This is a genomic window from Laspinema olomoucense D3b, assembly GCF_025370785.1.
Taxonomy (GTDB): Bacteria; Cyanobacteriota; Cyanobacteriia; order Cyanobacteriales; family Laspinemataceae; genus Laspinema; species Laspinema olomoucense.
Genome location: NZ_JAMXFA010000001.1, coordinates 273192 through 330862 on the forward strand (window position 1 = coordinate 273192; position 57671 = coordinate 330862).

The following is a 57671-nucleotide window of genomic DNA, read 5'->3' on the forward strand; positions in this document are numbered from 1 at the left end:
TGAAAGCCGATGTAGGAATCAGGGATGGGAAAATATTTAAAATTGGAAAGGCCGGAAATCCTTATATCCAAGATGATGTTGATATTATTATTGGTCCAGGAACCGAGGCGATCGCCGGGGAGGGGATGATTCTCACAGCCGGGGGAATTGACGCCCATATTCACTTTATTTGTCCCCAACAAATTGAGGTGGCGATCGCCTCGGGAATTACCACCATGTTAGGCGGGGGAACCGGACCCGCTACCGGGACAAATGCTACCACTTGTACCCCCGGACCTTGGAACATTCACCGGATGTTACAAGCTGCCGATGCCTTCCCGGTGAATCTGGGGTTTCTGGGAAAAGGCAACAGCAGCAGACCCCGTGCCCTCGTGGAACAGGTTCTCGCGGGCGCAATCGGATTAAAATTGCACGAAGACTGGGGAACCACTCCAGCGGCGATCGATACTTGCCTAACCGTTGCTGATGAATATGATGTGCAAGTTGCTATCCATACCGATACTCTCAATGAAGCCGGATTTGTAGAACAAACCATTGCCGCCTTTAAAGACCGCACTATTCATACTTACCATACAGAAGGGGCTGGCGGAGGACACGCCCCAGATATTATCAAGGTTTGCGGCCAAAAAAATGTGCTGCCCTCTTCCACCAATCCGACCCGACCTTATACAGTCAATACTTTAGAAGAACATCTGGATATGCTGATGGTGTGCCATCACCTCGATCGCAGTATCCCAGAAGATGTCGCTTTTGCAGAATCCCGCATCCGCCGGGAAACCATTGCTGCCGAGGATATTTTACATGACCTCGGGGCGTTTAGTATGATTTCCTCTGATTCTCAGGCAATGGGACGGGTGGGAGAAACCATCATTCGCACTTGGCAAACCGCCCATAAAATGAAGGTACAACGGGGGTTTTTGTCTCCGGATGACCGGAAAGATGCGATTCCCAGTACCACAGAACATGATAATTTCCGGGCGCGGCGTTATATTGCTAAATATACAATTAATCCCGCAATTACCCACGGGATTGCTAATTATGTGGGGTCGATTGAAGAAGGCAAACTGGCGGATTTATGTTTATGGCGTCCGGCATTTTTTGGGGTGAAACCGGAACTCGTCCTCAAAGGCGGGGCGATCGCCTACGCCCAAATGGGAGATGCTAATGCCAGTATTCCTACTCCGCAACCCATCCATTCTCAGCCCATGTTTGCCAGTTTTGGAGGGTCGCGGACGGCGACATCTTTTACCTTTGTCTCCCAAGCGGCATTGGAGTTAGAAATACCAACTCAGTTAGGATTGCGAAAACAGGCGATCGCCGTTTCGGACACGCGGAAAATCGGGAAACGGGATATGAAATTAAATGAGACCCTGCCCTATATTGAAGTCGATCCAGAAACCTATCAAGTTTGGGCGGATGGTCAATTACTCACCTGTGAACCCGCCCAAGTGTTGCCCTTGGCCCAGCGATATTTTCTATTTTAAACAAATGGTAGGACTTACCCATTCTACCAAATCCGGTTGTTAAAAGTCGTTTTTTCTATTAGCCCGCGCAGGCGGGCTTTGTCCGTATAGACCCAGGCTTCAGCCTGCGGGTTTTTATAGATTTATCACAACCGGATTCCGTATGAAGTAGTTACTACAAACAAGTAGAGTAAAGAAACAAATAGCCCGAAAGAGAGTAACAGGAAATCTGCTATTATCTTTCGGGCTTTTATCCCGCCGTGTAACCAACAACTGTTTCTAAGCATTGAACGTGAAACTTAGAAACAGAACCACTCCGAGGTTGACTCAATTCTTTTGAATCCAGGTTTAAATTCGTCAATTCAAATCAGAATCCAATCAAGGATTAAGTTCTCTACTTTACCGTTAGCAACAGTTTTTAGTTCTGTAATGCTTTCTATTTAATAATTTTTAGCAAAAGCCACAGGGCAAAACTGTATTGAAAGTTACCGTTAACCGAATTTATGCAAAAATTTTACAAAGCTACCCCCGAGGGGTGATGGTTCCCTGGGAACGGGTCATTTCAAAGAGTTGGGCGGCGTTGGGGCCTAGGAACCCTTGAAAGAGTTCAGGATGTCCCGGGGTGGGTGCGATCGCAAATCGTTGGGCAATTTCATAATAGGCATAAGTCCAAGGAATTTGCACAAAAGGACCCTCGGGCCGACTGCGGATAGTGACAGATTCCTGTATCGCCTGGGTTGCAGTTTGACGTAACCCGACTTGAGCACTTCCTTCAATCTCAGCTTTCATGGGAACCCCTCGATTGCGAAGTGCTTGCGCAGTGGTTTCGATATCCGGGTAAGCGGGGGTATTTTGGCGGTTCACATAGCCGGTAAAATGGTTGACGGCATAGCCATGCAGCAAGACCCAGGCCCCATACTGACTCACGGCATTGACTGTTTCCAGGTGCGATCGCAACGGAGGCATCCAGGGACGAACAAACAGACATTTGAGTCGCTGGGCCAAAATGTGAGGTTCTGTGGGGTGAGTATCGATCGCCCTTAAGTCTGTAATAGCAGACTGGCACTCTAATAGTCCCTCTATATCTAAACCCCACTGTACCGTCTCTTCCAGATGCGATCGCACCTCCGGCGGCAACTGATCCACAATTAACTCACTGATAAACAGTTTCGGCAAATCAAACTCGTCCTGTTGTGGATGGCGATAGTGACGCGCATAGAGGTGTTGGGTAGGAAAAGCTAACTGTCCCATTTGCACATAACCCAACCCATCGAGAACCTGTTCCAGGTGACGAATGCCTAAATTTACCGTTCCGATCGCCGTTTCAATAGAGAGGGCCAGGGACCGAAAGGCGATATGATCATTCGCAACAGTTCCCCCCGCTTCCGAGATGACCCCCTCGTAAATTCGGGCGTAGGGAACACGGTGACTGTAGTCTAGCCAGAGTTGATGCCATAGCGCTTGGGCGACTAATGCTTGTTTCATCGGAATCCCTCCAGGAATTGTGAGATAAACACCGCCAATCGTTTAAACCCCCGCCGGTTGTTGCAACGGGTGCAAGATCTTAGTAATCCCCAACATTGTGGTTAAGAAACCCTGTTTCTTGTCCCTGTGACCCTATGCAGCAACCCCAAGGCGTTAGAGTGTGGCAAACAGTTTGGCGAAACAGGCATCGAGAATCTCTAACGCCACCTGAATTTGTTCAGCATCAACCACCAAAGGGGGACAAAAGCGGATCGCAGATTTGCCACAACCCAGCAGTAAAAGTCCGTGATAGAATGCCTCATCGATCGCGCGATCGCGTAAGGACGGGTCAAAACCACCGGATTTATCCAGTAAATCCACCGCCACCATTAACCCCTTCCCTCGCGGTTGTGAGAGTTGGGGATAGGGTATGGCTAATTTCCTCAACCCCTCCTGTAATAACTCCCCCATCTGAGTGGCATTGGCGATCGCCCCTTGCGTGAGGACCTGTAACGTCGCATTAGCTGCGGCACAAGCAACCGGATTCCCGCCAAAGGTAGTAGCGTGAGAACCCGGGGGCCAGGTCATCAATTCCGGACGAGCGAGAATTGCCCCCAGGGGTAATCCACTGGCAATCCCTTTCGCCAGGGTAATGATATCGGGCATCACATTCCAATGTTCCACGGCGAACAACTTGCCCGTGCGACCCATGCCCGATTGTACTTCATCCACCACCATCAAACAGTGATGGCGGGTGCAAATCTCGCGAATTCGGGCGAGGAATCCCTCTTCTGGAACCAGATATCCCCCTTCCCCTTGAATGGGTTCAACAACGATCGCCGCCAGTTCCTCCGGGGGTAACACCGTCTTAAACAGTTGAAACTCCAGGTAATCTAAGCTGGCATGAGTGCCGTAGGGAATATGGGTGATTCCCGGTAAGAAGGGTCCAAATCCTTGACGTTGCACCACCTTTGAACCCGTGAGGGACATGGCCCCAAAAGTGCGCCCGTGGAAAGCCCCCAGAAAAGCCACAATCTGAGACTTTCCCGTAGCATAGCGGGCTAATTTGAGCGCCCCTTCGTTGGATTCCGCCCCAGAATTGCTGAAAAAGACCTTGGCACCTGCGGGAAAGGGGGCGAGTTTTGCCAACTGTTCCGCCAGTTCCACCATTGGTTCATAGTAAAAATCGGTCCCCGACATATGTAGCAACTGGGCTGCCTGAGCTTGAATCGCTTGCACCACCTGGGGATGAGCGTGTCCAGTGGCGGTTACCGCGATGCCTGCGGTAAAGTCAAGGAATACATTGCCATCCACATCCTGGATCGAGCAGCCCTCTCCTCGGGCTACGACTAGGGGGTATCCTCGGGTATAGGAGGGAGAGGTCACGGCGCGATCGCGCTGGACCAGTTCTTGGGCGCGGGGTCCCGGTAAGGGGGTGACCAAATAGGGCCTCCGAGGTAAGGATTGGGCCGTTAAAATTTCATCCATCGCCTTTCCACTCTTAGGATTTACTAATGCCTACTCGACGAAATTCTAATGTAATTACAGTTGACCGGGTAGCAATTGGAGTTGACTTCACAGCAATTAAAGGAGAAAATAGAATGAGTCAAACTAAGTATATTTACTTGAAAAATCCGGGTTAAGTGGGTTTTATCGGTTTTTTCCCCAGAAATCAAGTCCAAATTCTAAAATGGTAGGAATAGAACGAAAAAGAGGCTGAGGTTAAATCGGAACCTGGGCTTAGCACAAAAAAAGGAAAAAAGCACCTCTCTTTATGATGAAGTGGTTTCTTAACGTTCTCCTGTTCCCGCCTTGAAAGTGCCATCCCCAAGATCCAGACTCCTCTGAATCATAATGAAAATCAGTCCATCTGTCCTCCTGCGTCTGTTTAGCAAACTGCCTCAGCTTTGCTATCCCAGAAACCAGCATTCAAGGCCATTGCTACAATTCCTGCACCCACTGGGCATTGCCCTCATCAGTGTCACCCTCGCCACGGCGGTTAAAAGCGCCCTAGCACCCTTAATCTTACGGGAAAGCCCATTTTTGGTGTATTTTGCAGCGATTATGGCTAGTGCCTGGTTTGGGGGTACGAAAGCGGGACTGATGGCCACCCTGGGGGCTGGATTAGCCAGCAGTTACTTATTTTTATCTCCGCTTTATCCCCAAATAGAAAGCAGTCCGGGCCAAACATTCCGGTTAATTTTATTTCTGCTGGAAGGTTCGGCAATTGCGATCGCCATCGGTTCATTGCAACAAAAGAAAGAACAGTGCGCCCAAAGTGCCAGAATCGCTCAAAGACATCTTGAATCTTTTCGGCGAAGCGAACAGCAATTTCAGTTGTTGGTAGAGGGCATCGAAGATTATGGACTTTATATGCTTGGGCCCGATGGACGAGTAAATAGCTGGAATCTGGGAGCAAAACACCTCAAAGGCTATGCAGCCGAGGAAATTATTGGACAACATTTTTCCTGCTTTTATCCTCCAGAAGCAGTGGCCCAAGGTCAACCGGAACGAGACTTAAAACAGGCAGTAGAACAGGGACGGTTGGAACAAGAAGGAGAACGACGGCGAAAGGACGGAACCCGCTTTTGGGTCCATGAAGTAATTACGCCTTTATACGATAACCAAGGTAATCTTTACGGCTTCTCTAAAATTAGCCGGGATATCACCCAAAGCAAGCAGGCAGAGGCGGCACTCAGAGCCAGTGAACAACGGTTTAAAACCCTCGCTGAATCAACAGTGGAAGGGATTTTATTTTATCAGGGCGATCGCATGATTGCCGTAAATCCTTCCTTGGAAAAGATATTTGGATATGACCCGGACGAACTGACCGGACGGCCCTTAGCCTATATTTTTACAGAGGAAACAGTAGAGTTAATGTTGGATGACTGCCGATGGATACAGGAGATATCATCCGAAGCGGTGGGGATTAAAAAAGATGGGACAACGGTGTTTCTAGAAGCGGTTATTCAACCGACGCTTTATTTGGGTCGCTCAGGATGGATGGCATCAGTGCGGGATATCAGCGCTCGCAAACGGGCCGAAGCGGAACTCCAACAAACCCTGAAAGAATTATCTGATTTCCAATTTGCTTTAGATAAATCAGCGATTGTTGTGACAACTGATGCTAAAGGCACGATTCAATATGCTAATGAGAAATTTAGTGAGATTTCTCAATATTCCCAGAGTGAATTGATTGGACAAAACCATCGCTTGGTCAATTCCGGCTATCATCCTAAAGAATTTTTTAGGAATCTCTGGGCGACCATTTCTCGGGGGGAAGTGTGGCGAGGAGAAATTAAGAATCGGGCCAAAGATGGAACTTATTATTGGGTGGATACGGTAATTGTACCCTTTTTAGATAGTCATGAAAGGCCGTTCCAATATTTAGCCATCCGCTACGATATTACCCAACGAAAACAGGCCGAGGAAGCCTTGCGCGACAGTGAAAAACGGTTCCGGGATATGGCAGATACGGCCCCGGTGCTGCTGTGGGTAGCCGATTGCCAAGGGCAATGGACCTTTTTAAATAAGTGGGGATTAAACTTCATTGGCGCATTACTGGAAGCGGACCCGGACCTCAACCATCGGGACCGGATCCATCCCGAGGAGCAGGTCCAGTGCGTCTTAAGTTACCAACAAGCGGTGAAGACCAGCCAACCCTTTACCCAAGAATACCGCCTGCAACGAGCGGATGGAGCCTACCGCTGGATGCTAGAAACAGGGGTTCCCCAGTTAAGTCCCGAGGGCAATTTACTCGGGTTCATTGGGTCGGCGATCGATATTACCCCCCTCAAAGAGGCGGAAGCGGAACGGATTCAACTCTTGCAACTCGAACAAGCCGCCCGAACTCAAGCTGAAGCCAGCGAGCAGTATTATCGATTCCTGAGCGAAGCGATTCCGCAAATGGTCTGGACCGCCCTACCGGATGGGACTTTAGATTACCTGAGTCACCGCTGGAGTGAGTACACAGGCTTAAGCGAGAGCGAACTTTTAGGCTGGGGATGGGAACCCATTGTGCATCCTGACGACATGGCCGAATGTCGCGAAAAGTGGACCCTTTGCCTGGAAAACGGACAACCGTATGAAATTGAAGCGCGGATGCGCCGGGGTTGCGATGGCGCTTACCGCTGGCATCTGGGATTAGCGGTGCCCATGCGGGATCCTCAGGGGGAGATTGTGAAGTGGTTTGGGACAAATACGGACATTCACGAACGCAAGCAGGCACAGCAAGAGCGCATGGAGTTGTTGGAACGGGAGAAAGCGGCCCGAATTTTGTCAGAACGGGCAACGGCGATGGTGCATCGGTTACAAGCGATTGTGGATGTGGCGATCGCCCCTTTATCTCTCCATGATCTGCTCCAAGAGTTGCTCGATCGCCTCACGATGGTGTTAGAAGTCGATGCTGCCGTCATTTTATTGACTAACGAGGACCGGACAGCCCTGATGGTGACCGCCACAAAGGGCTTAGATTTAGACGAACCCCTGTCGCCGAGTATGCCGATCCCGATAGGTCTAGGGTTCGCGGGAAAAATTGCCCAGACTCGGCAACCGATGCGGATTGAGCGCGATGCTCATACTCAAGTGATTAGTCCCCTGTTCCGACACAAAAAAATAGAGTCAATTATGGGCGCACCGATGCTCTTACAAGACCGGGTACTCGGGGTGATCCATATCAGTACCGAGTCGCCGCGAGAATTCATGGCAGAAGATGTCTATTTGCTGCAACTGGTGGCCGATCGCGTGGCCCTTGCCATTGACCGGGCCAACCTCTATGAGGCCGAGCAACAAGCCCGCGATCGCGCCGAAAAAGCCAACCGACTCAAGGATGAATTTTTGGCGATCGTCTCTCATGAATTGCGAACTCCCCTCAACTCCATTCTCGGCTGGGCGCAATTGCTCCGTTCTCGCACTTTGAAGGAAGAGACACAACAAAAAGCCCTGGAAACCATCGAACGGAATGCTAAGCATCAGGTGAACCTGATTGATGATATCCTCGATGTCTCCCGGATTGTTCGCGGGAAAATTCGCCTCAACCGAGTTCCTTTGTATTTGGAAACTCTGGTGGAACAAGCGATCGCCACCCTGACTCCGGCAGCGGAAGCCAAATCCATTCAAATCCACACCCAGTTCAACTCAAACGGACAGCCCATTTTAGGGGATAGTAGCCGCCTCCATCAAGTGGTCTGGAATCTGCTCTCCAATGCCGTAAAATTCACCCCCAATGGCGGACGGGTGACGGTGGCGATCGAGCAGGTGGGCGATTACATCGAGTTTCGGGTGCAGGATACGGGGATGGGAATTAGTTCGGACTTCCTGCCTCACGTCTTTGAGGGCTTTCGCCAAGCCAACAGTTCCTCCACCCGTACCCACGGGGGTCTCGGTCTGGGCTTAACCATTGTGCGCTATTTGGTCGAACTGCATGGGGGAACCGTCCATGCTTTCAGCCAGGGAGAAGACACAGGTTCAACCTTTACCGTGGCCCTCCCTATCGGGGTCTCCCAGAACCTTCTTTTGGATCCCGATTCCCTGACTTGGGACAAAAAAACAATGGGGAACGGTTCCTTTAACCTCGCTGGTTTACAGGTGCTGGTGGTGGATGACGATCGCGATACGGGAGAGCTGATTGCTCAAGTCTTAGGGGAATATGGAGTAAAGACGACGGTGGTTTTATCCGCTGCCGAAGCCCTAGCCGCCACCGAGCGATCGCGTCATGACATCTTGATTTCTGATATCGGAATGCCAGATGAAGATGGCTATGGTTTGATCCGCAAAATTCGCCAGCGCGAGGCGGGATACTCTAAGCCCATTCCGGCGATCGCCTTGACCGCTTTCGCTCGGGAAGAAGATCGTCAACAGGCCCTTTTAGCCGGATTTCATCTTCATGTTGCTAAACCTGTGGAACCCTTGAAATTAGCAACTGCCCTCGCCGAAATCGCCCAACAAACCGGCTTAATCTAATCCCCGAATTTCAGATTTACGCTTGATCCTGAGAAGTTCTGAATGTTTCAAGGCTAGAATTGAACTGAGGGAAGCACGGTTTGCCGGACCCCTATTTTCTTAAAATTAGCCTCTCCCAATTTACTCAGAATTAAAACCGATCCCTACGGTTTGAGTGTGGAAGATAATTTATGGGAGATCAGACTCCATAAATTTAACCCTTCTCAATTCCGAACACGCTTCGGAAAAAAATTCCTGATGTTCATGAATTAACCCCTTATGAAACAATCTAATTTTAATCTGGCAACTTTCCATCCAGAGGCTGAGGGACAAGGATTAACAAAATCCCCCCAAACCCACAGTAGCCAGCCCCAAAAAATCTTATTAGGGAGGGGTATAATATTAAGCTTCCTGGCCCTCTTAACTCTCCTCCTATGGCCCGACCTGCTGAGGAATCTCTTCGCCAAGGAGGGTTTTATCCCCCACGGCCATTGTTATCTGTGGAAGCCCTCCTTAGTCTGGCTTCATATTACCTCAGATAGCCTGATTGGGATATCCTATGTTGCCATATCTACCAGCCTTGCTTATTTCGTTTATAAAGCGCGGCGCAATATCCCCTTTCATTGGATGTTTTTGGCCTTCGGTGCCTTTATCATCGCTTGTAGCATGACCCATTTTCTAGCGGTATGGACCTTGTGGAATCCCACCTACTGGTTATCAGGAAATGTCAAATTGCTCACTGCCCTCGCCTCAGTTACCACAGCAATTTCTTTACCCCCGTTAATCCCCAGAGCGTTAAAATTATTGGACTCGGCTCAGATGTCTGAAGAACGCCGCTTGAATCTGGAACGGGCAAACCAAGAACTGCAAGCGCTCTATCGTCAACTTAAGCAACTGGATGAACTCAAAAGCCAATTTTTCGCCAATGTCAGTCACGAATTGCGGACCCCCCTGGCGTTGATTTTAGGTCCGACTCAGAAGTTGATCGGCGATCGCCAACTTTTGGACGAACAACGCCGGGACTTGCTCGTAATCGAACGCAATGCCCGAATGCTGCTCAAACAGGTTAATGATCTCCTGGATATCTCTAAGCTAGAAGCTGGCAAAATGGAACTCGCAGCAGTTCCTCTGGACTTAGCCAGTTTGATCCGCCAAGTAGCGGCGAACTTTGATGCATTAGCCTTTGAACGGGAGATTAACTTAACCGTCCAGACTCCGGAGTCCTTGGGGACCCAATTGGACCGCCAAAAAATCGAGCGGGTGGTTTTAAACTTACTCTCCAATGCGTTTAAGTTCACACCCCTGGGTGGCAAAATTGACTGTTCTCTCTCTCTAGCCGAGGGGGAGAATAAGCCGGTGACGATCGCCATCCAAGATAGTGGTCCAGGGGTCCCCCAGGAACGGCGGGAAACCATCTTTGAGCGGTTTAGCCAAATTGAAGGAGGGAGCACCCGTCGCTTTGGCGGGACTGGGTTGGGGTTGGCGATTGTCAAGGAATTTGTAGAACTTCATCAGGGAACTATTACGGTTGCGGATGCACCTCTAGGGGGGGCGATGTTTACCGTCCAGCTTCCGATGGAGGTTTTTCCAGATATCCCCAAGACGGCTTCAGAATCTTCCCTGTGGGATGATCTGGCAGAAGCGGCGATCGCGGAACTGAAGCTAGAAGTGGAGACATCTCCCCGGATTCTGGTCCCGAATGACCCTCGACCCCTGGTTTTAATTGTCGAAGACAACCCGGAAATGAATCGCTTTGTCTGCGATATCTTGGGACGGGACTATCAAATTGCTACAGCGTTCAATGGGGAGCAAGGATTGGAACAGGCACTCACCCTCAATCCAGATTTAATCATCAGTGATGTGATGATGCCAGAAATAGGGGGTGATCGCCTGGTGTCTTTATTACGCAGCAATCCCGATTTCGCCAATGTTTCAATTATCATGTTGACGGCGAAAGATGATGATGATTTGCGGGTACAGTTATTGCGCGAAGGGGTGCAAGATTATCTGATGAAACCCTTTTCTGTGGAAGAACTGCGGGCGCGGGTGGGGAATGCGATCTCCATTAAACGGGTGCGGGATTTGTTACAGCAGGAGTTAACCTCTCAAAGCTCTGATGTAGAAGTCCTCGCCTCGGAACTGGCTTTCCATAAGCGCGAACTGGAAGCAGCGCTCATCCTCCAGCAGCAACAGTCGGAAGAATTAGTTAAAGCCAATCAAATCAAGGATGAGTTTTTATCGATTGTTTCCCATGAACTTCGCACGCCCCTCAATTCGATTCTGGGCTGGACCCAGTTGCTTCGCACTCGCCAGCTCAATGAAACCACGAAGATAAAAGCATTAGAAACCATCGAGCGCAATGCCAAACAACAGGTTAATCTGATCGAGGATATCCTGGATGTTTCCCGGATCATTCGCGGTAAAATTCGCTTACAACTGCGTCCCGTTAATTTAATTCCTCTTGTGGAAGCTGCCCTGGATACGATGCTTCCCACGGCTGAAGCTAAGGGAATTCATATTGATTTCAACTTTGACCCGGCGATCGCCTTGGTTTCGGGAGATAGCGATCGCTTGCAGCAAGTGGCTTGGAATTTATTGTCTAATGCGGTCAAGTTTACTCCTAGCGGAGGCTCAGTTTCCGTGGCGATCGCCCAGACGGATTCCTTTATTACCCTCCAGGTACAGGATACGGGAATTGGCATCAATCCAGACTTTCTCCCCCATATTTTTGACGGATTCCGCCAAGCGGATAGTTCTACAACTCGCGCCTATGGTGGATTAGGCTTGGGATTGACCATCGTCCGTCATCTAGTGGAACTCCACGGGGGCCAGGTCGAGGCTTTGAGTGAGGGCGAAGGCCAAGGAGCCACCTTGATTGTCCAGTTACCCATTCTGCCAAAACCGCCACAAGACGAGGGCGATGAGACTTCCTGTTCCCGGGAAGACAGTGTGTCGAGTGAACTGTGGGCCCTGGATGGGTTACAGGTGTTGGTGGTGGATGACGACCCGGATACAGGAGACTTAATGGAAGCGATGCTGACAGATTATGGGGTGCGGGTTCGGGTTGTGACTTCGGTTTCCCAGGCGATCGCCCTGATGGACCAATTCAAATTTGATGTTTTAGTCAGCGATATTGGAATGCCTGGAGAAGACGGATATCACTTAATTCACCAAATCCGGCAGCATGAAGGTGACAGCAACAGTCATATTCCGGCGATCGCCCTGACGGCATTTGCCTCGGAGGAGGACCGTGCCCAATCCCTCCTAGCAGGCTTTCAAAAACACCTCTCTAAACCTGTAGAACCGGCCCAATTAGCTAAAGTCCTCGCTCAATTAGCCTCGACCCTGTGAAAGAGAACTTTGAAGATACCGCTATCCACCCTTCCCATTCAGAGTTAAGATCAGGGCATGAACAAATTGGGGCGGAAATGAAGCGGACCCACTCTAAAGTGAGTTCCCTCAATCCAGGGTTAGAGCTTGACTGCCAATCCGATACCAGGACGCAAGGCAATGGCAAAAATTTTGATTGTTGATGACTCTACCCTTTCCCGGGGAATCTTGCGACGCATCCTCCAGACTGAAGGCCACTTGATTATTGAGGCCAAAGATGGATTGATGGGCATTGAGAGTTACTATATAGAGAAACCCGATCTTGTTTTACTGGATATAGCCATGCCAGATATGCAGGGAACCGAAGTGCTCGAAAAATTACGCGCCTTCGACGATCGCGCCCGCATCGTCATGGCGACTGCTGACCTGCAAGAACTGACCCGGACTTCTGTGATGGCAGCCGGAGCAATGGGTTATCTGACTAAACCCTATAATCCCGAGGCGGTTCTGGATACTGTAAATCAGGTCCTCAAAGGAATCCCGGGAGGGGTAGGATGAAGCTGACAGAAGCCCAACAGGATGCCTTAAGCGAACTGCTGAATATGGGTTTCGCGCGTACGGCTGCGGCTCTCTCGGAACTGACAGGTCATCGGGTTTTACTAGAGGTTCCCCAGGTTTCCCTTCACCCCATTGAAGAACTCAGCGCTAAACTGGGTACGTTTATTAAAGGGGAAATTGCCACGGTCCAGCAAATTTTTACTGGACGGGTTTCGGGAAATGCCCTGTTATTGTTGAATTATGACGGCGCGGTGCAACTGACGGAGTTAGTGACTCCTGAACAGGCTCTCCATCGCGATCGCCTCGATGCCTCGGCGGCAGAAGTGCTGACGGAAATTGGCAATATTTTACTCAACGCCTGTCTGAGCGTTTTCGGGAATTTGTTACAAATGCAAATCTCCTTTTCCGTTCCTCGTTTACATTTAGAAGCCTTAGATGGGTTACTGCATTCTCTGAGCATTGGTAAGGCGGAAATGCGTTATGCAATGGTGGTTTATACCGGGTTTCGGATGAAGGAAAATTCAATTCAGGGGTATTTAGTGATGGTATTGAGTGTGGTTTCTTTAGAAAAATTACTTGAAGAAATTGATACCTGGGCCAAGGCGGAAATAGAACCCCATAACGTTTCTTTTTCTTCATAATGGAGTAATAGTTAGCTGTCAACAAGGGCTTAGTAAAATGAGCAGTTTCACCGACCCTCCCACTTCTGATCAGGATCTCCTTCATTGGGTCAATGACTTAGCAGACCGAGGGATATTTACGACCGATGCAGAGTTGAATATCCAAAGTTGGAATCATTGGCTGGAACTTTATAGTGGGTTGAATGTGAATCGGGTGGTGGGTAGAAATTTACTCGAAATTTATCCGGAATTAAAGCACCGGCGATTAGATCGATTTTTTTACCAAGCTCTAGCGGGACAAGTCGCCCTCCTCTCTCAGCGCTTACATGGGTTTTTGTTACCGATGCTCCCGGGGGATGTTTATAAGGGAGTGCCTTATATGCTACAAAGTGCGAAAATTGCTCCCATTGTAGAAGCATCCCAGGTGATTGGCACGATCGCCACCATTGAAGATGTCACAGAACGGGTCCTGCGGGAGTCAGAACTCCAACATCAAATTAAAGAATTAAAACGGACTGAATCAGCGCTGATGGCTACCCAAACCCAGCTTCAATACTTGTTGTCCTCTAGTCCAGCGGTGATTTATACCTGCCCCCCTGATCACCCCTATTGTCCCACCTTTGTGAGTGAGAATATTCTCGAACATTTGGGATATCGACCGGAAGAAATTTTAGGGGACTCTTCGTTTTGGCGCGATCGCATTCATCCGGATGATACACCGGAGCTATTCTCCAGCCTCAAACAGTTGTACCAGACGGGTTATTCCCTGAGTGAGTATCGGTTCCAGTATCCCGACGGCAGCTATCGATGGGTGCGGGATGAAATGAAGCTGATTTGCAAGGGAGAGAAGCAGGGTGAAGAAATTGTTGGGGCGTTATATGATATCACTGAGCGTAAACGCGCCGAAGAACAGGTGCGCCAGCAGGCAGCTCTCCTGGACGTTGCCACCGATGCAATTTGGGTCAAAGACCTTGAGCAAAATATTCTATTTTGGAATAAAGGGGCAGAAAAATTATACGGATGGACCCGCCAGGAAGCGATCGCCCAAACCAGCAGTCACCTTTTTGATGTTAAAAGCGCTGAAGAACTCAAAAGCGCTGAGCAAACGGTCCTCACCACTGGCGAATGGCACGGAGAGTTAGAACAAGTCACCAAAGCAGGTAGATCTATCATTGTTGCCAGTCGCCAGACCCTGGTGCGGGACGAGCGCGATCGCCCCTATTCCATCCTCGCGGTGAATACGGATATTACCGAGAAAAAACAGCTAGAAGCCCAGTTTTTGCGCGCCCAACGCCTGGAAAGTATCGGCACCTTAGCCAGTGGCATTGCCCATGATTTAAACAACATTCTCACCCCTATTTTGGGGGCGGTGCAACTGCTCCAAATGTTCCCGTTAAACGCCCAGCAAATGCGCTTAATTTCTATGCTGGAAATTAATACCTTGCGCGGCGCGGACCTCCTCAAACAAGTGCTTTCATTTGCTAAAGGGTTAGATGGCGATCGCGCCCTGCTCCAACTCAAACACCTAATTGATGAAATTACGGCGATCGCCCGCGAAACTTTTCCCAAATCCATTGAAATTTCCACGGCGATCGACCCCAAACTCTGGTTAATTTCTGGGGACCCAACTCATCTCCATCAAATCCTGATGAATTTGTCCGTCAATGCTCGCGATGCCATGCCAAACGGCGGCATTTTATCCATTGAAGCGCAAAATATCATCCTCACCAAATCCGACTTAATCCTAGACCCCGAGGCTAAAGTTGGCTCTTATATTAAACTCACGGTTAGAGATACCGGAACCGGCATCTCTCCAGAAATTTTAGAGCGATTATTTGAACCTTTTTTTACCACCAAAGGATTAGGAAAAGGCACAGGATTAGGATTGCCGACAGTTCGAGGCATCGTTAAAAATCATGGCGGGTTTTTATTGGTTTCTAGCCAAGTGGGTAAAGGCACCGCCTTTACCGTGTATTTGCCTGCAATTCAGGGAACTCAAGCTCTCATTTCAGAACCCACCGAACTCCCTTTTGGAGCAGGTGAGTTAATTTTAGTCGTAGATGATGAAGTTGCCATCTGCGAAATTGCCCAAGCTCTCCTGCAAAAATTTGGCTATAAAGTTTTAACTGCCGCTGATGGTATGGAGGCCATTTCTCTCTACAGTCAACGGTCCTCAGAAATTGCTGTGGTAATTCTGGATATGATGATGCCATTAATGGATGGAGCACTCACTTTAAAAGCCCTCCAAAAAATTAATCCCTCGGTTAAAATTATAGCCGTGAGCGGACTCGTCAGCAATCTTCCCTTCTCAGAATCGGGAGAAAATAGTTCCCCAAGCTATTTATCCAAACCCTATAAAACCCGCGATTTATTACGCTTAATTAGAAAAATTATTGAACTTTAATCCCCAATCCAGGTATCAAAACCGGATTCAATCGGAGAGATGAATCCGGTTTTGATACGCGGGTTTTTATCAACTTAAGCGTTTAATTTGGTTAACATTTGTGCTACTGTTGCACCGATATTTTCCACCGCTTCTTGCTTTTGGGGGTCGTTTAATGTTCCCGATTCCGTAAAGGCTTCAAATGCTTGAGGAATGGCTATTTGATGGGGTACCACAACCATACTAATATTCGCCAGGATTTCGCGCAGTTGAGCTAAACCCCGTAATCCCCCCAAACCACCCGGAGAGGTACTCATAATTCCCACGAGTTTGCCTGAAAAAGCTGCCAGCATGGGTTCCCCCGGCGCGGGACGAGATACCCAGTCGATCGCATTTTTGAGCAGGGGACTAATGGTGCTATTATACTCCGGAGAAGCAATCAACAAGCCTTGGTGAGCAAAGAATAGCGATTTCAACTCCTGAGCATAGGGTGGCATTCCCTCTGCTGCTTCTAAGTCTTGGTCAAACAGAGGCATGGGAAAATCTCGCAGGTCAATATAGGTGACCTCTGCACCGGCTTTTCTCGCGCCATTGGCTGCAATTTGGACGAGTTTTTTATTAAAAGACGCTTCGCGAGCGCTTCCGGCAAAGGCGAGAATTTTTGGGGGATTAGACATCGTTACTCCTACGGTTTTGAGTTCAAAAACGAATGATTCAAAAGGCACTTAGCCCAGAAGTCATCATAGCCCATTTGTAGGCCAAATCGGGGTGGGATTGAATGGTTCTGATTTGATTTTGCTCCCCGACTCATCCCTTACAAGAGTAAGTTTTTACGCTCAGGGGATTGGCCTCACATTTAAAATCACTTCCGGTCCGATCCCCTCCCCTGTGTCTTGGGGAGGGTTGAACCTAAAAAATAGAGACCACCCCGTCCCTTCGGGGCACCCCTCCAAGGGAGGGGAATATGCCCCAAAATTCCCCTCCCTTGGAGGGGTGCCCCGGAGGGGAGGGGAATATGCCCCAAAATTCCCCTCCCTTGGAGGGGTGCCCCGGAGGGGCGGGGTGGTAAATTCTAGCTAGTAATCAAGTATTGAGCTATGCTTCTTTACTCAAAAGTATATGTCTCTTCCCAATCTAGACACCACCCCGTCCCAATCTAGACACCACCCCGTCCCAGTCTAGACACCACCCCGTCCCAATTTAGACACCACCCCGTCCCAATCTAGACACCACCCCGTCCCAATCTAGACACCACCCCGTCCCTTCGGGACACCCCTCCAGAGGAGGGGAATATGCCTGTATCCCCGGCCAGATAAAGCGATTGAACAATGCAAAAATTAATTGGGCTGGGAGTATGAAACAGCCCTATCTTGCCAAGGGGAGGGTTAGGGAGGGGTCTTCTTGACGCCCTTAAGGGCGTCAAGAAGAAAGAGGTTTCCCCGGCCTAAATACAGGCGCGATCGCCTCATGAGAGTGCGTTATGTGGTGATTGCCAAAGAGAACCCCACCCTAACCCTCCCCAAGACACAGGGGAGGGGACCGGAGGTTCAGTTAAGGGTAAAAAAACTACTCTTGTAAGCCAACTCATCCGGGAGTTATCTCCACTCCAATCACCCACGATTGTCGATTTGCGCCCGCTGTAAGCGTCCGGAAAAGTCTACATAGACGGTTTTCCATTCCGTAAACACATCCAGGGCCGCTGCCCCCGCCTCACGATGTCCGTTGCCGGTTTGTTTGACGCCTCCAAAGGGTAAATGGACCTCGGCACCAATGGTAGGACCGTTAATATAAGTGATTCCGGCTTCAATATCCCGTATGGCTTGAAAGGCCCGATTCACATCGCGAGTATAAACCGAGGAAGATAAACCGTAGGAGGTATCATTGAGAATGGCGATCGCCTCCTCAAAGGAAGAAATTTCTATCAACGCTACCACCGGGCCAAAAATCTCTTCCCGCGCCACCCGCATATTCGGCATCACCCCATCCAGGATAGTGGGTTCAAAAAAGAAGCCTCCCGTGAGGGTTCCCTCCGTTGTGCGATTGCCGCCGATTAAAATTTTTGCTCCCTCTTGATGGGCGATTTTGATATACTCTTCAATGGTATTCAATTGCGTGGCATTGACAATCGGCCCGATGTCGGTATGGGGGTCTGTTCCGGGACCCAAACGGAGTTCCCGAGTGCGATCTAGCAGCATTTTGGTAAACTTATCCTTAATATCTCGATGCAGCAGGAGGCGACTGGTAGCGGTGCACCGTTGCCCACTCGTGCCAAAAGCGCCCCAGATTGCGCCTTCCAAGGCTAATTCTAAATCTGCATCTTCCATCACCACCTGGGCATTTTTTCCTCCCAGTTCTAAACAAACCCGCTTGTGCTGTTTGGCGCAGATTGCCGCCACTTCTGCGCCGGTTTGTGAGGACCCGGTTAATGAAATTAAATTGACGTCACGATGTTCTACCAAGGCTTTTCCCGCTTCTTCTCCCAACCCATGCACCAGGTTAACGACACCCGGGGGAAATCCGGCATCATGGAAAACTTCAAACAGCAAGTGAGTCACCGCCGGAGTATCTTCCGACGGTTTCAGGACGATGGTATTGCCGCAGACTAAGGCAGGCATGGCTTTCCAACAGGGAATGGCAATGGGAAAGTTCCAAGGGGTGATTAAACCACAGACGCCGATCGGCATTCGCACAGTCATGGCAAATTTATTATCCATTTCCGAGGTGGTGGTTTGCCCGAACAGACGGCGACCTTCTCCGGCATAATAAAAGGCGCAGTCAATGCCTTCTTGGACATCTCCATTGGCTTCAGTCAGGGGTTTTCCCATTTCTTGGCTCATTAAATAGGCGAGTTCGGCTTTGCGATCGCACAATAATTCCCCGAAGCGGTATAAAAATTCGGCCCGTTCGGGTGCCGGAACTCGTCGCCAAGTGCGATAAGCATGGCGGGCGGCAGTCACGGCCATTTCTATATCAATATCGCCCGATCGCCCAAAGGTGGCAACCAGTTCGCGCCAGTGGGCGGGATTGCGACTTTCCATTGTTTCCCCAGAGGCGGGGGGCAACCAGTGACCATCAATATAATTCAGGCAAGTGTGCATGATTAATCCGGGCTAAGATAGATAGAGACAGCTTACAACCAATGATGAGCTATCTCGATTCCCCGAGTTGTCATAATTGATTCAAACAACGGAGTGGATAAGGCTTGTTCTACGGGCCATACCCCAGGTTTGGTGAGTTTTCCTTTCAGCATCAGTTCGGCGATCGTCCCGGTGCCGATTCCGGTGGCAACAGCGGCGCTGTTATGAACTACTGCACTACAAAAGGTGGCGGGTTCTCCTGCGGCGTTTCGCCCGTTGACTTCCGATCGCACTGCCACCCCGGTCCCGCTAAATTTGTCGGTAACTCCCGTCATGCGGTAGCTAACTTGGGATAAAAACTCCACTACAGCGGAATTTTTTAGGGCGGCGGAAGGCCATAAATTAGCCACCATCCAGGTTAAATGGTTGTACAAATCTGGGGAAGTGCCAAATTTGGTAATAGCAGTTTTGACCGGGAAGGAGTCGGGTAAGGTGAAGGCTTCTGGCATATCAAACCAGTAAACTCCCACCTTGCCGTAGGGTGGAGGAAATTCGATGGTTTCGCGATCGGTATAGGGTTTCACCTGCTTCCATTCCCCATCAATCCAGGCATCAAAGGGGTTTTGTAAGCCTAAAAAGGTGGTGCGCATGACCGTGACTCCCGCACCTCCTGACCCACCGACAACATAGCTTAAATGGATGCGATCGGCTTCTTGAAGTTGTTCGACTCCTTGGCGAACCATACTATTAGAAATTCCGGGAAAAATGCCGGTATTAATAATGGCGGTTACGCCTGCTTTTTCTGCGGCGTCTTGCAATGCCAGCGCCCTGCGGGTGAATCCTCGACTATCGCTTACATCGGTATAGTTGACGCCACGATCGATGCAGAGTTGGAGGACTCGGGCATCGCGGTGATGGAAGGGTCCGGCACTATGGATGACGAGATCGCTTGCGGCGATCGCCTGTTCCAACTCGGCGCGATCGTCTAAATGTACCGCCCGAAACTGCACGCGATCGCCTAGGGTCTCCTCTACTGATTTTCCCGGTGTCTTGTCCCGTCCCGTTACCGTAATTTTTGCATCGGTATGGGTGACCAAATCTTGGGCAATGCTGCTGCCGATCCGTCCCCGTCCGCCAATAATCAAAACTCGTTGGGTCATGGGTCTTTAATCCGTAACAATACCTTTATTGCAACATTTTTCTACAAATCTGGCATCTATACGAAGAAGGATCGCCAGGGACTGAGTACAGAAGGGGTTCTGGACTGGATTTGGGCCAAACTTCCCCAACACCAGGGGATCAAGCGCCACCCTCGCCCAACCCTTGAGTAATTGTGCCCTAAATTTGCCTTCGAGTAGGGGATTGATTGCTTCAATATCACGTTTTTACAAAAATAGCTGCCCTAAATTTAGGGCAGCGATAGAACATCCTTCAGGGAGGGGGGGTTTGCATCATCAGGAGCGATCGCCCCGGAGGGTTACCTTTCTTTTCTCGACCTTCGACTCATACCAATTCATCAACGGAGTCGCACTAATTCCATGCACAATGGCCGAAATCACGAGGTTCAGAAAAACAATCCAAGCGATTTTTTCCCCCGTTTCTCCTTCTAACCCTTTGCCCAGCGCATAAGCCAGATAATACACTGAACCTACACCCCGAACCCCAAACCACCCCATCAATAACCGTTTTGAACGATGAAAATTGGAGCCAATGGTACTAATCCAAGTTCCCACGGGACGAATGATAAACAACAAAAATACCGCGACGATTAACGCATCTCCAGCAAATTGTAAACTCGGTTCTATTCTCAGCAGAGAACCGACTAACAAGATAGTTACCACCTCTAGGAGTTTTTCCACCCGTTCCGTTAATCTTAGTTGAGCCTCGGTTCGTTCTGAATCGCGGCTGTAGCTTCTGCGGACTGTTACTCCGGCAACAAATACCGCGAGAAACCCATATCCATTAATCACTTCTGTTAGGGAATAGGCCAGGAAAATTGTACTCAACGCAATAAAATCGTGCATGAGTTCATCCACGGGACGAACACGATGCAATTGTTTTTCGAGCCAAACAATGGCCAAAGCTACGACAATTCCCATGCCGATACCAGCGGCGATCGCCCAAATTAAATCAATCACTAACCACTGATAAATCCAGTTATTGACATTGCTATCTTTTAATGCATATAACCCAAAATAAACAAAGGGAAAAGCCAAGGCATCATTTAAACCCCCTTCAGAGGTTAAGCCAAAGCGCAGTTCATCTTTATCTTCAACATGGGACAGTTGCACTTCTGATGCCAAAACCGGGTCGGTGGGAGCAAGAATTGCCCCGAGTAAAATCGCCGCCCCCCAATCCAAGCCCAAAAATAAGCGCCCGACCACTGCGAGCGCTACAATAGAAATTGGCATCAAAAATCCAATTAATCGGGCTGTGGTCTGCCAAGCCCACAACTTAAGCGGGCGATTCATTTTTAGCCCACAACTAAACAAGGAAATAATTACGACTAATTCACTCAATCGCTCCAGAAAATTGGCATCTGGGCGCACCATAATTAATCGGATTCCATAAGGACCCATGAAAATACCAACAACTAAATAAATCAGGGCATAAGAAAGCGGCAACCGCTTAATCCACCCCGAAAATACCGTTACTGAGAGCAGTAACAAACCGATAGCCAGCAAATTGAAAATGTAAACGTCTATCAAAGCGATCGCTCCTATTTTATTAATCGATGAAAGCAACAAAAAATTAGCGTAACCAGCCACCAATTGAGATAAATAATTATCTCCCTAACTCCAGAAATCATGCTTTCGATTTGTGGGTTAAATAGGATTTCACTAAAAAAACCATAAACCTTCCGGCTTATGGTTCCTTAGAAGAATGAGATGCCATAGCCCTCCCCAATGCCTTGGGGAGGATACCGGAGATTGAATCAAGCTCTTGATCAGCACATTAGACGGGTAAAGCCGGGTATTTGTTAGGTCTTTAGATTCGTCCCCAAAATCTTGAACTCAACAATTCATCCGCATTAACTGGACAAATTAAACACAGAACTTGCCATTGATTTGACCGAATTGGTCGCATCTTTTAAGGTTTGGCTCATGGGTTGCTGTTGGAATAAGAATACGCGGGCACAATTCCGTCCGGGCATTCCCGAAATTGAACCACCGGGATGAGTACCAGCCCCAGTTAAAAACAACCCATCAATGGGGGTTTTGTAGTTGGCAATTTCGGGCAGGGGGCGGAAGAAAATCATCTGGTCTAAGGTCATATCAATATGGTAATGATTTCCCTTATAAGACCCGAGGCGAGCGCCCAATTCTGCTGGACTTTCGACCCGTCGCGCAATAATGGAACTCTTGAGATTCGGTGCATAATCGGACAGTTTATCAATCAGGCGATCGGCCACTTTGTTTTTGAGTTCATCGGTCCATCCGGTGCCATTTTGTCCGGTTCCTTCTGCACCATGAATCTGATAAGGGGCGAAGAATTCCACCCAGAGGGTATGCTTTCCTTCCGGGGCCATTGATGGGTCAAGAACGGTGGGAACTACCGCATACATGGAGGGATTTTCATCAGGAACTACGCCCAGTTGACAGAGACTATGACCTTCTTCCACATGATGAACGGAATCGGCAATAACGACCGAGCCAATTAAATACTCATCTTGGTGATTATAGGCTTCAAATCGGGGTACTTCTGAGAGGGCGCAATCCAGCTTGAGGATGCTTTCATTGTTGTTCACAATGCGGCGATCTACGCGATCGCGTAAGTTGGGGTCGGCGGCGTTAACCTCTCCTGGATCAAGCAGATCCAAAAAGACTCGTTTGGCATCAATATTAGAAATAACCCCTTCTTTGGCGCGGTATTCTTGTCCTCCATCCACGCGGACACCGACGGCGCGACCATTATCCACTAAAATTCGTTCAACACCGCGATCGCACAGAATTTCACCGCCGAGACTGGTAACTCGATTCACTAATGCTTGAGTGAGTGCGCCGGTGCCTCCTCGGGGTCTTGCCATACCAGGGTGATGGCGCATTGCCATCATAATTGCACCCACAGACATCCCCTTTTGTGAGGGAGGAATGCTCATTTCGGCGGCGAGTCTAGCTAAGGGTGCTTTGACGACTTCTGTATCAAACCATTCCTCTAACATATCTTGAGGACTACTGAGCATGGTTCGGGCAAAATCTAGGATTTTATCGGGGGTTCCCAGTAAAGACAGAAGGTCTTTAATTTTATCAAAATTATAATTGCCGGTGATATCGATAATGGATTTAGGCGGGGCGTTAAAAATGGGGGTTATTGCATTGAGAACTCGCTGCCAATAGTGGACAAATTCTCCATATTTCTGGGCGTCGCGCTCACTATAGCGGGCAATCTCACTACAGGTTTTGTCTACGGATTTATGTCCGAGGAAGTATTTCCCATCCGGTTGCGGACAAAAGACGACCGGATCGCAATACAGATACTCTAATCCGTATTTTTCGAGTTCTAATTCTTCCACCACTGGCCCCAGATGGATAAATTCATGGTCAATCGCACAGAGGTTAAATTTAAACCCCGGTGCTTCTTCGGGTAAAGATTCTTCCGTGGTTGCTGCACCCCCGGGAACTGAGCGTTTTTCTAAAAGTAAAACACTTTTACCCGCCTTTAAAAGGTACGCAGCACACACTAAGCCATTATGACCGGCTCCAATTATAATCACATCGTACTGGGACATGAAAAAAACTCCTGTAAAATTCCCTCGTTATGCTCTGAATTTTACAAAACTTAATCCTCCCGTGGATTCTACCTCCAGAAAGATATTCTGGCAGCAGGGGGATGATTTTTGAGTGATTCTGTCCCATAAAAAAATGAGTCAATCTATGGATTCTTACAGAAATTCATGCTATATTAAGTGCTGATTTAAGATTGAAGGCGATGGAGCTCGCCATAACCGCCGATTCAGCGATCCCGATGGGGGGCTGAAGGGCTGATGGCTCCTACCTGTCCGGGCTGAATGCCGGGAGGTAGGGCGCGTGCTCAATCCACTCCTGGATCAGCCACTCTACACCTGTTCAGGAGCATGAGCCATGTTAATCAGTACCATTTGGATCTTAGGGATGGGCTTTTTTGCGGGTCAATTCGCCCGTCGCCTCGGTGCACCCCCGCTCATTGGCATGATTTTGGTCGGAATCATCCTCGGTCCGGAAGTGGGAAATCGCCTAGAACCGGGAATTCTCGCCGCTGCCGATGATTTAAGGACCCTGGCGGTGATGATTATCCTGATGAAAGCCGGACTCGGACTCGATCGCGATAAGCTGGCGCAACAGGGAAGCGTGGCCCTGCGATTGGGCATTTTACCCGCTATCCTGGAAACCGGGGCGATCGCCATTGCTTCTATGTTTCTCTTCCAATTTGACCTCTTAACCGGGTTGCTCCTCGGTTGCATTATTTCCCCCGAATCTCCCGCCGTCATTGTCCCGGGAATGTTGCGTCTCAAACAATTGGGTTGGGGCGTCAAAAAAGGCATTCCCGATGCCATTTTAACCGGGTCTGCCCTTTCCGATGTTGTACTCTTACTACTCTTCAGTTTACTGTTAAATTTTTTACAACAAGGCGAAACCACGCCGGAAATTCGCCTCTTGGGTCTGGCCTTACATCCACTGGTTTTACTTCCCCTGCAAGCGATTATGCAGGTAGTTTTAGGAACCCTTGCCGGTTATTTAGCCGCCGAATTATTAGTTTCCCTGCTAGAACGGCAAAGCTGGAGTAAAAATCCCGTCCACGATGTTTTAATTACCTCAGTCTTAGCCGCCTTTACCGTGATTGCTGCTCGCGAATTTCCTTACTTTTCTGGTTATTTAGCCGTGATGTCGATGGGATTCTTTTTAATCAAACTGGATGCACCCCTAGCCCGCCGACTCCGCAATGGATTTAATACCCTGTGGATTGTGGCAGAAATTGTTTTATTTGTGTTAATGGGAGCCAGTATTCAATTACAAGTTTTGGGAGAAATGTTCTTACCGGGGTTGACTATTTTAGCCGTGGGTTTATTAATCGGGAGAACCCTGGGGTGGACACTTTCCACCGTAGGAAGTAATTGGACTTGGCAAGAAAAACTGTTCCTCTTGCCCGGAAATTCAGCAAAAGCAACAGTACAAGCGGCCTTGGGTGCATTACCTTTAGCCTACGGCATTGAAGGGGGTGAAATTATTTTAGCCGTTGCCGCCTGGGCAATTTTATTGACCGCTCCTTTGGGGGCTTGGGCAATTCCGACTTTTGCTCCAAAATTGCTTAAAAAAGGAGCAGTAGATCCAACAAAAGTGACGGTTGAGGGTCGGACTCTATTTTTGGCAGTGGTGGAGAGTTCCCCTCGGGCTATGGCAGTTTTGAAACAAACAGCAGATTTAGCTCGCCGTAGTCATGGAGAGGCGATTGTTTTGTATGTGTTCCCGGAAGAAAATTTAGGAGAAATTCAAGCAATTCAGGAGATGATTCAGGAAGTTTTAGCGGATATTCGTCATCAGTTTATTACCCAAAAAGGTGCAGTGTTAGAAACAATTCTGGCTTGGTCGCAAGCTCATCCGGTTACCGCCATTGTAGTGGAAAAATCCCCTAATTCTGAGGGAGAAGGGGTGGCAGTAGAGTCGGTTTTAAAAGGGGTTTTACGGGGGAGCCGCGTTCCAGTTTTGGTGGTATCAAACTCAGATATGGACGAGGAAACTCATCACAGTTAGAGCAATTTTCTTCGGGAATTTACCCCTTTTCAAGGGAGAAGTAAGGGGGTTTTGTAGGGGGTTTTAGAATTTAGCAAAGGGTCAGAAGTAGGGGCAATCTCTACCCAACTGCTGACCCAATGGAAACAAGGGAAAACCTGGTCCGTAAAAAAAAGCCAAAAAAGCTTGACCTGTTTTCTGAAGAGTGGTATAAAAAAAAAGGGCTTTCAGAACTCTCTGAACTTCCCGGTCTTAAATGCAACTTAAACAAGTAAGGAATACTCAAGTGGAAAGCTCTGGTAGTAGTTGTATTGCAACGATTACTCAGGCAGACTCAATGGCTGACGAGCCTTTAGATGAACCTCGACCGTTTCTCCACAACCGGGCGGTCTAGTCAGTGAAATGACCTAGTGTGACTCCACCTGCGAGTTTTCTGGTTCATCTCGTGACCCCCGGGTAAGAGGGCGGTCATGTTAGGAATGGAGATGAATCATGAATTACCGATCGCTTAAAGATTTAAAGGAAGAGTGAAGGTTAGGCTAACCAACAGGTAGCTTAACCCAATTCCGGATGCAAATTTAAAGTCCTTGTTACTGATTTCGGTTAGTATTTGGGGTCGCGATCGCCAATGGAAATCAAACCATTGGTCAATCGCGGACTAGATGCACTTGGGACTATCATGAATGGGAATTCTGCAACAGCGATCGCAACAAACCCGAGATTTTGTTGCCCGATTTCTGCTGCATTAGACCCGATCGCTTGGGGAAAACACCCCCCAACCACACTCGGAAATAGAGAACCGATTAGAGAGTGGCTTATGAATGATAATAATACCGAATTGCCGTCCGTCCAGCGGACAAGCCGAGAAGAATTGCGGGAACTGGTGCGATCGCAATTGCAGGCATTACTCGAACAAAATAACCTCAAAGGTGCTAAAGCCTTGCTAGTTCCGGTGCAACCGCCAGATATCGCCGAAGCGATTGAAGGATTACCCGAAACCATGCAAGCGATCGCCTTTCGCTTGTTGTCAAAAGAAGAGGCGATCGAAGTCTATGAATATCTCGACTCTAGTATTCAATATGCCTTAATCGAAGAATTTAAACGCCAGGATGTTTTAGATATTGTCGGTAAAATGTCCCCAGATGATCGCGCCCGCTTGTTTGATGAATTACCCGCCAAAGTGGTCAAGCGCATCCTTGAACAACTCAGTCCCCAGGAACGTCAAACCACCTCCTTGCTGTTAGGCTATCCCCCAGACAGCGCCGGGAGAATGATGACCCCGCAGTATATCGCGGTCAAAGAAAATATGACCGTGACACAAGCCTTAGACCGAATTAGAAAGTTAGCCCATGTCAGTGAAATCATTTATTATCTTTACGTTACCGATGCCTCTCGGCACTTAAGGGGCACGATTTCCCTGCGGGATTTAGTCGTCTCGGACCCGGAACAACTTCTATCAGAAATTACCCGGCGAGAACCCGTCTTTGTTTCCACGGAAACCGATCGCAAGGAAGCAGCGCGATTAATTCAACGCTATGATTTTCTAGCCTTGCCCGTTGTCGATAGCGAACAACGTCTCGTGGGCATTATCACCGTGGATGATGTCATGGATGTGGTGGAAGCCGAAACCACAAAAGATATTTATGCCCTCGGTGGGGTGGCAAGCGGCAAAGAAAACTATTTTCAAACCAATATATTCACCGTGGCGCGAAAGCGTGTGGTTTGGTTGTTGATTTTATTAATTACAAATACAGCAACCTCAGCCGTGATTCGCGCCCGAGAAGATATCCTCGAACAAGTGGTCGCACTGGCGGCTTTTATTCCCTTATTAATTGATACCGGGGGGAATGTGGGTGCACAGTCCTCCACCGTGGTGATTCGCGGATTAAATATCAATGCAATTGGGGAAGGAAAAGTCTGGAGAACGATTGGACGGGAGACAGCAGCCGGGTCACTGTTAGGAATCATGCTGTCGCTTATTGTCACCATTTGGGCCTATTTCCTAGCGGGAAATCTCCTGGTTGCTATTTCCGTGGGAGTGAGTTTGCTGGCGATTACCTTCCTCGCCTCCTTCGCCGGGTCAGCCCTCCCGTTTTTATTTGATCGCCTAGGATTTGAGCCAACCTTAATGTCAGCGCCCTTTATTACCACAGCAGTGGATGTCCTGGGGGTGTTAATTTATTTAACGGTGGCACAGCAGCTTTTGGGAGGTGCGGAGTGACTGGGAACCCACTGGAGAGGTCCCGTTCGACTCGCCCTGTTTCGCCTGGGGTGACGAGTTCGCGTCCCCTTAAATTGTATAGAATAGGGATCGGACTGGATCCAGGGAGTTTAACGTGACTGAACCTCAACCGATATCCTCTCCCCTCGGGACCCTGTCGCGGAGAGAAATACCTGACTTAGTGCGATCGCAACTGGAAGCCCTGCTCAGACAGGGGGACCTCCAGGGGGCTAAAGCGATTTTAGTCCCGGTTCAACCTGTGGATATCGCCGAAGCGATCGAAGGAATGCCTGAAGCGATGCAGGCGATCGCCTTTCGCTTGCTATCCAAACAGGAAGCAACGGAAGTTTATGAACATCTCGATACCAGCGTCCAACAGGTGCTTTTAGAAGACTTCAAGCGCCAGGACGTCCTAGATATCATTGGCAATATGTCCCCGGACGATCGCGCCCGACTGCTGGATGAATTGCCCTCGAAAGTCGTGCGCCGATTGCGGGCACAACTGTCTCCCACGGAATGGCAGTCCACCGCCCTGCTAATGGGCTATGAATCGGGAACTGCCGGGAGAATCATGACCCCGGAATATATTTCCGTCCGGGAAAATATGAGCGTCAGCCAAACCCTGGAACGGATTCGCACCCTGTCGCCAGTGGCGGAAATTATTTATTACCTCTATGTCATGGATAGCGAACGCCGGTTAACCGGAATCGTTTCCCTGCGGGACTTGGTGATTAGTTCCCCCGAGGAAAAAATTAGTGAAATCATGACTCGGGATGTGGTATTCGTCCATACAGATACCGACGGTGAGGAAGTCTCGCGCCTGATTCAGCGCTATGATTTCCTAGCGATCCCCGTGGTCGATCGCGAGCAACGCTTAGTCGGGGTCATCACCATCGATGATGCGATCGACATCATGGAACAGGAAACCACCGAGGATATTTATGCCTTGGGTGGGGTCCAAACCGATGGGGATAATTATTTTGAAATGAATTTATGGACAGTGGCGCGACGCCGTGTCGTCTGGCTGTTCGTCTTATTGCTCACCAATACCGTTACCGGATCAATTATTAATTCCCAAAAAGAGCTATTGCAGCAAGTCGTCGTCCTCACCGCCTTTATCCCCCTGCTTACGGGTACGGGAGGGAATGTCGGTGCCCAGTCTTCTACTGTGGTGATTCGCGGGATGAATACCGATGAAATTCGCTTACTCGGACCGCTCAAAGTCATCTGGCGAGAAGGAATTGCCGGTGCATTACTAGGGACAATTTTGGGAACCCTGGCCACCATCTGGGCTTTTTTCCTCTTGCGAGTCAATCTCCAGGTGGCTTTCTGTGTCGGCATCTCTCTGATTGCGATTTCCATTTTGGCATCGGTATCCGGTTCGGCCCTGCCGTTTTTATTCCGCGCCATTAAGTTAGATCCCGCCCTGATGTCAGCACCATTTATTACCACGGCTGTAGATGTTTTGGGTGTTCTGATTTACTTTAATATTGCCAAGCTATTTCTAGGATTGTAATCTTCCTCACCCACGGCTTTCCGGGTGGGGATTTTTCTGGATAACAGCCGCTTGAGTCAATAACGAGGGGCAAAACAACAAAATGATTGATTAAACTCTTTGTTCATTGTTTACCCTATTTTTAAGGCTCGAACGCTCCGGGTTGAAACTAGAGGAATCATTATTAGTCTCAGAACAAAATTTTGGGCAATTTAGGCTCAATTGTGTCCGGTTTGACTGAAAAATTTGTATCCCCCTTATATCAACATTTCTCCATAAAATGGAAAGATTAGGGGGATTTTTGATAAAATGGCACTTGTAATATAGGCTCCGGTGGGTGGGAAGGACTCTATGTCAAATCACCGTCATTGGCTAGAAACCGCAGAATATGCTTCCTTGTTCGCGTCAGTGGTGGCGTCGATAGTGGCGGTTTTTTTTAATGGGGCTATCTATGTAGCCGCCCCTTTGATTTGCAGTGCCCTGATTCTGAATGCGATCGCCCGGTATCGCCTGGAACACCAAACTCGCCGAGTCAGTGGAACAACGAATCGACAGCATCGCCAATTGGCGGAAGAACTCGAAATGCTCACCCAACGGGTGGAACCCCAGAAGCAACTTCCCCTCCCTCAAGTGGAAGTAGAGGAAGGCAGCCGCCCCCCTGTGGCTACGGGGTCCCCGGATGAATTGGCTCTGCTTAAAACCCGATTGGGGAAATTAGAATCGGTGGATCTGTCCCAGATTCAGGGGGAAATCGCGGGGTTGAAAGAGCAATATGCCTTGTTGGATGAAAGTCTGGGCAATGCGATCGCCTATCTGAATCGTTCATCCTTTGCCTACCGCTTAGAACGAGTGGAGGAGGCAATTTCCCAATTAACCTCGCAAATCGTGGTCCCGTCGCCCTCTCCTCGCCCTCAACCGGAACTGGCAACGCCGGAACCCCCCACATCCGCAACCCCTTCTCAACCCGCCAAATCCAAACCGCCCGCGTCGAAAGTCGTGCTGCCGTCATTTGCGGCCCCCTCAGAACCCACGGCCCAGAATTGGATCTGTCGCCACAGTTTGCCCGCCCATGCGGACTGGGTGCGATCGCTGGGGATTACCCCTGATGGACAAATTCTAGCAACGGGCAGTTTTGATACCAGTATTAAACTGTGGAACCTGACTACGGGCGAACTGTTGCAAGTCCTTGCCGAACACAAACGGGGGGTATTTGCCATTGCGATCGCCCCTGATGGTAAAACCCTCGCCTCTGCCAGTTGGGATAAAACCATTAAACTCTGGGAACTCCCCACAGGAATTCCCAAAGAAACCCTCACGGGACATGGGGGTTCCGTCCGCGCCTTGGCGATCGCCCCTGATGGCAAAACCCTCGTTAGTGGCAGTTTTGACGAAACGATTAAATTGTGGGATTTGTCCAAAGCTGAATTAATTGATACCCTCACGGACTATACCGGACCCATCTTTTCCCTCGCCATTTCCCCCGATGGTCAAATTCTCGCCCGAGGCGGTGGGGACGGTACGATTACCCTGTGGCAGTTCCAAACCAAACAGCCGATTTCGGTCCTCAATGGCAGTTTAGAGGCAGTAGAAGCGATCGTCATCTCTCCCCAACAACTCCTCATCGGCGGCAGTGGCGACGGCAGTATTCAACTCTGGAATTTGGAAACGGGTGAACTGCTGTGGAGTCTGAGTGCCCATTTAGGACCCGTAACCGCAGTCGCCCTCGCCCCAGATGGGAACAGCTTTGCCACAGGCAGCGCCGATGGGACGGTCAAAATCTGGCATTTACCCACAGGTAAATTACTCTGCACGTTAACGGAAGAAAGTGGGGCCGTGATGTCCTTAGTTTACAGTCCAAATGGACAACTTCTCATCAGTGGCAGTGCCAAAGGAATGGTCAGAATTTTGGAACGGGAGTAGCAAACCAGGCGGGGGATAAATCGATTGGCGGTTGTTGCCTTAAGCTATTAGCTGGAGGTTTTAATCCCCAGCGGTTGTTACCACTAAAGTCGATACTGACGATACACTTGAGCTGCAGCACGATGTAAGAGCGAATGGCGATACACCAAACCGCGCATATCCTCGCAATATCCGCCCCCAATGACACAGGCAACGGGATATCTAGCGGCGAGACAGGTGCTTAACACCTGCATATCCCGCCGAAAAATCCCGGTATCACTCAGGGCTAATTTACCCAGGCGATCGCCTGCATGAACATCAACTCCTGCGTCATACAAGACTAAATCGGGTTGGAATTGTCCGAGTAAATCCGGTAAATAACCGGCGACGGTTTGCAAGTATTCATCATCCTCCATTCCTACGGGTAAAGGAACATCTAAATCACTGGTTTGTTTTCGCCCGGGAAAATTGGCCTCACAGTGTAGAGAAAAGGTAAAAACATCCGGGTCATTTTTAAAAATAAAGGCTGTCCCATCCCCTTGATGGACGTCCAAATCGACAATTAAGACTTTGCGAATCCCGGCCAATTTTTGGATCATCCTGGAGGCGATCGCCAAATCATTGAAAATGCAAAACCCTGATCCAAAATCGGGAAAGGCATGATGCGTTCCCCCGGCGGTGTTGCAAGCTAATCCGTGTTTTAATGCCAGTTTAGCGGTCAAAACTGCCCCACCAATGGAGATACAAGTGCGATGGGCGATCGCCTCAGTCCAGGGTAAACCAATCCTGCGCTGTGCTTTGGGGTCGAGAGTGCCTTGGCAATATGCCTGGACATATTGGGGGTCATGGACGGATTCAATCCAGTCCTGGGGTGGCAATTCTGGCGTGTGACACTGTTCGGGAGTGACAACGCGATCGCCTAAAAGCATTTCATAGAGTAACCGAAACTTTTCCATCGGGAAACGATGGGACGGAGGCAGAGGGGCCACATAGTCAGGATGATAAACGATGGGTAAGTCCATGTCAGGGAAGGTTTAGCGTTGCCGAGGTACAGTCACCTTTAAAATCTAATTTAAACTCTAAAATGGGAATTATTGATAGTAATCAGGAGGGCGATCGTGCAATTCATCACCTGGCACTCTGGGAATAGCAATCCCGAGATGGTTGAAAATTTCGAGACAATCCGGCAATGGTGGCGCAACCTCAACGGCAAAGAGATCATCTTGCGCCAGCGTATCCTTCCGGGAAACGGCGATGTTCGAGAATTGGATTGGGAACCCCAACGCTTTGACGAAACCTTTGCGATCGCCAACCCCGATATACGCGGCATTACCCTCTATTGGACAAAACCCGGAATGCCAGACGAACGCAATACCACCGTCAGACAACTGCAACTCGACCCCAAACGGCAGCAACTCTACATTTATCCCCAATCCCAACCCACCCTCGTCATGCAGATCGGACTCGCTGCCTTGAAATATCAAACCTTGACTTTGCAAGAACCAGAAATTTTTGTAGAAGACAATCAAATTTTAATTTTCCGGGATACCACCCGCTTAATCGAGGTCAAACTCAAACTAGATGCTCAGATTATTTCTTCTTTGAAAGAACAATTACCCGACTAAAATAACCAGGCCCTCGCCTGTGCATTACTCAACTTGTAAGACGAGAAATATTTTTTATGAGTTTATCCCCTTCACCCCATTGATTATGTCTTTAGAAACTCCTTCCAACCAAACCAATACTCCCCCGAAAAAAGGGAAAAAACTGCCCTCAAAAGTTATTATTAAAATGGGCAAATTTGTCTGGACGAGCCTATGGCAACTGATGATGTCCAAACTCGCCCCGCGTAATCAAACTGGAGAATACATTCGTCCCATCAGCGAGTTTAGAAATTCCGTCGGAACCCAACCCGAAAACCCCTATCCCCCAGCTAAGGAACGGTATCGCCTGTATGTGGGATTGGGTTGCCCTTGGGCGCATCGGACCCTGGTGGTGCGATCGCTCAAAGGATTAGAATCGGCCATTTCCGTTGCCATTGTCTCCCCCTCTCCCGATGCCGGAATCTGGGTCCTGGATGAACCCGAATACGGCTGTCAAACCCTCCCGGAACTGTATGCGATCGCCCGTCCCGGATATCAAGGACGCTGCACCGTTCCGGTCCTGTTTGATACCCAAACCCAGACCATTGTCAACAATGAAAGTGCTGAAATTATTATGATGCTCAATTCAGAATTTAATGAATTTAGCACTCATCCAGAACTCAATTTATATCCCGAAAAATTCCAAGACAAAATAGAATACTGGAACAATAAAATTTACCCTGCCATTAACAATGGCGTCTATCGCTGTGGATTTGCTCAAAGTCAAACCGCATACAACACCGCCTGCACGGAACTGTTTAATACCTTAGATGAAATAGATGCAGTTTTGGCGACTAATCGATACTTATGCGGCGACCAATTAACTCTAGCTGATGTGCGGCTATTTACCACATTATTTCGTTTTGATATTGTTTATCACGGACTCTTTAAATGCAATAAACGCCGCATCCAGGACTATCAAAACCTCGGACCCTATCTCAGGGATATCTATCAACTCCCGGGAGTAGCAGACACTTGTAATCTTGATAGTATTAAACGAGACTATTACGGTAATCTTTTCCCCTTAAATCCCGGTGGAATTATTCCATTAGGACCAACTATCACCAACTTACAGGAGCCCCACCATCGCGAGGTTTTAAGCCATTCTCTTAGTTCATAGTAACGACTGAAGTTGTGACTATGAACATTGCATAATAGGGTTTGTGGAGTTTTAAAAACCGATCGCCTTAAGTAGGGCGAGATGCTTGTGCAAGGGGGCGATCGTATTAGCGGCGATCGCCCCACTGGCGGCAACGGCAGGTAAACCGATTCCGGGAAAAGTGGAATCCCCACAGCAGAATAACCCCGATAAGGGAGTGGTTGGACCCGGAAAAAAGCCGCTTCCTGCCGCAATGGCAGGACCATAAGAACCGCGATCGCGGCGTAAAAATCGCTCATGAGTCAGAGGTGTTCCCACCAAAGTCACCTCACATCGCTGCCGAATATCCGGAATAATCCGTTCTAACCCTTGCCACATCACCTCCGCCCGTTCTTGCTTCAAGTCTTGATATGCCGCACTATTGCGCTCAAGTCCCGCCCATAAATGATAGGGTTCGTTCCCAGGTGTATAAACGTGAATGGCGTGCTTTCCCGGTGGGGCGAGGGACGGGTCTAACACCGAGGGAATGGAGACTAAAACGACATTTTGCGGGGCTGTAATCCCTTGACTCCAGTCGTTAACAATGATATAGTGACAGGCTAAATCAGCCGGTAATCCAGCAGCATCGATGCCGAGGTGCAGGTGCATGAAACTCTCACAAGCGGGAGTGCCTTGACGGCGATCGCGAAACGATTTCGGAACTGCATCCTGGGGTAGTAATTTCAAAGTATCCCACACCGACGCATTGGATACCACCGCTTGACGGGCGTGAATCACCTTCCCTCCCCGCAGACGTACGCCTACCGCGCGTGAAGCGAAGCTATCCCGAAGGGAATCGCCTGCCACCAGCACTTGTTCTACATGAGCATTCAGGCGCAACCGTCCCCCCTGTTTTTCCAGTCCCCGGACCAAGGCATCTGCGATCGCGCCACTGCCGCCAATGGGGTACTCTAGCACGACCCCGGGTCGATACCATTCCGCAAACATAAAGGCCATTTCTGCGGCGCTAGTCCCCGAGGCAGGCAGTCCAGAGAGCAGAAAACAGAGCAAATCCAACCAGTTGCGGATAAACGGGTCCTGAATCACCTCATCCATGACTCGACTAAAGGGCCCGGTAAGTTTAACGATGTTTCCCAAGTGAGGCAAAACCGCTGGTGCAAACCGTGCTGTGGCGATCGCAGCCCCCCAATCCCAGCGCAACGCAGTGGGAGGAATCGCCTTCGCTGCTGCCGCTAACGGTTCCATAACTTGTTGCAGCTTCCGCCATTCCTGCACCGCACCCCTGCCTCGCAACTGTTGCAGTACCTCACAAAACGGGTCTGCACCCACGGCAATATTCAATTCCCCTTCCGGAAGATAACAACCCCAAGTATCATAAGTCACACAAGGGACTGTTTCACCAATGGCATCCAACACCTGTTTAAGTGGGTGAGCCGAGTGAGGGTCAGACAACCCAGAATGCAACGACGGACCCGAATCAAACGTATATCCATTCCGAGAAAACCCATGCGCTGCACCCCCTGCAATGCTATGACTCTCACAAACCGTCACCGCAAACCCATACTGTGCCAATAATGCAGCACAGCACAATCCACCAATTCCACTCCCGATCACCACGATATCGGTGAGTTCTTCTTCAGACGGAGGAGTAACAGAATCAAAGGGTTTAGAAAGAGGCGTCACAGTTGCTTAATCAGAGATTCAGGACATGATGTGCCCATGATATCAGCCCAGAGAATGAAAAATATACTTCATGACTCAATCAACCGTCTGACTTGCGCTAAAGCCTCTTCACCGGAAATGGGCTCAACCGAGCCATTTCGGACCTCATCTCTCCGGCGCTGGGCTTCAGTCACCCAAGCTGCCTGAATTGCTGAGTCAGCATTGAATTCCAAACTTTCCACTAACTTATCAGCGAGAAGTGCTCTCACTTCACTAGGCAGGGATAATATTTCCTCAGTCAGTTGCTCAATTGACCGCATAATTTTTGCCCCAACATGGAACTGTCAAATCCAAATTGTAGCAGATTTTGGTCGAGTTCAGTGGGGTGGAGTATTTCTCCAGCATCGCCCATCTGTTTCTGCCAGAAGAAAAATATCCAGGAGAGCCAGAAATTTGCCCGATGTCAACGATTTTGAAAAAGCTCTTCAACCGACTTCATCGGCAAATATAGCTTCATCGGCTCCTCATTAAATTGCTTAAAGCCGTATTTGATATAAAAGCTCAACGCTTTATCATTCAAGGCTTTGACAATGACAGCGATCGATGCAACTTGCATGGCAGCATCTAAATACTTTTGAAGGGCATTTATCAGTAACAGTTCACCCAAACCCTTGCCTTTTTGCTCATTATCAACCGCGAGACGACCTAATAGAGTGGCCGGTAATGCTGGATACCGGGGTAATCGTTTAGCAAAGTTTTCTTCCAAGGCTGCCACATTAACCGTGTAAGAAGAGAGTGTATAGTAACCTAAAACATCCATCTTCGGCTCATCAATTAAAACAAATACAGTGGAGACCCGGTTTTTCAGGTCTTGAGAGGCTTGTTGTCGGATGTAGGTATCTAAACTTTCTTCTCCACAGCAAAAGTTGGAGCGGATATGGGTTCGACTCTCAAGCAGGTTGATTTTAAGAACCATTAGCCCGACATCACCTGTTTGTACCGTAAAGCTGCTGATTTTAAAGCATCATTAGGTTTCGGAGGAGTGAGAATCGCATCCACAAACGCTTCACTGTCTTCCCGACTTAGCTTGAGAGTTTGGTGATGCTCAATCACCCTGTAGGCTTCTGCTTGAATAGCTGCCACCACAAAATCTGTCAGGGTTCGTCCTTGTAAATCAGCAGCCTTCTGCACAAGAGCCTTAGTTTCCTGGCTGATACGAGCTTCCAGCCGCGCTGAGGATTTGGAATCCGTTGGAGGAGTCATGGGGGTTGCTCCGTAATATGAGATAAAAGCTATGAATTAAGGATATACGGCAATTTGCCGGATGTCAACCCGGGGCCGGGTTCTCCCCAAGTTGATGAACCTTCAGTAAAATAGGTGCAGTGGCGGAGGGACGGGGTATGGATGCGAAGCAGTGGCTCAAGGTGAATCGAATTTTTGGCGGGGATGGTTTCCATTCCGTACAGAAGCCGACCCCTCTGAACTCAAAGAGGAGTCTGGGGAATTGCCACAGCGGGGTTTGGGGGGAGCGAATTGATTTATCCTTGACCGTCAGCAAAGCCCGGATATAAGGTCATCCCGCCATCGACGAAGATGGTTTCTCCATGTACATAGTCTGACTCATCCGAGGCTAACCAGACGGCAACTTTGGCGATATCTTCGGGAACGCCAATCCGTTTGTAGGGAATCAATTTGAGCAGTGCGGCTTCGTCTTCGGGGGTATCCCAGGCATCTTCATTAATGGGAGTTTTAATGGCACCGGGGGCAATGCCATTGACGCGGATTTTGTGGCGGGCAACTTCTTGGGCGATACTTTGCATAAACAGTTTGATTCCGCCTTTAGAGGCGGCATAGTTGGAGTGACCGGCCCAAGGTATCACTTCATGGACGGAACTGATAAAGATAATTTTACCGGCAGCGCGCGATCGCCCTTCAACGATACCCCGGCGCATAAATTCTTTCACCGCTTCTCGGGTACAGAGAAATGGGCCTGTGAGGTTGACGTCTATGACTTTTTGCCATTGCGCTAGGGTCATATCTACAAGATTTGCATCTTGCTGAATTCCTGCATTATTGATTAAAATATCAATTGTACCAAACTGTTCACAGAGTTGAGAGAAGATTTTTTGCACATCCTCTTCTTGGCTGACATCCCCTTGAATGGCGATCGCCTCCCCGCCCTGGGATGTGATTTCGTCAACCACTTTCTTTGCCCCTTCCGGACTGCTACGATAGTTCACAACTACTTTCGCCCCAGCCTTTCCCATTCCCAAGGCAATTCCGGCACCAATTCCCGAACTTGAACCCGTCACCAAAACCACTTGATTTTCTAAAATTTTTCCATTCATCGGCTATTCTCCCAACGCGCAAGGATATTTGAGGATATTAAATTCTGCTTTAGTTTAGGAGGCGGTTCTGTGATTCTGGAACCGCCTACAGATAGAGATGGATGCGACAATTCCCGGGAAATTGGGCAAATTCCTCCCTCGTGATTCGGAAATCCGGAGTCAATGCATTAAGATTTCATGTAAAGTTGTGTAACACTGACATTTTGCACCTGTGGCAACAACCGGCGGGGCAACAACCGGCGGGGCAACAACCGGCGGGGCAACAACCGGCGGGGCAACAACCGGCGGGGGATAAATCCCCCGCCTCATAGCTAAAGTCGGTTAAAACCGACTAAAAAGCCCACGGTATCAGACTTGCAGTCGGTTTTAACCGACTTAAGTTGTTAGGCGGGGGTTTGAACCCCCGCCGGTTGTTGCTACTCGGGGGTCATTCCCTAAAATTACAGAAAAAAGGTGTATTAAACTAACTATGCTCCCAATTTGGATTGCAACAGTAGCGTGGGGACTCGGTTCTATTCTATGGGCGGAACTGGTACGAGATTTGTATCATGCTTTTGCCCATGTTTGGCAACCTCTCTATCGCTTGCACGTTTGGCATCATCGCGTTTTTCGTCCGAATCTCACCCCAGCGAGTGAAGAGATTTATCAACAAGCGCATTGGCGCAATGACGTACCCGAGGCCCTGGTGATGCTGGGGTTTGGGCTGTTGTGGTGGTTAGGGGCCTATCTGGTTCTTCCGAGTTACCATTGGGTTGCTGGGATTGGTTGTCTTTATACCCTCAGCTTTTTAGGCAGTGCGATCGCCCGGGGTTCGGGAGTTCCAGGGGCCGATCGCCTCACGGATTTGACTCACCAACCGGGTCCTTTTGCCACTCCACCCTCGCGATGGTTTGTGAATCGTCCCTACCATTGGCGACACCACTTTGATAACCAAAATGCTTACTTTTGCGGGACGTTTACTTTTATAGACAAACTTATGGGAACTGCACTTTCCCTCAAAGGCAAAACCGTAGCGGTGACTGGGGCCTCTGGAACCCTGGGGCGATCGCTGTTGTTGCATCTCCATGAAGCAGGGGCCAAAGTTATCGCCCTCACCTCTGGCAACGAGGCAGTCGCCTTAACCCTAGAGTCAGAAACCCTGGAGGTGAATACCGTTACCTGGCAAATCGGTCAAGAAAATGACTTAGCGGCGTTATTTGAAAAGGTCGATATTCTCATCCTCAATCATGGCATGAATGTCAATGGCGATCGCACCCCAGAGGCGATCGCCACTTCCTATCAAGTCAACGCCTTTTCTGCATGGCGTTTGATGGAACTATTTTTCACCACCGTTCGTACTAATCAAGACATCGCCCGCAAAGAAGTCTGGGTTAACACATCCGAAGCAGAATCCAATCCTGCCTTTAGTCCCCTGTACGAACTCACCAAACGCACCCTTGGGGATTTAGTCACCTTGCGCCGATTAGATGCACCTTGCATCGTTAGAAAATTGATTCTTGGCCCCTTTAAAAGCAACCTCAATCCTATTGGGGTCATGTCTGCCGATTGGGTTGCTAAACAAATCGTCAAACAAGCTAAAGCGGATAATCGGAACATCATCGTCACCATTAATCCCCTGACTTTTATTACCTTTCCCATCAAAGAACTGTTGAACTCAGTTTACTTTAAACTGTTTAGCCGTCCAGGGATTAAGGTAAGCCAACCCCCAGAAACAAACCACTCCTTGCCCTAACCAGGTGGGGGACCTCAAACGAAGCAACCCCCTACAGCATAGGACAAGCCACCGTTCCTAATCCCCGACTCAAAACCAACAATCCCGCCGGTATTTCTACCAGCGGGATTGCCTGTTATTTTGCTTTATTAAAAAGACCTAACGGCCTGTCTTATCAGCACCTAGCTCGGTGCGCTTTCTTATGTTTTTAATATAACTGAATTGTCCAGGAAAGTTTATACCTCTAAGGATAGAACCTGTTGCTACCTCTGGGGAGCATCTCTAAGCTACTTCTCCCTATAAACACTCAGCCTTGAGGATGTGAGCTTTTACTCCTACTCAGGGATAAAATCTCCCTCAAAATCAACAATCCCGCCAGAAGATTTCTAGCGGGATTGCCTATTATTTTGCTTTATTAAAAAGACCTGACGGCCTGTCTTATAAGCACCTATCTTGGTGCGCTTTCTTATGTTCTTAATATAACTGAATTGTCCGAGAAAGTTTATCCCCCTAAAGATAGAACCTGTTGCTACCTCTAGGGATAAGCGCCCACCCTTTTAGGAACTCCTTCATCAGGCATTCACGGTTTTAAAGTCCCTGTGCTCTTCAGCCCGGGTTGGGGGCTTTGTTCCTGTAATTGCACCCTTAAATTTGTCGGCTTTTACTGGGATTAACCAGAAAATTCCTGGGTGAAAATCAACAATCCCGCCAGAGGATTTCTAGCGGGATTGTCTGTTATTTTAATTTATTAAAAAGACCTGACGGCCTGTCTTATCAGCACCTATCTCGGTGCGCTTTCTTATGTTCTTAATGTACCCGAACTCTAGGGCAAAGTTTATCCCCCTACAGATAGAACCTGCTTCTACCTCTTCCGGTAGCCTCTTGGTAGCAACGACACCTCCCCGAGATTGCGGTTGGGAACATAAAACTATCAACTCCTAGAAACCAACAATCCCGCTAGAAGATTTCTACCGGGATTGTCTCTTATCTTGATTTATAATCTGGGCTTACTAAAAAGGCCGAGGGCCTGTGTTATGAGCACCTATCTCGGTGCGGTTTCTTATGCTCTTACTTTATCTGAAGCTTGAGGGAAAGTTTATCTATCTACAGGTAGAACCTGCTTCTCCCCTTCCAGACGCCTCTTAGTAGTAATAAACACACTGCTAAATTGCTGTCTGAGAACAGAAATCATCAACTCCTCAAAATCAACAATCCCGCCAGAGGTTTTCTAGCGGGATTGTCTCTTATCTTGATTTATAATCTGGGCTTGTTAAAAAGGCCGAGGGCCTGTGTTATGAACACCTATCTTGGTGCGGTTTCTTATGCTCTTAATATAGCCGAACCTGGAGAGGCGGTTTATCTATCTACAGATAGAACCTGCGGCTACCTCTTCTAGCGGGCAAGGACCCTCTCCACTGGCGATCGCCTGGGGCAATGCCAGTCAACCCCTCAAAATCAACAATCCCGCCAGAGGTTTTCTAGCGGGATTGTCTCTTATCTTGATTGATTAAATCGGGTTACTAAAAAGACCTGGAGGTCTGTGTTATGAGCACCTATCTCGGTGCGGTTTCTTATGTTCTTACTTTATCTGAAGCTGGAGGGAAAGTTCATCTATCTACAGGTAGAACCTGCTTCTCCCCCTTCCAGACGCCTCTTAGTAGTAATAAACACACTGCTAAATTGCTGCCTGAGAACAGAAATCATCAACTCCTCAAAATCAACAATCCCGCCAGAGGTTTTCTAGCGGGATTGTCTCTTATCTTGATTTATAATCGGGGCTTACTAAAAAGGCCGAGGGCCTGTGTTATGAGCACCTATCTCGGTGCGGTTTCTTATGCTCTTACTTTATCGGAAGCTTGAGGGAAAGTTTATCTATCCACAGGTAGAACCTGCGGCTACCTCTTCTGGTAGAGAATTATTGTCCCCTTATCGAGGCATTTCACTAAACCTCCCTTTCACTCGATTTAAACTGTATAGCATACCCTACAAGGAAACCCTAAAGACTAACAATCCCACCAATGTTGCCACAGGTGGGATTGTCTCTTAATCTATATTTTTTAAAAAGACCAGGGGTCTATGTTATGAGCACCAGAATCTCGGTGCGGTTTCTTATGTTTTTAATGTATCTGAATTTTTTAGAAGATTTATCCCTCTACCGATAGAACCTGCCTCTGTTCCCGGGGATAACCTGTGGTGGTTCAAATTTGGGTCTGGTCCTGGTCCCACTCGGACCCTATTTGTCATCCATTGCCGCGATCGCCACAATAATCCATGCAACAATTCCTGCCAACTCGGGCTTAATCTCGGATACCATCGACCTCTAGGGACCTTTAATATTAGAAACCGCTATAAATAGACCTGAAAATCGGGTCTCTCCCTCCAGTTGTGATTGAGTCAGAAACCCGACTTTAATGCAAAATTCTCCCTAAAATTAAGGATTATGCCACTTTAAACCCGTCAAAAATGTGCCTTGTTCATCCCCGCCTTTTTTCGCTTTTGGAAACATAGACAGGAGACGAACCGGGACCTGATTTAGGGTTTTGCAATGCCGATCGCTGGCAGAGGGTAAGTCATACCACAGCAGTTTCTCCCGAGCGCGATCGCTGACTTCTACCTGTAAAATCCCCGTATCCTGATACCATTGCCGCAACTTTTGCCAAATCTCTTGGACATAAACCCGAGAATCTGGGTCCTCCACTAACCCCGAATCCTTGACAAATTGCCACAAATGTTCCGAAGCGCATTGGATTTGGGTCATCGCTTCTTGGGTAGGACTATAGTCAATCCCATCACGCATCAACCGTTGTAACGCCTCCAAGAGGCGGTTCAAATAAGCAGGCAGCACTTTGGATTTTAAAAACTCCGGGTCATATTTGAATCGGGGATCCGCTGGCAATTCCCCGCGTCGGGGGTTGGGGTTGACGGCAAAAGTTTTAGTAAACGGCAACACCGCATAGCGACTGCGAATTGCTTCCATGACTCCCGCTAGTTCCGGGATATCGTTCCAATTAAAGATAAACACCGCATTAATCGCCGTTTCATAATCATCTTTGCCTTTGCGTTCAATCACAAAGGACCGATCGCCGGTAATGGCAATTTTCAAGCATTGCAGGCGGTCCAGGGCCTCAGCATTGCGATTTTCTGAGGGCCAATTCACCCGGGACCCTTCCAATCGGGCAACGGGAAACAACCGTCCGCGATCGGCTTGTTCAAAGGCTTCCACGGAAACCGAGGTCAATCCCTGATAGCCATACAGCATTGCTGTGACTTCCCGCAAACTATCCTTCCCATTGTTGCCATCCCCTTTGGCAAGTAATGCTTTAACCATTCGTCCTTTTAACCGGCGGACCGATTCTAAATCCAGGGATGCCGCAATGGTTTTTAGGAAAATATCCCGATATTGGGGTTCCAGACATTCCAGGAGACGATCGCAATCCGTCGGATCCGCCTCCGGGTCATACGTCACCAAAGGTTGATACAGATAAAAATGCTGGCGGGGGTCATGGGGGACCAGTTTCCAGGAGGGCTGGCCCTTGCGAGTAAACGAGAGTTGGAGAACCCCATTGGTGCAATTGAGTCCTGGGGGATTCACCCGTCCCGGGGCGATCGCAAACATCAATTTCACCCATTCCAGGGCTTTCTTCACACTGCTGGAACTGGCGTAAGGATAGCGAATCTGCCCTTTAACATCAATGGGAAAGGAATTGCAAAATTGCGTAATCCGATAAAGTTCTACGGCATTCGGGGAGGCTTCGTAGTAGGTCCCCTGCCATGCATAGAGGGTATTGTTGACGCAAATCCACGGGCGATCGCCATAAAGGAACTTGACAATCGCCTGGTTAAACTCCACCACCGGAAAAAAGCTATCGTAACTCTCCGTTTCCAGAGTCTGGGAGTTCCGCTGAGTCCCTTGGCGAATCACTCCCTCTAACCGTTGAATCAAATCTGAGGGAATTGCCGAATTTTCCAGCATTTCCCGAATATCGCCCTTTTCCGGCAACTCGGGATCAATCTGCGTCGGGTCCAATTCCAAACAGGGAACGCCCACTTTCGCTGCTGCTGCCGCCACCTTCGCCGCCTTTTTCCGCCCAGTTTCATCGCGATCGGGGAGGACGGCGATCGTTGCCTTCTCATTGGCATGACGCAAGCGAATCAAAAAACTCTCGATTTCCACATCCGTCCAGGCGCTACCTTGAAACGTCACCGCAGCTAACCCCAAAGTTCGGGCAATTTCCACACAGCCTTCCCCTTCCAGCAATAACAACACGGGAAACCCTTCCACAACACGGGCGCTGGCTGCTAATGCCTCCGTTTCCCGATAGGCTTTCCAGGGGTCATTGCCTTTACTCCAAATCGGCAATCCATCCTCATTCAGGTGACATTGGCGAAAGGTTTTTTTATGACCTTTGCGCTGTTTGGGGTCCAGCCATTCAAACCGATACACCACCTGAGTCTCGCTGTAGTGGTAACGGATTTCCACCGCATGATTCGGGACCCCTTTCGGCTGAAAGGAGAGTTTTTGGGATTTAGGCGGGATACCGGGTTGGCGCAACCTTGCTAAAACCGGCTGTCCCTCGGGGAAGAGGGCGGGTTTAAAGGATTTTTGGGCGGTTTTTTGCCGGGTTGATCCCGGGGAAATACTTGTGGGGCGATCGCCCAAGGTGGCGCGAATGTCTTTACATTCGCACCCATTCCAGCATTGATAAGCCCCGCTTTGGGGATCAACCGTTAGATTATTTCCCTGACAGACTGGGCAAATATAGCGATTTTTCTTTCCAGCCACGGGTTCTAAGGTTTCTACCCAGTTGAGCATATTAAATGGACTCCCACTGGCAACTTTGACAGATGCAGACAGGAATTCAGCGCTGATGCTGGCATCACGGGTAGAATTGAACACGATGGGCTCCTTAACTGAGGGTTTACAAGATACCAGGGCGTTCCACGCCTAAACTGGGATTTTCAGGGAATGGTCAAATTGAATCAATAGGGCGATCGCCCGTCTTACCCAGACTGGCAATAGCGAACTGTCTTACGGGTAAATACGGGGGGATTCCCTCCCAACGCGCCCTTATCGTTTAGGGTCTGGCATGGGGACTCATGGATCATCGGGGACCGTTTCCAGCCCCTTTGTCTTACAGGTTCTGCGTCGAATGCTCTAGAATTGCATAATCGCAATCGAACATAAGATAATTGCAAAGATTACAAAGGGGTCTCTCCTGATCGGTTCTCCAGTACCACGGGAAAAAATAATACCACTTTTGTCCGAGTCTCCACCATAAAAATAAGATAAAGTCTCGGTCCTTTTTCCTAGCCAAATTAAGGCCCTCTCGGGACCCTCTTCCTTCACGGTCCGCACTCTGCAATCCCCATCCCTGGGACTCCCCAGGCATCGATCAGTAATCCGGAATCTGCAATGCGATCGCCTTCTCCCGGGGGTCCTTCTCTGCGGTATCTCCACCCCAGCGATCGGGCTTTCATCTCACTTTCATCCGCAGCAAGTTTGCTGATAGTGATTTGCCTTCCCATTCAGTTCCCCTCCGGTCCCCTCCCCTTGCCAAGGTAGGTCTGTTTCATTCTCAAGGCCAAATTGATTTTTGTGTTGTCGCTAACCTTTGTCTGGCGGGGGATACAGACTGCTTTTCCTAGTTGCGAGCCTCAAAAGTAGGAAATAAGGTCGAAAACCCTTGGTCTGTAACGCTTACGGTATCGGGGAAATTTTAGAATGAAACAGCCCTACCCCTCAGAAGGAGGGTATTTACCACCCCGCCCCTTCGGGGCACCCCTCCAGAGGAGGGGAATTTACCACCCCGCCCCTTCGGGGCACCCCTCCAGAGGAGGGGAATTTTGGGGCATATTCCCCTCCCTTGGAGGGGTGCCCCAAAGGGGCGGGGTGGTTAGTTTAAACTTAAGAAATCAGGCCGAAAACTCTTGTTCCGTAAAGCTTACGGGGTAAGGAAAATTTTAGAATGAAACAGCCCTACCCTTGGCCAGGGGAGGGTTAGGGTGGGGTCCCTCTGTGAACAGGAAAGCGCGATCGCCCTATTTTGCCAAAGGGATGGGACCGCTGAAGTCGTTACGACAAACAGTTAAATGCTTACCAGTCTTCACTGCGACGGCGGTTGGTGGTCCAATCATCATTGGAACTGGGACGGATGGGGGGTTCGGGTGTTGGCAATTCTTCCCGAGTCGGTTCTGCGATCGCCTCTGCTGGTTTTTCCTCCGGTGATTTTTCCCCTGGAGGGGGTGGGGTAACAATTCGGTAGTCTGCATCGTAGGGGGAATTACTTTTGTCACCACCGGACTCTCGATTCTGATCATAACTATAGGAATAGCTGGATCCCACCCAAGACTCGGTAACGGGTTCCCGGACCACTTCATAATTGTAGCCCTCCCCGGATTGAGTAAAGGATTGGGGGTTGGGTTCATCCATGAAGTCCTCATCCTCATCAATCCAGTTTTCTTCTTCCAATTCTCTGGAGTTGCCAACGGGGATGCGACTGCCCGGTTCTCCGCTTCGGTTAAACTGATTCGGGACATCATCCTGGATCACCGTGGCGTTATTGCGCGATAAGGGGGGTTCCGTGCGATTTCCCCGAGGCGGTGGGGGTGGGACGGGTTCCAGAGGACGCTGGGATCTGCGGGGTCTGCGATCGCGGCTCTCCCAATAATGATAGAGTCCGAATAGAATGGCGATCGCCCAAGCTGTCACAACACCCGAGGCGATCGCTGCTAAAATCCAGGCAGACAGGGGCAGCGCAATCGACCTCATGCCTAAAAACACCAAGGACAGGGATGGCGACGTATTTTGCAGAGCAAAAATTGTCAATCCCCCCAAGACAACCAACAGCAGTACATTCCGAAATTCACGCATATTTTATTTTCTAATTCATTCATCCCTGCCAGGGATTTCCACAGTTTCCCCGCTTCCTACGGACTTATTTTAGCATCGGAGATTCGTCTTTGGGCCTCTTTCCTGCTTCAATCATGTCCTTCCCAACGCCGAATCGGTACGCAGTCAATGTCAAATTGATCCAATGCCCGGGCGATGGTAAAATCAACTAAATCCTCAATAGTTTGGGGTTTGTGATACCAAGCGGGAATCGCTGGGACAATTCTTGCACCGGCTTCGGCCAAGGTCGTTAAATTCCGCAAATGAATCAAACTAAATGGCGTTTCCCGAGGGACAATCACCAGTTTTCGGCCTTCTTTGAGTTGCACATCTGCCGCCCGTTCTAATAAGCTTGAACTCAATCCCGTGGCTATTTTGGCAACCGTACTCATACTGCAAGGAATAACCAACATTCCCAAGGTCCGGAAGGAACCGCTGGCGATGTTTGCACCGACATCTTGCCAGGGATGACAAGTTAGTTTACCTTCGGTGACACTTCCGGCGCGATCACGCCAAAATATCTCTTGTTGTGCCGGTTCGGCAGGCATTCTAACATTCTCTTCGGCTTGCCAAACCATATAAGTTGATTTGGAAGCCACCAGTTCAATGCGATAGTCTGCCTCTAACAAAAATTTAACCGTTCGCACGGCATAAATTAACCCGGATGCGCCCGATATGCCGAGGATTAAAGGCCGGTTTTTATCGTTGATAATATTCTCCTTCTTGGATTAATTAAGTAAAGGTTTAATGATTAAATCAGTTAAGGCCGAATTTTAGAATAAAATTGACTAGATATTATCCTATCATCCCCAGCAAAGTTTGTAAATAGACCGGGAGGTGGGTTCGCAAATCCTTTCAGTAAAATACCTGAAAAGCTCATTTTGCATCCAATTATCGATTTTTCAGTCAGCCTCCCGAGGCCCACTGCGTCCACATATTTTATCCGTTAGGGTATTAAAAACTTAAAAAATTAAGCCCGCGCTCACGCGGGCTTTATCCAGTGTCTGGCCGAGTTTTTTGTGTCGGACCCAGTGGTAATCATTAGAAGATTCAAGGGAGATTAAATATCTTCCTCGTAATCATAGTAATTCCGCTCGCGCTCCCGATATTCGGTATATTCTTCGCCACTAGCTTCACTGCCGCCACCGACTGCTACAAGGTCGATTTGTTGACGATAGTAATCCACACTTTTAACTTGAACTTCGACGATATCGCCTAAGCTGTATTGCTTACGATTTTTCCGTCCGACGAGAGTTTGCAGGCGAGAACGATACTCGTACCAGTCATCTTTGAGGGATGAAACATGGACGAGTCCTTCGAGACGCAGGGGAATTCCTTCGGGTCCTTCGACTTCGATTTCCACAAAGAATCCGTAGGATTGAACGCCGGTGATTAATCCGCTGAAGGTTTCGCCAGTGCGTGCCTTCATCAGTCCGGCTTTTTTAAGTCCTTGGAGGTCCGCTTCTGCTTCTTGGGTGAGCTTTTCGCGATCGCTCAAGTGACCGACGATGGTGGCAAAATGACTCTCAAATTCGCTGTGAGTCGTCGGAGGCAGAACGTTCCAAGAAATTTCGCCGTGACTATGACTGCTGTGCAGATCGACGTATTCTTTAGATCGAGCCGATTTGCGATCGCGTCCTTCTTCAAACACAGTTTTTAACAAGCGTTGTACCAACAGGTCGGCATACCGCTGCACCGGGGAACAAAAGTGAGTATAACCTGTATTTAAGGCTAGACCAAAGTGAGAGCCAGGAGTTGTGCTATAGCTCGCGGGTTTTAAGGTATCTTCCAGCAAATAAGTGAGAACGCGCTCGCACTGAGAGGCCGCAAAGACCTCGGTAAAGTCCTGGAAGTCAATAGGAGTAACTTCCTCCGGGTCATCGAGCAGGACTTCTACTCCCATATTACTGGCGAGTTTGATCAGCTCATCGACTTGCTCCAGGTCGGGAGCAGCTTGCACGCGGTAAATTCCAGGAACTCCCAATTGCTGTAAGTGAGTGGCCACCAGTTGGTTAGCCAGAATCGTAAATTCACACAACATCCCTTGGGCGGTAATGTGAGAGGAAAGGGAAATCGCGCCCTCTGCACCTTCATCGTTGTAAACCGAGGGACAAATCCCATATTGATTCGGCGGCAGATTGAGGTCAAATCCCCCACGAGAGCGCCGCCAGTTTTGCATCGTATAGCTCAATTGGAACATTTTTTCCAAGGCTTGAGCGATCGCAGGCGGTAAGGGTTCAGGCTCTTCCAGGGATTTTTGACGTTCGCGAAACTCTAACCACCAGGCAGGGATGATTTCCGGATCAAGATGTTTTTCTTGCAATTTATCCAGAATCGGTTGTGCTTGGCGATCGCTCACTTGATAATCAACCTTGATGACACTAGGCTTAATTTCAAAATCCACCACCCCATCATCATCTAAAATGACCAACACCGAGACCGCGAGGCGGTCTTCCCCGGTGAGTAAAGAGCAGGAATCCAAAGCCAACTGTTCGGGAATAATCGGCAATACCATATCCCCCAGATGTGCCGAGACCGATCGCCTGCGGGCTTCGCGATCCAAAGCCGTATCTGGCTTGACATAGTGGGCCACATCTGATACGTGAATGGACAGACGCCACTCGCCACTTTTGAGGGTTTCCAGAGTAAACGCTTGTTCCACCGTGGGAATGGAACTGCGAAGTCTGGATGCAGGCATCAAAGCAATGGTTTGGAGACCTCTGAGGTCTAAGCGCCCTTTAATCTCAGCCTTTCGCAGGGGTTTGGGTAAATCGGCGATCGCATCGAGAACGACTTGGGGGAAAGCGCGAGGCAAGTCATGCTTACAGCAAACAATATCCAGATCATTTGCATCTTCTGCATCGGATCCGAGGATTTGTGCGACACGCCCGAGGGGGGGATTGCTGCCGAGAGCATAACGCAACACTTCGACATGAACCAGATGTTCGACCGCATCGGCGAGGGAAACCCCATTTTGTTTGAGGTCGAGTTCAAATAACAAGCGATCGTCTAAAGGAACTGCTAAATAGCGATTCCCTGTTTGCTTGACTCTCGCGAGTACGGACGGGTTTGCGCGTTCTAGGATTAACTTCACCTCGCCTTCAGGAGAACGGCGACGAGAGCCTTCTTTAATGATATTCACCAACACGCGATCGCCATTCCAGGCATTACTCAAGTGGCATTCGCGGATGTAAATATCCTCCGTCCCCTCCGTATCCTGAATCGCAAAGCAAAACCCCTTGCTAGAGCAGCGCAGTTTCGCTTCTACGAGACTTTCTTCCCAAACCCGCCGATATCGACCTTTTTCCTTGACAAGCACGCCGATTTTTTCCAACGCATCGAGCGCGATTTGTAAGTAGCGCGTGCTTTTTTCATCCTGACACCCCAGTTTCTTCTCCAAGATCTTGGGAGCGACCGATTTATCATCGGTAAAATTTGCCAGTAGTGTAGCGATTGAAAAGTCCATTCAGAGATCGATCCTTCTTTTATCCATTCGGTTCTCTTTCCAGGCATCAAATGTCTGGTGTTGCTGCTTGTTCTCAATCCAGCCGAGCCTCAAAGGTGACGCAAATGACGAATATCCCCTTATTGGACTCGTTTGACTTCAGACAAGCTATAGTGATGCCAACTTTCAAGCCAAAACAGTTGCATCGCGTCAATCCCCTGTCAGTTTTCAACGGAGGTCGTTATCGTATCATACTCCCCGATCGACCCATCCGAATCAGAAACTTACAGACTCGGAAAGCGACGCCCATCGTGCGACTTTTTCAGCATCTGAGTCAAGTTCCCCAGCAATTCAAGCCAACATTTGGCGAATGTTGGGGTCACTGACGGACTCCTTCCACAGGAAAACAGGAGGGTTGACCCACGCGAAATGCATTTGAAGGCGATCGCGCTTACATCCCTAAAGACAATGAAGACCACAGACCAGATGTGCTGCCAGACTCGCCGGTGATTCATTAACCCAATCTATCCCAGGGATACTAGCCAAAGCGAAGGGGCGGTTGTTCGGTGTTGAACCCCCTCAAACTGGCTTGCCATGCTTGGGGATTGAATAGAGTTAGGATCTAAAGACACTGGAAAACTCTAAGGAGTTGCTGCCGTATCTGTTAGATATCCCACTCATAAAAACGAGCTGTTGCTTGTTCTAGCGGCATGGTTTCTGGCTTTTCTCCCTAGGGAATTGATATTTGCCGCTCTTCGCAGCTCTCAGGCGATCAATCGCGAGGGCTTTACTCAAAGGCGGCGGTTTTTATCCTAGGGTCTTTCACAACTGACCTGTTTTCTGGCATTGTAGCATTGAATGGCATTAAATTTCCCCGAAGCCAATTTCCCTCATTAAAATGTCAAGTATCCCCTTAAAATTCCCCGGACTGAATCTGCTCCCTTAAAATGTTAAGTATTGATACTACCCTCACCCATCATGTTGATTGAATTTCGCTCTCGCTATCCAACCGCCAGCTTAATTTCTGAATTACTCACCCTTCATCAAGGACTCTATGTGGTGCGGACCTTGGTACAAATGGATGGGGTGACTCTCGCGACGGGGATGGCGGCTGAACCGACGATCGAACAAGCGGAAGATCGCGCCCGAGTTCGGGCGATCGCCGTTTTAGGTACATCGGTCTCTCTGGCTGAGGCTACCCCGTCGCGCAACGTATCAGAGTCGCCGTTAACTGCACCGGCCTCGGCTCCTGCTTTTAATACGCTACATTTGGGACAAGGCAAAACCCGTGCTAGGCCCACTTCAACCCCCATGAGTTCCCCCGGGTTCCCTGAATCTAAACTCTCGACCCCCCCGGAAACAGCCCCAGCATTCCCAGAGATTGAAAAGTCGGGGCCGACTCCGGATCAATGGCTATCGGGCGGGGGATATTCGGAGAGTCATTCGACCCCGAGCGAATTCGCACCCCAGAGTTTACCGGAAACCTCCGGCTTTCCAGACAGTCCCACCCGGGCCGATGTTGATCCGTTTTCTGAGTATAAATCCCCGGATGAACACAAATCCGGTCTGCCGAGTGATTATGGTGTGCCGAACTCCAGTTCCCCAGCTTCCCCAGAGACCCACCCTAACGTCACTCAATCCGGTTCAGTCGATTTATCTGATGCGATCGCCCAAACCACCATCGAGATCAAACGCCTAGGTTGGACCAACGACCAAGGGCGCAACCATCTTAAACAAACCTATGGAGTACCCTCCCGTTCTCTGCTCTCGGAAGACCAATTACTGGACTTCTTAACGTATCTCAAACACCAGCCTAGCCCTTGAGAGGGATTTTCACCCCCAGATTTGAGGAGTTAGAGGGGAAAACGGGGACTTTTTCCCACTTTAACTCTAAAATTTTTGTCGAATTACATCGGTTCACCCACTAGATAGACCGATACCCCAACTCTCCAAAGCCGCCCTTTTGCTCCCGCCCTGATTTGGGTGGGAGCAAAAAAATCAATGTTAGGTTCAAGGAGTAGTCAGAGGTATAAAAGTCTGTTCACCCGGGAACCCAAGCGAGATTTAACTCACTGCTACCGGACGGTTAGCAGAAGGACGGCGATCAATAACCAGATCGATGAGCCCGTAGTCTACAGACTCTTGGGCAGACATGAAAAAGTCCCGTTCCGTATCTTGTTCAATCCGCTCAAGGGGTTGACCTGTATGCTCCGAGAGCAAAGTATTCAGGCGTTTTTTGTGGTACAGAATTTCTTTGGCTTGGATTTCAATATCCGTCGCCTGCCCTTGAGCGCCCCCGAGGGGTTGGTGAATCATGATTCGAGAATGGGGTAAGCTCATCCGCTTGCCTTTGGCACCGGCACTTAATAAGAAAGCACCCATGCTGGCGGCTAACCCCAGGCAAATGGTAGAAACATCGGGGCGGATGTGGTTCATGGTATCGAAAATTCCCATGCCTGCAGTCACCGATCCGCCGGGGGAGTTGATATAGAGGTAGATATCTTTTTCGGCGTCTTCAGCTTCTAGGAACAGCAACTGGGCAACAATCAGGTTCGCTAGGTCTGCGTCCACCTGTTGTCCCAAAAAGACGATGCGATCGCGCAGGAGGCGGGAGTAGATATCAAAGGCGCGTTCACCACGCCCAGATTGTTCGATTACGGTAGGGATCATCTAGCTTGCCTGTTTACGTTACGTTTCTTAAATTTTACCTAAATCAGCAAGCATCCTCCCAGGTTATCGGGATGTTTCTCCTCTCGACCCTGGTTTCAAGCCCTCGGGTCAAGGGTTCTAAGGACTTAAGTTGATGTATTGAGCACCGGCGGTAGTCCTTACAGAGCCTTGACCTAAATATGGAAAATTGGGCAAACCGTTCGGTTAGCCCTCCTGTCTCTATTTGAGCAGTTCACGCTCATTCTACGGATTAATTATCTGGTTCCAACGAGCACCACACTCCGACCGGATAGTACCTTTATCAGGTACGGTTTTCTCTCTGTGGCCGATCGCCTTCCATCAGGTTTAATGGCGATCGCTCCATGAACAGGATCAGCTTTCAAGCGCTGTCCTGAGTTCTGTCATGAGGAATGGGAATGACTGGAAAAATTGTAGGATGCACCCTGGAATGAATTGCTCAGTTGCGCTGACGGATGAGCGCGAACCCCTTAGACTATAGGGACTTTTGGCTTGGAACTTACGTCGGTTCAAGTCTGTGTCGATCTTAACCTGGGAATGATCAGCGCGCTCGTTAATGGGGCGATCGGTTGGGTTCTTATCGTCCACTTCCCCGATGATCCGGTTCGGTTCCACGAGGGACATCAGCGCTGGCAATTTGGGCATTTGCATCGGATTTATTTTCTTTTGAAGTAAGATATTCGCTGCCTGAAAAATTCGCATTCATCCCTAATAAAAGCAGGCCAGATAACACTAAGCATTTGTAGATGCTCATAGATAAATTCCTTTTTTGACGGTTATTTATCTCTACGGAATCTCTACAAAACATCCGGCTATTTTTTTAAACTATTTAGGGTGAAACTCTCTCGTAGCTAAAGCTCTAAGATCCGGAACATTTCTAAATTAAATTCGTCTGATTTCGGTATTATTCAATTCTTCTAGCTCTGATTTAGTCCCAATCCGCTGGGCTTCTAATCGCGCCACCCAAAGTCTGGAAAGAGCCAGACGGAAGTACCTCAGTTCCCCATCGGGGTATAGAAATATTCCTCGGGGGATTAAAAAATAAAGTGACCGCCACCCCATCCAATGGCAGTCACTTCTAAGGTAAGTTCTCTCCCTACACCCAACCCCCATAGCTGATTTTCAGTCCCCGAGTTTCTTAATAGTAATAAAAATTTTTAACTTTCCAATATTATTAAAGCCACAATTTCCCCCGAGTGGGTTTAATAATATTGAATAGAGTTCTTGCTTTCATTCCGGATTGAGCCGCCTTTCCCCCGGGGAGATCGCCGTACAGTCGATGGCGTTTTTAAGGGGGAGGCCAGAGGAATAAATGTTTAATAGACCTCTTGCAAAATTCTTTGAAGCCCCTCTTATTAAGGGAGAGAAAGGGGGATCAATCCTTTTTTTTGCAAGAGGTCTAATGACTGGGGCGCTGAAGAGATTTATGCAAGAAGTCTCATATCTAAATCAAATCTGGGTTCTGCACAATGTGAGATACTTCAATAATAAATTAATGAACTAACCTAAGCCAAGGCGATCGCTCTAGGAACAGTGTAGGATTAAAAATAAGGGTTTGGTCCTCGGATCCTTCGAGTTCCAGTCTGTAGAAATTCGGGAAATTCCGCACCCCAACCGATGTAACGCTGCTACTAAACAACACAGACTGAAAATTTTTCCATCCGGATAAAAATTAGGCAAGGGATGAGAATCCAACCCATAATAATCAAGCTGTGGGCAACTAAGCCGGGACCCCTAGGCTTTTCGGTGAGGCCCCTCTACGGAGAAAATGGTCGAGAATGTTGCCGGTTCTCTATTGCTTTTCCCCCGTTGCGGAGAAAGTCTGTATCAATTCATGCAGCATAGTGTCAAATGAAGCGTTAGCATGAGATAATTTATCACCAAATTCAGGTTTGAGATTAGAAAGTTTGTCTGCACTGCTCAAGAAATCGGAGTTTCCCGGGAATATCGTAAGGCTGGCGAATGGATTAACCGTGATTCACCAACATATCAGCGCTACACCCGTCGTTGTAGTTGATGTGTGGGTTAAAGCAGGTGCAATCCGCGAACCTGACACCTGGTCAGGAATGGCTCATTTCCTGGAACACATGATTTTCAAAGGAACCCTAAACCAGCCGCCGGGTGCTTTTGACTGTCTGATTGAAAATCGGGGTGGGATGACCAATGCCGCCACGAGTCATGACTATGCTCACTTTTTTATTACCGTTGCCGCACCCTATTTAAAAGAAAGTCTGCCTGCCTTGGCGGATCTGTTGCTGCACCCGGCGATCCCCGATGATGAGTTTCTGCGGGAACGGGACGTGGTACTGGAAGAAATTCGCCAATCGGTGGATAATCCTGATTGGCTGGGGTTCCAAGCGATGATGGAGACGATTTATCACCAGCATCCTTATCGACGCCCAGTATTTGGCGAGGCAGAGATTTTGATGGAGCGATCGCCCGAAGAAATGCGAATGTTCCATCGCTGCTACTACCAACCGGAAAATATGACGGTGGCGATCGTCGGCAACGTCACCTTAGCCGAAACCCTCGACTTAGTACAGGACTCCTTCAACAGCTTTCCCACCCCCCTGGAGTGGGAGGACTTCAAACAAGAAGCAGAACCCCCCATGACGGAAATTCGGCGTCGGGAACTGTTCTTACCGCGTCTGGAAGTGGCGAGGTTGACCCTTGCCTGGACCGGACCCGGGGTCGAACAGTTGCAGGATGCGTACGGTTTAGACTTACTGGCGGTGGTCCTGGCAGAGGGGCGAAATTCCCGTTTAGTCCGAGAATTGCGGGAGATCCGGGGACTGGTTCACGGCATTGGTAGCGATTTTTCCCTCCAACGGGATTCCAGCTTGTTTACAATAGGGGCATGGCTCGATCCAAAACACTTGGAACTGGTAGAAAATGTGATTCTTGATCGCATTGAGGAGTTACAGGCTCAACCCATTAATGGGGCGGAACTGGCCCGCGCTCAACGCCTGCTCTGTAATGATTATGCCTTTTCGACGGAAACCCCGTCTCAACTGGCTGGGTTGTATGGTTACTATCAAACCATTGCCGAAGCCCCGGCAGCCGTGGCCTATCCGGATTGCATTCAATCCTATAATGCGGCAGACTTGCAGCGGGTAGCTAATAACTATTTATGCCCCAAATATTACGCAGTCACAGAACTCAAACCTCTAGACTGAGTTAAACCCCAGACGAATCGACCTCAGACGAATACAAGGAACCTAATTTTCGTGACACAGAACGTGACGCAATCGCTACAGAAGACAATCCATCGCACGGTTTTGAAGAATGGCATGGTGGTGATTGCCGTGGAAAATCCCGCCGCTGATATCATTGCTGCCCGGATTTTTATCAATGCCGGGAGTTCTTGGGAGTCCCCAACTCAGGCGGGATTGTCACATCTGCTGTCGGCGGTGTTGACGAAGGGGACCGAACGGCGATCGTCCCTAGAAATTGCGGAACTGGTGGAGTCCGTGGGGGCCACCCTGAGCACCGATACGACGCCGGATTATTTTTTGCTGAGTTTGAAGACAGTTTCGGGGGATTTTCCGGAGTTGTTGCGTCTGTCTTCTGAACTGTTGCGATCGCCCACTTTTCCCGAGTCTGAGGTGGAACTAGAACGCCGTCTGACCCTGCAAGGAATTCGCTCTCAGCAGGAACAACCGTTTACCATTGGCTATGACCAAATGCGGCGAGCGATGTACCCCGATCACCCCTACGCTAGTTCGGTTCTGGGAACGGAAGCCACTGTATCTCAGTTGACTCGGGAAGATTTACAAACCTATCATCAGACCTATTTTCGCCCCGATCGCATCGTGATTAGTCTGACGGGTCGAATTGCTCCAGATGAAGCAACGGCGTTGGTTGAATCCGTATTTGGAGATTGGCAGGCCCCTTCGGTTTCGGTCCCACCGTTGGAATTACCCCGGTTAAAACCCAATCCCCGCTTTCTCAGTTCCATCCAGGATACTCAACAGTCGATCGTGATGGCGGGGTATCTGGGTGCTTCGGTCCTTGGAAATGACCCCTTGAATCCCAACCCCAGGGATTATGCCATCCTCAAGTTACTCAATACCTATTTAGGAAATGGGTTATCCAGTCGGTTATTTGTGGAACTCCGGGAAAAACGGGGTTTAGCCTATGATGTTTCGGCATTCTACCCGACTCGTCTACGGGAAGCTGCGTTTGTGGTTTATATGGGGACTGCTCATGAAAATACAGCGATCGCCCTTAAATGCCTACAAACTGAAGTGGAGCGTCTGAGCACGACCACCCTACTGGATGAAGAGTTACAATCGGCCAAAAATAAGCTCCTCGGTCAATATGCTCTAGGCAAGCAAACCAACGCTCAAATCGCTCAAGTCTTTGGCTGGTATGAAATTTTGGGTCTAGGCATCGATTTTGATACGCGCTTCACCGAAGAGGTGGCCGGAATTTCCCCAGCGGAGGCCCAGGAAGCAGCCAGTCGCTATCTGACTCAAGCTTACGTCTCTCTGGTTGGACCCTCCGAGGCGATCGCCCCTTTATGTGAATCCGTTGCCTATTAATGCCACAGAACGGAGGCAAAATTTTAGGAAAGGCACTAAAACCCGTCATCATTTTCCCCGGATCACCGGCTAAAATCAGCACTAAATTAGTCGAGTAGGAGGTTAGAGACATTGACAAAGGTCGTATTTAATCCAATGGGCTGGATCCGGTCCAAAGCTAACCTGATGGTATGCAGTTTATCTCTGGTTTTGATGTCGTTGCCGATCGCGGCGATCGCCCAGCAGACCCCTTTTGTGCAGCGATCGACATTGCAACTTGGAACCCAAGGTCAACAAGTCACTGAACTGCAAGCGGTCCTTAAACTGATGGGATATTACAATGGACCTGTGGATGGCATTTATAGCGAAGGCACAGTAAGAGGCGTTTCCGCCTTTCAGCAGGCAGCCGGATTAACCCCCGATGGAATAGTCGGAGACGGAACCTGGAATCGCCTATTTCCGCCCTCCCCTGGCGCACTTTCCTCCGGTGTTGTTAATCCCGCGTC

The 57671-nt window shown here is 49.1% G+C and carries 41 protein-coding genes and 1 riboswitch (2 of these 42 cut by a window edge); of the genes, 20 read left to right on the forward strand and 21 right to left on the reverse strand.

Features of this window, described 5'->3' with window-relative positions; genetic code table 11:
* On the forward strand, nt 1-1484 hold the 3' portion of the coding sequence (gene ureC / locus NG792_RS01100; RefSeq protein ID WP_261201605.1) for an urease subunit alpha. The gene continues 250 nt to the left of window position 1, outside the view; only the last 1484 of its 1734 coding nucleotides appear in the window; its start codon lies beyond the left edge, outside the window; it ends in the stop codon at nt 1482-1484.
* Nucleotides 1485-1985: 501 nt separating this feature from the next.
* Here ureC and NG792_RS01105 read toward each other — a convergent pair.
* Together NG792_RS01105 and NG792_RS01110 are read right to left on the reverse strand one after the other, a co-directional pair.
* A complete protein-coding gene (locus NG792_RS01105; protein ID WP_261234192.1) occupies nt 1986-2948 on the reverse strand; it encodes a DUF1338 domain-containing protein in 963 nt (320 codons plus the stop codon).
* A 153-nt stretch (nt 2949-3101) separates the two neighbouring features.
* The gene (locus NG792_RS01110; RefSeq protein ID WP_261234193.1) at nt 3102-4415 is read right to left on the reverse strand and encodes an acetyl ornithine aminotransferase family protein; all 1314 of its coding nucleotides are present in this window, start codon (nt 4413-4415) and stop codon (nt 3102-3104) included.
* A 366-nt stretch (nt 4416-4781) separates the two neighbouring features.
* Here NG792_RS01110 and NG792_RS01115 point away from each other — a divergent pair, with 366 nt between their 5' ends.
* From NG792_RS01115 to NG792_RS01135, 5 genes are all read left to right on the forward strand, one after another.
* Complete coding sequence (locus NG792_RS01115; protein WP_261234194.1) at nt 4782-8888, forward strand: PAS domain S-box protein; 4107 nt, start codon at nt 4782-4784, stop codon at nt 8886-8888.
* A gap of 258 nt (nt 8889-9146) precedes the next feature.
* Nucleotides 9147-12218, forward strand: a complete 3072-nt coding sequence (locus NG792_RS01120; protein ID WP_261234195.1) for an ATP-binding protein — start codon at nt 9147-9149, stop codon at nt 12216-12218.
* Nucleotides 12219-12377: 159 nt separating this feature from the next.
* On the forward strand, nt 12378-12755 hold the full coding sequence (locus NG792_RS01125; RefSeq protein WP_261201600.1) for a response regulator: 378 nt from the start codon (nt 12378-12380) through the stop codon (nt 12753-12755).
* Nucleotides 12752-13396 carry a chemotaxis protein CheC gene (locus NG792_RS01130; protein ID WP_261201599.1) on the forward strand — a complete coding sequence of 215 codons (645 nt, stop codon included), beginning with the start codon at nt 12752-12754 and terminating at the stop codon, nt 13394-13396. Before NG792_RS01125 ends, NG792_RS01130 begins: the two co-directional genes overlap by 4 nt.
* A 37-nt stretch (nt 13397-13433) precedes the next feature.
* On the forward strand, nt 13434-15779 hold the full coding sequence (locus NG792_RS01135) for a hybrid sensor histidine kinase/response regulator (protein WP_261201598.1): 2346 nt from the start codon (nt 13434-13436) through the stop codon (nt 15777-15779).
* Between the two features lie 74 nt (nt 15780-15853).
* On the opposite strand, the gene NG792_RS01140 is transcribed toward NG792_RS01135, so the two are convergent.
* The 5 genes from NG792_RS01140 to crtO form a co-directional block, all read right to left on the reverse strand.
* The gene (locus NG792_RS01140) at nt 15854-16435 is read right to left on the reverse strand and encodes an NADPH-dependent FMN reductase (protein ID WP_261234196.1); all 582 of its coding nucleotides are present in this window, start codon (nt 16433-16435) and stop codon (nt 15854-15856) included.
* 933 nt (nt 16436-17368) lie between these two features.
* Nucleotides 17369-18856, reverse strand: a complete 1488-nt coding sequence (locus NG792_RS01145) for an aldehyde dehydrogenase family protein (RefSeq protein WP_261234197.1) — start codon at nt 18854-18856, stop codon at nt 17369-17371.
* Between the two features lie 32 nt (nt 18857-18888).
* Nucleotides 18889-19995 (reverse strand): saccharopine dehydrogenase family protein, encoded by a 1107-nt coding sequence (locus NG792_RS01150; RefSeq protein ID WP_261234198.1) that lies wholly within the window; start codon nt 19993-19995, stop codon nt 18889-18891.
* Between the two features lie 294 nt (nt 19996-20289).
* Nucleotides 20290-21543 carry a cation:proton antiporter gene (locus NG792_RS01155; RefSeq protein ID WP_261234199.1) on the reverse strand — a complete coding sequence of 418 codons (1254 nt, stop codon included), beginning with the start codon at nt 21541-21543 and terminating at the stop codon, nt 20290-20292.
* 323 nt (nt 21544-21866) lie between these two features.
* A complete protein-coding gene (crtO, locus tag NG792_RS01160; RefSeq protein WP_261234200.1) occupies nt 21867-23564 on the reverse strand; it encodes a beta-carotene ketolase CrtO in 1698 nt (565 codons plus the stop codon).
* 187 nt (nt 23565-23751) lie between these two features.
* A riboswitch (Fluoride riboswitch) is annotated at nt 23752-23836 on the forward strand.
* An 80-nt stretch (nt 23837-23916) separates the two neighbouring features.
* Here crtO and NG792_RS01165 point away from each other — a divergent pair.
* Complete coding sequence (locus NG792_RS01165; RefSeq protein WP_261234201.1) at nt 23917-25563, forward strand: cation:proton antiporter; 1647 nt, start codon at nt 23917-23919, stop codon at nt 25561-25563.
* 582 nt (nt 25564-26145) lie between these two features.
* Here the strand turns inward: NG792_RS01165 and NG792_RS01170 are convergent.
* On the reverse strand, nt 26146-26325 hold the full coding sequence (locus tag NG792_RS01170; protein ID WP_261234202.1) for a hypothetical protein: 180 nt from the start codon (nt 26323-26325) through the stop codon (nt 26146-26148).
* A 34-nt stretch (nt 26326-26359) separates the two neighbouring features.
* Between NG792_RS01170 and mgtE (NG792_RS01175) the strand changes: the two genes are divergently transcribed.
* From mgtE (NG792_RS01175) to NG792_RS01185, 3 genes are all read left to right on the forward strand, one after another.
* A complete protein-coding gene (gene mgtE / locus NG792_RS01175) occupies nt 26360-27763 on the forward strand; it encodes a magnesium transporter (protein WP_261234203.1) in 1404 nt (467 codons plus the stop codon).
* Between the two features lie 115 nt (nt 27764-27878).
* On the forward strand, nt 27879-29279 hold the full coding sequence (mgtE, locus tag NG792_RS01180; protein WP_261201589.1) for a magnesium transporter: 1401 nt from the start codon (nt 27879-27881) through the stop codon (nt 29277-29279).
* A gap of 330 nt (nt 29280-29609) precedes the next feature.
* The gene (locus NG792_RS01185; RefSeq protein WP_261234204.1) at nt 29610-31178 is read left to right on the forward strand and encodes a hypothetical protein; all 1569 of its coding nucleotides are present in this window, start codon (nt 29610-29612) and stop codon (nt 31176-31178) included.
* A gap of 83 nt (nt 31179-31261) precedes the next feature.
* Here the strand turns inward: NG792_RS01185 and NG792_RS01190 are convergent, their stop codons facing one another.
* Nucleotides 31262-32179 carry a histone deacetylase family protein gene (locus tag NG792_RS01190; RefSeq protein ID WP_261201587.1) on the reverse strand — a complete coding sequence of 306 codons (918 nt, stop codon included), beginning with the start codon at nt 32177-32179 and terminating at the stop codon, nt 31262-31264.
* A gap of 96 nt (nt 32180-32275) precedes the next feature.
* Here NG792_RS01190 and NG792_RS01195 point away from each other — a divergent pair, with 96 nt between their 5' ends.
* A complete protein-coding gene (locus NG792_RS01195) occupies nt 32276-32782 on the forward strand; it encodes a hypothetical protein (RefSeq protein WP_261234205.1) in 507 nt (168 codons plus the stop codon).
* An 85-nt stretch (nt 32783-32867) separates the two neighbouring features.
* Nucleotides 32868-33920: a glutathione S-transferase family protein gene (locus NG792_RS01200; RefSeq protein ID WP_261234206.1), complete on the forward strand. Its 1053-nt coding sequence runs from the start codon at nt 32868-32870 to the stop codon at nt 33918-33920.
* Nucleotides 33921-33971: 51 nt separating this feature from the next.
* Here the strand turns inward: NG792_RS01200 and NG792_RS01205 are convergent, their stop codons facing one another.
* From NG792_RS01205 to NG792_RS01225, 5 genes are all read right to left on the reverse strand, one after another.
* On the reverse strand, nt 33972-35582 hold the full coding sequence (locus NG792_RS01205) for a phytoene desaturase family protein (protein WP_261234207.1): 1611 nt from the start codon (nt 35580-35582) through the stop codon (nt 33972-33974).
* A 68-nt stretch (nt 35583-35650) separates the two neighbouring features.
* Nucleotides 35651-35881, reverse strand: a complete 231-nt coding sequence (locus NG792_RS01210) for an addiction module protein (protein ID WP_261234208.1) — start codon at nt 35879-35881, stop codon at nt 35651-35653.
* 143 nt (nt 35882-36024) lie between these two features.
* Entirely contained in the window at nt 36025-36537 is a 513-nt protein-coding gene (locus NG792_RS01215) for a GNAT family N-acetyltransferase (protein WP_261234209.1), read from the reverse strand.
* Nucleotides 36537-36824 carry a type II toxin-antitoxin system TacA family antitoxin gene (locus NG792_RS01220; protein WP_261234210.1) on the reverse strand — a complete coding sequence of 96 codons (288 nt, stop codon included), beginning with the start codon at nt 36822-36824 and terminating at the stop codon, nt 36537-36539. Before NG792_RS01220 ends, NG792_RS01215 begins: the two co-directional genes overlap by 1 nt.
* A 275-nt stretch (nt 36825-37099) precedes the next feature.
* Nucleotides 37100-37909, reverse strand: a complete 810-nt coding sequence (locus tag NG792_RS01225) for an SDR family oxidoreductase (protein ID WP_261234211.1) — start codon at nt 37907-37909, stop codon at nt 37100-37102.
* A 101-nt stretch (nt 37910-38010) separates the two neighbouring features.
* On the opposite strand from NG792_RS01225, the gene NG792_RS01230 reads away from it, so the two are divergent.
* The 3 genes from NG792_RS01230 (at nt 38011) to NG792_RS01240 (ending at nt 41480) form a co-directional block, all read left to right on the forward strand.
* Nucleotides 38011-38220 carry a hypothetical protein gene (locus NG792_RS01230; RefSeq protein WP_261234212.1) on the forward strand — a complete coding sequence of 70 codons (210 nt, stop codon included), beginning with the start codon at nt 38011-38013 and terminating at the stop codon, nt 38218-38220.
* A 158-nt stretch (nt 38221-38378) separates the two neighbouring features.
* Nucleotides 38379-39641 (forward strand): bifunctional sterol desaturase/short chain dehydrogenase, encoded by a 1263-nt coding sequence (locus NG792_RS01235; RefSeq protein WP_261234213.1) that lies wholly within the window; start codon nt 38379-38381, stop codon nt 39639-39641.
* A gap of 1524 nt (nt 39642-41165) precedes the next feature.
* Nucleotides 41166-41480 (forward strand): hypothetical protein, encoded by a 315-nt coding sequence (locus NG792_RS01240; protein WP_261234214.1) that lies wholly within the window; start codon nt 41166-41168, stop codon nt 41478-41480.
* Nucleotides 41481-42051: 571 nt separating this feature from the next.
* On the opposite strand, the gene NG792_RS01245 is transcribed toward NG792_RS01240, so the two are convergent.
* From NG792_RS01245 to NG792_RS01265, 5 genes are all read right to left on the reverse strand, one after another.
* A complete protein-coding gene (locus NG792_RS01245) occupies nt 42052-44517 on the reverse strand; it encodes a DUF5906 domain-containing protein (protein WP_261234215.1) in 2466 nt (821 codons plus the stop codon).
* A gap of 446 nt (nt 44518-44963) precedes the next feature.
* The gene (locus tag NG792_RS01250; protein ID WP_261234216.1) at nt 44964-45146 is read right to left on the reverse strand and encodes a hypothetical protein; all 183 of its coding nucleotides are present in this window, start codon (nt 45144-45146) and stop codon (nt 44964-44966) included.
* A gap of 568 nt (nt 45147-45714) precedes the next feature.
* Nucleotides 45715-46491 carry a LapA family protein gene (locus NG792_RS01255; protein ID WP_261234217.1) on the reverse strand — a complete coding sequence of 259 codons (777 nt, stop codon included), beginning with the start codon at nt 46489-46491 and terminating at the stop codon, nt 45715-45717.
* Nucleotides 46492-46598: 107 nt separating this feature from the next.
* Entirely contained in the window at nt 46599-47219 is a 621-nt protein-coding gene (locus NG792_RS01260; RefSeq protein ID WP_261234229.1) for a flavin prenyltransferase UbiX, read from the reverse strand.
* A gap of 350 nt (nt 47220-47569) precedes the next feature.
* Nucleotides 47570-49975 (reverse strand): ribonuclease R family protein, encoded by a 2406-nt coding sequence (locus NG792_RS01265; RefSeq protein WP_261198882.1) that lies wholly within the window; start codon nt 49973-49975, stop codon nt 47570-47572.
* A gap of 50 nt (nt 49976-50025) precedes the next feature.
* On the opposite strand from NG792_RS01265, the gene NG792_RS01270 reads away from it, so the two are divergent.
* Nucleotides 50026-50340, forward strand: coding sequence for a hypothetical protein (locus NG792_RS01270; RefSeq protein ID WP_261198881.1), 315 nt, complete (start codon nt 50026-50028; stop codon nt 50338-50340).
* Nucleotides 50341-50932: 592 nt separating this feature from the next.
* On the forward strand, nt 50933-51778 hold the full coding sequence (locus NG792_RS01275) for a slr1353 family protein (RefSeq protein WP_261198880.1): 846 nt from the start codon (nt 50933-50935) through the stop codon (nt 51776-51778).
* 240 nt (nt 51779-52018) lie between these two features.
* On the opposite strand, the gene clpP is transcribed toward NG792_RS01275, so the two are convergent.
* Together clpP and NG792_RS01285 are read right to left on the reverse strand one after the other, a co-directional pair.
* Nucleotides 52019-52624, reverse strand: coding sequence for an ATP-dependent Clp endopeptidase proteolytic subunit ClpP (gene clpP / locus NG792_RS01280; protein ID WP_261198879.1), 606 nt, complete (start codon nt 52622-52624; stop codon nt 52019-52021).
* Between the two features lie 595 nt (nt 52625-53219).
* Nucleotides 53220-53396 (reverse strand): hypothetical protein, encoded by a 177-nt coding sequence (locus NG792_RS01285; RefSeq protein WP_261198878.1) that lies wholly within the window; start codon nt 53394-53396, stop codon nt 53220-53222.
* A gap of 1153 nt (nt 53397-54549) precedes the next feature.
* Between NG792_RS01285 and NG792_RS01290 the strand changes: the two genes are divergently transcribed.
* From NG792_RS01290 to NG792_RS01300, 3 genes are all read left to right on the forward strand, one after another.
* A complete protein-coding gene (locus NG792_RS01290; protein ID WP_261198877.1) occupies nt 54550-55818 on the forward strand; it encodes a M16 family metallopeptidase in 1269 nt (422 codons plus the stop codon).
* A 51-nt stretch (nt 55819-55869) separates the two neighbouring features.
* On the forward strand, nt 55870-57186 hold the full coding sequence (locus NG792_RS01295) for a M16 family metallopeptidase (RefSeq protein WP_261234218.1): 1317 nt from the start codon (nt 55870-55872) through the stop codon (nt 57184-57186).
* 111 nt (nt 57187-57297) lie between these two features.
* Nucleotides 57298-57671 carry the 5' portion of a peptidoglycan-binding domain-containing protein gene (locus tag NG792_RS01300; RefSeq protein WP_261234219.1) on the forward strand. It continues 226 nt past the right edge of the window, so 374 of the gene's 600 nt are visible here — the first part of the coding sequence; it begins with the start codon at nt 57298-57300; its stop codon lies off the right edge, out of view.

Excerpts from the sequence above, each read along its gene's own strand:
- NG792_RS01220 (WP_261234210.1), bottom strand. The coding sequence starts at position 36,824 with ATGACTCCTCCAACGGATTCCAAATCCTCAGCGCGGCTGGAAGCTCGT.
- NG792_RS01140 (WP_261234196.1), bottom strand. The coding sequence starts at position 16,435 with ATGTCTAATCCCCCAAAAATTCTCGCCTTTGCCGGAAGCGCTCGCGAA.
- NG792_RS01150 (WP_261234198.1), bottom strand. The coding sequence starts at position 19,995 with ATGACCCAACGAGTTTTGATTATTGGCGGACGGGGACGGATCGGCAGC.
- NG792_RS01185 (WP_261234204.1), top strand. The coding sequence starts at position 29,610 with ATGTCAAATCACCGTCATTGGCTAGAAACCGCAGAATATGCTTCCTTG.
- NG792_RS01130 (WP_261201599.1), top strand. The coding sequence starts at position 12,752 with ATGAAGCTGACAGAAGCCCAACAGGATGCCTTAAGCGAACTGCTGAAT.
- NG792_RS01115 (WP_261234194.1), top strand. The coding sequence starts at position 4,782 with ATGAAAATCAGTCCATCTGTCCTCCTGCGTCTGTTTAGCAAACTGCCT.
- NG792_RS01265 (WP_261198882.1), bottom strand. The coding sequence starts at position 49,975 with ATGGACTTTTCAATCGCTACACTACTGGCAAATTTTACCGATGATAAA.
- NG792_RS01200 (WP_261234206.1), top strand. The coding sequence starts at position 32,868 with ATGTCTTTAGAAACTCCTTCCAACCAAACCAATACTCCCCCGAAAAAA.
- NG792_RS01255 (WP_261234217.1), bottom strand. The coding sequence starts at position 46,491 with ATGCGTGAATTTCGGAATGTACTGCTGTTGGTTGTCTTGGGGGGATTG.
- crtO (WP_261234200.1), bottom strand. The coding sequence starts at position 23,564 with ATGTCCCAGTACGATGTGATTATAATTGGAGCCGGTCATAATGGCTTA.
- NG792_RS01105 (WP_261234192.1), bottom strand. The coding sequence starts at position 2,948 with ATGAAACAAGCATTAGTCGCCCAAGCGCTATGGCATCAACTCTGGCTA.
- NG792_RS01240 (WP_261234214.1), top strand. The coding sequence starts at position 41,166 with ATGAGCACCTATCTCGGTGCGGTTTCTTATGTTCTTACTTTATCTGAA.
- NG792_RS01125 (WP_261201600.1), top strand. The coding sequence starts at position 12,378 with ATGGCAAAAATTTTGATTGTTGATGACTCTACCCTTTCCCGGGGAATC.
- NG792_RS01190 (WP_261201587.1), bottom strand. The coding sequence starts at position 32,179 with ATGGACTTACCCATCGTTTATCATCCTGACTATGTGGCCCCTCTGCCT.
- NG792_RS01285 (WP_261198878.1), bottom strand. The coding sequence starts at position 53,396 with ATGAGCATCTACAAATGCTTAGTGTTATCTGGCCTGCTTTTATTAGGG.
- NG792_RS01165 (WP_261234201.1), top strand. The coding sequence starts at position 23,917 with ATGTTAATCAGTACCATTTGGATCTTAGGGATGGGCTTTTTTGCGGGT.
- NG792_RS01235 (WP_261234213.1), top strand. The coding sequence starts at position 38,379 with ATGCTCCCAATTTGGATTGCAACAGTAGCGTGGGGACTCGGTTCTATT.
- mgtE (WP_261234203.1), top strand. The coding sequence starts at position 26,360 with ATGAATGATAATAATACCGAATTGCCGTCCGTCCAGCGGACAAGCCGA.
- NG792_RS01210 (WP_261234208.1), bottom strand. The coding sequence starts at position 35,881 with ATGCGGTCAATTGAGCAACTGACTGAGGAAATATTATCCCTGCCTAGT.
- NG792_RS01275 (WP_261198880.1), top strand. The coding sequence starts at position 50,933 with ATGTTGATTGAATTTCGCTCTCGCTATCCAACCGCCAGCTTAATTTCT.
- NG792_RS01250 (WP_261234216.1), bottom strand. The coding sequence starts at position 45,146 with ATGGGAAGGCAAATCACTATCAGCAAACTTGCTGCGGATGAAAGTGAG.
- NG792_RS01145 (WP_261234197.1), bottom strand. The coding sequence starts at position 18,856 with ATGCACACTTGCCTGAATTATATTGATGGTCACTGGTTGCCCCCCGCC.
- NG792_RS01110 (WP_261234193.1), bottom strand. The coding sequence starts at position 4,415 with ATGGATGAAATTTTAACGGCCCAATCCTTACCTCGGAGGCCCTATTTG.
- NG792_RS01135 (WP_261201598.1), top strand. The coding sequence starts at position 13,434 with ATGAGCAGTTTCACCGACCCTCCCACTTCTGATCAGGATCTCCTTCAT.
- NG792_RS01230 (WP_261234212.1), top strand. The coding sequence starts at position 38,011 with ATGCGACAATTCCCGGGAAATTGGGCAAATTCCTCCCTCGTGATTCGG.
- NG792_RS01215 (WP_261234209.1), bottom strand. The coding sequence starts at position 36,537 with ATGGTTCTTAAAATCAACCTGCTTGAGAGTCGAACCCATATCCGCTCC.
- NG792_RS01225 (WP_261234211.1), bottom strand. The coding sequence starts at position 37,909 with ATGAATGGAAAAATTTTAGAAAATCAAGTGGTTTTGGTGACGGGTTCA.
- NG792_RS01120 (WP_261234195.1), top strand. The coding sequence starts at position 9,147 with ATGAAACAATCTAATTTTAATCTGGCAACTTTCCATCCAGAGGCTGAG.
- clpP (WP_261198879.1), bottom strand. The coding sequence starts at position 52,624 with ATGATCCCTACCGTAATCGAACAATCTGGGCGTGGTGAACGCGCCTTT.
- NG792_RS01270 (WP_261198881.1), top strand. The coding sequence starts at position 50,026 with ATGTCTGGTGTTGCTGCTTGTTCTCAATCCAGCCGAGCCTCAAAGGTG.